Source organism: Stenotrophomonas maltophilia group sp. LNF247, assembly GCF_054083135.1.
The window spans coordinates 57,510-109,610 of the sequence record NZ_JBSRQL010000018.1 but is presented as its reverse complement, the minus strand read 5'-3'; the positions used below and the strand labels follow the sequence as shown (position 1 = coordinate 109,610).

38 protein-coding genes (1 of these 38 cut by a window edge) are annotated in these 52,101 nt (G+C 67.9%); 16 read left to right on the top strand and 22 right to left on the bottom strand.

All coding sequences use genetic code 11. From position 1 onward, the window contains the following. The 11 genes from ACTXG9_RS16510 to purL form a co-directional block, all read right to left on the bottom strand. On the bottom strand, nt 1–870 hold an 870-nt coding region (locus ACTXG9_RS16510), incomplete at its 3' end, for a PilN domain-containing protein (protein ID WP_457654808.1). Next, nucleotides 867–1,730: a type II secretion system minor pseudopilin gene (locus ACTXG9_RS16505; RefSeq protein ID WP_329859336.1), complete on the bottom strand. Its 864-nt coding sequence runs from the start codon at nt 1,728–1,730 to the stop codon at nt 867–869. The genes ACTXG9_RS16505 and ACTXG9_RS16510, both read right to left, overlap by 4 nt. Beyond that, nucleotides 1,727–2,359, bottom strand: a complete 633-nt coding sequence (locus tag ACTXG9_RS16500; protein WP_019661007.1) for a type II secretion system protein J — start codon at nt 2,357–2,359, stop codon at nt 1,727–1,729. Before ACTXG9_RS16500 ends, ACTXG9_RS16505 begins: the two co-directional genes overlap by 4 nt. After that, entirely contained in the window at nt 2,356–2,775 is a 420-nt protein-coding gene (gene xpsI / locus ACTXG9_RS16495) for a type II secretion system protein XpsI (protein ID WP_019661006.1), read from the bottom strand. The genes ACTXG9_RS16500 and xpsI overlap by 4 nt, the downstream gene beginning before the upstream one ends. Continuing rightward, nucleotides 2,772–3,266: a type II secretion system protein XpsH gene (xpsH, locus tag ACTXG9_RS16490; RefSeq protein WP_019661005.1), complete on the bottom strand. Its 495-nt coding sequence runs from the start codon at nt 3,264–3,266 to the stop codon at nt 2,772–2,774. The genes xpsI and xpsH overlap by 4 nt, the downstream gene beginning before the upstream one ends. 6 nt (nt 3,267–3,272) lie before the next feature. Then, entirely contained in the window at nt 3,273–3,716 is a 444-nt protein-coding gene (gspG, locus tag ACTXG9_RS16485; protein WP_021203164.1) for a type II secretion system major pseudopilin GspG, read from the bottom strand. Between the two features lie 49 nt (nt 3,717–3,765). Continuing rightward, nucleotides 3,766–4,986, bottom strand: coding sequence for a type II secretion system protein XpsF (gene xpsF / locus ACTXG9_RS16480; protein ID WP_329859335.1), 1,221 nt, complete (start codon nt 4,984–4,986; stop codon nt 3,766–3,768). A gap of 24 nt (nt 4,987–5,010) precedes the next feature. Beyond that, nucleotides 5,011–6,732: a type II secretion system ATPase GspE gene (gspE, locus tag ACTXG9_RS16475; protein ID WP_058980469.1), complete on the bottom strand. Its 1,722-nt coding sequence runs from the start codon at nt 6,730–6,732 to the stop codon at nt 5,011–5,013. Between the two features lie 136 nt (nt 6,733–6,868). Then, a complete protein-coding gene (locus tag ACTXG9_RS16470; RefSeq protein ID WP_329859334.1) occupies nt 6,869–8,722 on the bottom strand; it encodes a S8 family peptidase in 1,854 nt (617 codons plus the stop codon). Between the two features lie 157 nt (nt 8,723–8,879). Then, a complete protein-coding gene (locus ACTXG9_RS16465) occupies nt 8,880–16,403 on the bottom strand; it encodes an ESPR-type extended signal peptide-containing protein (RefSeq protein ID WP_207049930.1) in 7,524 nt (2,507 codons plus the stop codon). Nucleotides 16,404–16,840: 437 nt separating this feature from the next. Continuing rightward, nucleotides 16,841–20,725 (bottom strand): phosphoribosylformylglycinamidine synthase, encoded by a 3,885-nt coding sequence (gene purL / locus ACTXG9_RS16460; RefSeq protein WP_329859332.1) that lies wholly within the window; start codon nt 20,723–20,725, stop codon nt 16,841–16,843. A gap of 815 nt (nt 20,726–21,540) precedes the next feature. On the opposite strand from purL, the gene ACTXG9_RS16455 reads away from it, so the two are divergent. Then, nucleotides 21,541–23,640, top strand: coding sequence for a glycosyl hydrolase family 18 protein (locus ACTXG9_RS16455; protein ID WP_021203462.1), 2,100 nt, complete (start codon nt 21,541–21,543; stop codon nt 23,638–23,640). Nucleotides 23,641–23,759: 119 nt separating this feature from the next. On the opposite strand, the gene ACTXG9_RS16450 is transcribed toward ACTXG9_RS16455, so the two are convergent. Both ACTXG9_RS16450 and xerD read right to left on the bottom strand, forming a co-directional pair. After that, on the bottom strand, nt 23,760–24,548 hold the full coding sequence (locus ACTXG9_RS16450; RefSeq protein ID WP_021203463.1) for a DsbC family protein: 789 nt from the start codon (nt 24,546–24,548) through the stop codon (nt 23,760–23,762). Nucleotides 24,549–24,648: 100 nt separating this feature from the next. Then, on the bottom strand, nt 24,649–25,626 hold the full coding sequence (gene xerD / locus ACTXG9_RS16445; RefSeq protein WP_021203464.1) for a site-specific tyrosine recombinase XerD: 978 nt from the start codon (nt 25,624–25,626) through the stop codon (nt 24,649–24,651). Between the two features lie 56 nt (nt 25,627–25,682). Here xerD and ACTXG9_RS16440 point away from each other — a divergent pair, with 56 nt between their 5' ends. Then, nucleotides 25,683–26,174, top strand: a complete 492-nt coding sequence (locus ACTXG9_RS16440) for an RDD family protein (protein ID WP_021203465.1) — start codon at nt 25,683–25,685, stop codon at nt 26,172–26,174. A 179-nt stretch (nt 26,175–26,353) separates the two neighbouring features. On the opposite strand, the gene lptG is transcribed toward ACTXG9_RS16440, so the two are convergent. Together lptG and lptF are read right to left on the bottom strand one after the other, a co-directional pair. Then, on the bottom strand, nt 26,354–27,460 hold the full coding sequence (lptG, locus tag ACTXG9_RS16435; protein ID WP_019660994.1) for an LPS export ABC transporter permease LptG: 1,107 nt from the start codon (nt 27,458–27,460) through the stop codon (nt 26,354–26,356). Further along, complete coding sequence (gene lptF / locus ACTXG9_RS16430) at nt 27,457–28,539, bottom strand: LPS export ABC transporter permease LptF (RefSeq protein ID WP_019660993.1); 1,083 nt, start codon at nt 28,537–28,539, stop codon at nt 27,457–27,459. The genes lptG and lptF overlap by 4 nt, the downstream gene beginning before the upstream one ends. Nucleotides 28,540–28,643: 104 nt before the next feature. On the opposite strand from lptF, the gene ACTXG9_RS16425 reads away from it, so the two are divergent. From ACTXG9_RS16425 to ACTXG9_RS16410, 4 genes are all read left to right on the top strand, one after another. After that, on the top strand, nt 28,644–30,122 hold the full coding sequence (locus ACTXG9_RS16425; protein WP_456115503.1) for a leucyl aminopeptidase: 1,479 nt from the start codon (nt 28,644–28,646) through the stop codon (nt 30,120–30,122). An 82-nt stretch (nt 30,123–30,204) separates the two neighbouring features. Further along, entirely contained in the window at nt 30,205–30,630 is a 426-nt protein-coding gene (locus ACTXG9_RS16420; protein WP_021203468.1) for a DNA polymerase III subunit chi, read from the top strand. A gap of 71 nt (nt 30,631–30,701) precedes the next feature. Further along, entirely contained in the window at nt 30,702–33,530 is a 2,829-nt protein-coding gene (locus tag ACTXG9_RS16415) for a valine--tRNA ligase (protein WP_456115502.1), read from the top strand. Nucleotides 33,531–33,609: 79 nt separating this feature from the next. Then, nucleotides 33,610–34,431 (top strand): EamA family transporter, encoded by an 822-nt coding sequence (locus ACTXG9_RS16410; RefSeq protein WP_111104937.1) that lies wholly within the window; start codon nt 33,610–33,612, stop codon nt 34,429–34,431. Nucleotides 34,432–34,497: 66 nt separating this feature from the next. Here the strand turns inward: ACTXG9_RS16410 and rimI are convergent, their stop codons facing one another. From rimI to pssA, 3 genes are read right to left on the bottom strand one after another with little or no spacing between them, the layout of a single operon-like run. Continuing rightward, nucleotides 34,498–34,995 carry a ribosomal protein S18-alanine N-acetyltransferase gene (rimI, locus tag ACTXG9_RS16405; RefSeq protein WP_019660988.1) on the bottom strand — a complete coding sequence of 166 codons (498 nt, stop codon included), beginning with the start codon at nt 34,993–34,995 and terminating at the stop codon, nt 34,498–34,500. Then, the gene (locus tag ACTXG9_RS16400) at nt 34,992–35,501 is read right to left on the bottom strand and encodes a hypothetical protein (protein ID WP_058980477.1); all 510 of its coding nucleotides are present in this window, start codon (nt 35,499–35,501) and stop codon (nt 34,992–34,994) included. The genes rimI and ACTXG9_RS16400 overlap by 4 nt, the downstream gene beginning before the upstream one ends. Continuing rightward, nucleotides 35,498–36,274, bottom strand: a complete 777-nt coding sequence (pssA, locus tag ACTXG9_RS16395; RefSeq protein ID WP_019660986.1) for a CDP-diacylglycerol--serine O-phosphatidyltransferase — start codon at nt 36,272–36,274, stop codon at nt 35,498–35,500. Before pssA ends, ACTXG9_RS16400 begins: the two co-directional genes overlap by 4 nt. A gap of 80 nt (nt 36,275–36,354) precedes the next feature. Here pssA and ACTXG9_RS16390 point away from each other — a divergent pair, with 80 nt between their 5' ends. The 3 genes from ACTXG9_RS16390 (at nt 36,355) to ACTXG9_RS16380 (ending at nt 39,714) form a co-directional block, all read left to right on the top strand. After that, a complete protein-coding gene (locus tag ACTXG9_RS16390) occupies nt 36,355–36,729 on the top strand; it encodes a DUF4124 domain-containing protein (protein WP_111104953.1) in 375 nt (124 codons plus the stop codon). Nucleotides 36,730–37,404: 675 nt separating this feature from the next. Beyond that, nucleotides 37,405–39,108 carry a proline--tRNA ligase gene (locus ACTXG9_RS16385; RefSeq protein ID WP_197575752.1) on the top strand — a complete coding sequence of 568 codons (1,704 nt, stop codon included), beginning with the start codon at nt 37,405–37,407 and terminating at the stop codon, nt 39,106–39,108. 222 nt (nt 39,109–39,330) lie between these two features. Next, nucleotides 39,331–39,714 (top strand): H-NS histone family protein, encoded by a 384-nt coding sequence (locus ACTXG9_RS16380; protein ID WP_010480700.1) that lies wholly within the window; start codon nt 39,331–39,333, stop codon nt 39,712–39,714. A 110-nt stretch (nt 39,715–39,824) separates the two neighbouring features. Here ACTXG9_RS16380 and ACTXG9_RS16375 read toward each other — a convergent pair whose 3' ends face one another. Beyond that, nucleotides 39,825–41,084 carry a threonine/serine exporter family protein gene (locus tag ACTXG9_RS16375; protein ID WP_019660983.1) on the bottom strand — a complete coding sequence of 420 codons (1,260 nt, stop codon included), beginning with the start codon at nt 41,082–41,084 and terminating at the stop codon, nt 39,825–39,827. A 92-nt stretch (nt 41,085–41,176) separates the two neighbouring features. Between ACTXG9_RS16375 and ACTXG9_RS16370 the strand changes: the two genes are divergently transcribed. From ACTXG9_RS16370 to ACTXG9_RS16355, 4 genes are read left to right on the top strand one after another with little or no spacing between them, the layout of a single operon-like run. Next, a complete protein-coding gene (locus ACTXG9_RS16370) occupies nt 41,177–42,298 on the top strand; it encodes an ABC transporter permease (RefSeq protein ID WP_058981024.1) in 1,122 nt (373 codons plus the stop codon). Between the two features lies 1 nt (nt 42,299). Next, the gene (locus ACTXG9_RS16365; RefSeq protein ID WP_111097812.1) at nt 42,300–43,127 is read left to right on the top strand and encodes an ABC transporter ATP-binding protein; all 828 of its coding nucleotides are present in this window, start codon (nt 42,300–42,302) and stop codon (nt 43,125–43,127) included. Between the two features lie 3 nt (nt 43,128–43,130). After that, on the top strand, nt 43,131–44,057 hold the full coding sequence (locus ACTXG9_RS16360) for an MlaD family protein (protein ID WP_019660980.1): 927 nt from the start codon (nt 43,131–43,133) through the stop codon (nt 44,055–44,057). Beyond that, complete coding sequence (locus tag ACTXG9_RS16355) at nt 44,054–44,695, top strand: ABC-type transport auxiliary lipoprotein family protein (protein WP_021202701.1); 642 nt, start codon at nt 44,054–44,056, stop codon at nt 44,693–44,695. Before ACTXG9_RS16360 ends, ACTXG9_RS16355 begins: the two co-directional genes overlap by 4 nt. A gap of 4 nt (nt 44,696–44,699) precedes the next feature. On the opposite strand, the gene ACTXG9_RS16350 is transcribed toward ACTXG9_RS16355, so the two are convergent. Further along, on the bottom strand, nt 44,700–45,287 hold the full coding sequence (locus ACTXG9_RS16350; protein WP_188250033.1) for an alpha-ketoglutarate-dependent dioxygenase AlkB family protein: 588 nt from the start codon (nt 45,285–45,287) through the stop codon (nt 44,700–44,702). Nucleotides 45,288–45,405: 118 nt separating this feature from the next. Here ACTXG9_RS16350 and ACTXG9_RS16345 point away from each other — a divergent pair, with 118 nt between their 5' ends. Further along, nucleotides 45,406–47,460 carry a glycoside hydrolase family 99-like domain-containing protein gene (locus tag ACTXG9_RS16345; RefSeq protein ID WP_188250032.1) on the top strand — a complete coding sequence of 685 codons (2,055 nt, stop codon included), beginning with the start codon at nt 45,406–45,408 and terminating at the stop codon, nt 47,458–47,460. 34 nt (nt 47,461–47,494) lie between these two features. Here ACTXG9_RS16345 and ACTXG9_RS16340 read toward each other — a convergent pair whose 3' ends face one another. Both ACTXG9_RS16340 and ACTXG9_RS16335 read right to left on the bottom strand, forming a co-directional pair. Beyond that, nucleotides 47,495–48,127 carry a CoA transferase subunit B gene (locus ACTXG9_RS16340; protein WP_111103787.1) on the bottom strand — a complete coding sequence of 211 codons (633 nt, stop codon included), beginning with the start codon at nt 48,125–48,127 and terminating at the stop codon, nt 47,495–47,497. A 1-nt stretch (nt 48,128) separates the two neighbouring features. Next, nucleotides 48,129–48,860 carry a CoA transferase subunit A gene (locus ACTXG9_RS16335; RefSeq protein ID WP_111103789.1) on the bottom strand — a complete coding sequence of 244 codons (732 nt, stop codon included), beginning with the start codon at nt 48,858–48,860 and terminating at the stop codon, nt 48,129–48,131. Nucleotides 48,861–49,018: 158 nt separating this feature from the next. On the opposite strand from ACTXG9_RS16335, the gene ACTXG9_RS16330 reads away from it, so the two are divergent. Then, nucleotides 49,019–51,649, top strand: coding sequence for a DEAD/DEAH box helicase (locus tag ACTXG9_RS16330; protein WP_111103791.1), 2,631 nt, complete (start codon nt 49,019–49,021; stop codon nt 51,647–51,649). Between the two features lie 97 nt (nt 51,650–51,746). Next, nucleotides 51,747–52,101 carry the 5' portion of a phosphohexomutase domain-containing protein gene (locus ACTXG9_RS16325; protein ID WP_019660974.1) on the top strand. The gene runs 992 nt beyond the window's last position, so 355 of the gene's 1,347 nt are visible here — the first part of the coding sequence; the start codon lies at nt 51,747–51,749; the stop codon falls past the right edge of the window.

Sequence of the window (52,101 nt, the reverse complement as noted above, 5' to 3'; positions counted from 1 at the left end):
TTCATTCCAGATTTCCACCGTTCCGGCACGCTGGCTGCGCTGCTTTTCCAGGAATGCGGCACCATCGATCAGCGCCTGCAGCTGCGCGCGTTCGCTGGCGACACCACGCGCACTGCGTGCACTGCGCTCGACCTGCGCACGCAGCGCATCGGCAGCGTCACGGCGGTTGTCGAGCAGCTGCACGGCGGCCAGCACCAGCATCACCAGCGCGGCCACGGCCAACAGCACGTTCCAGCGCCGCATGGGATCCGCGCGCAACTGGCGCTGCGCCGGTGGCAGCAGGTTCACCTGCAGAGGCTCACCCTCGCTGTCGATGGCATCGACACCGGCCAGTGCATCGGCCCACTCGCCCACGCTGGCCCGCCACGCTTCCAGCTGGCGCAGCGGCCAGGCGATCAGTTCGACCTGCAGCTGGCCCTCGGCTGCGCCCCCCAGCTCACGCACGTCAAAGCTGACCTGGCTCGATTCGAACGGCGTCTGGCGGTCGATCTCGAAACCGACCACGGCGCGCAGGCGGTCGGCCGCAGCCGCGGGCAAGCGCAGATGACGACGCAGTACCTCGCTGGCCGGCAGCAGCCACACCCGTGGCAGGCTGCGCAGCCGCGGTTCCAGCACGCGGTCCAGTTCCACCGGCGACAGCGGCCATGGCACGCTGGCAACCGCTTCGCGGCGTTCACCGGCCTCACGCCAGACCTGCAGCTGGTCACCCTGGCGCTGCAGCAGCAGGCGCGCCTGTGCCCAGCCCAGCGCCCACTGCCAACGGGCCGGCAACCACGCCAGCAGCGATTGCCGCCACCAGCGCAGGAAACGACCGGCGCCCGGGCCGATCCGGCCCTGCACCTGCCGCACACTGTCCTGCCATGCCGTCATCTTGCTGTCATTCCCTGCTCCCAGCGAAGCACTGTGTAGGACCGCCCGGGAACCCCGCCCGAGCCATTGCGTACCACTGCCTGCAACACCGACCGGCGTCCAATGCTGTCGGTTGCACGGGACTCGATACTATAGGTGCCGCTGCTGCTGGCAAGCGTTGTCGCACCGCCAGCGGTATCTGCGTCACGCTCCTGCTGGGCGCGCTGCGCCAGCACGGTATCCGCATCCAGCCCCAGTGCGGTCAGCACCGGCGCGCTGGCGAACTGGGGATCCGGGCGCGCCTGGCGGCTGTACAGGGTCAGGTGGGGCAGCATGGCCTTGTACAGCGGGCCGCGCATGCCCAGCACCCGCTGCAGTTCGCCGAGTGTCTCAAAGCGCTTGTTGCGCGGGCCATACGGCAACCCGGCCGCCGCGTAGTCCGGCGCTTCGGCACCGCCACCGGGCTGCAGCAGGCTGTCTTCATCACGCCAGTCAACAATGGCGCCGGCCATCTGCCGGGCAGCGCCTTCGTCTTCACCGAGTGCCTTGAGGAACGCCGTCAGCAGGGTCACGTCGGCCAGGTTGAGGTTGATCTTGCCATTCTCGTCCAGCACCTTGATCTCGATGCTGGCGTCATCGAACTGCCAGCGGTAGGTGCGGCCATCGGCACGCCAGGGCGCCCGCAGCGGATCAGCGGACAGGCGCAGCAGCGCGTACTCCAGGCCGGCGCGCGCACGTTCCTGCCCGCGTGCCTCGTCATCCAGTACCCGCTGCTGCAGATGCTCGACCCGTGCGCTCAGCGCGAACGCACCGACCAGCGCGGTCATCAATGCAATCAGCCACAGCACCAGCACCAGCGCCGCACCGTGTTGCCGGTTCATCGCGCACCTCCACTGCCACCGGCGCGCGGTGCCACCACCAGCAATGGCCAGGGCGCGCCCTTGGCGGGCACGATCCTGATCTCCACCAGCATCGGCAGCCGCCGGGTATCGTCCCAGCGCGGCATCCAGTCACTCATCTGACCGGTGCCCGCATCGATGCCGCGATAGCGCAGCTGCACCGACTTCAGGTTCTCAACCAACACCTCCGGCGGGCGTGGCGGATTCTCGGCGATGCGCTCGCCTTCCTGCAGCAACACCAGGTCCAGCAGCAGGCGCTGTTGCCCCTCGCGTCCGTCCACCTGCAGCGCGTGCAGGTAGGAGCCTCCACGGCCGAGGTAGCCGGGCAGGTCGGCGGCGAACAGCATGCGCTGTTCTTCGCCCTGGAAGAACACCGGTTCGCGGGTGGGGTCCGGGACCTCCAGCGGGGTGCGCAGTGCGCCGGCCAGCTGCCTGCGCAGCAGAGACTCGACCGCCCGCATGCGTTCACTTTCGGCGGCGATCTGTTCGCCGCGCTGGCTGACCGCCATCGCCGAGCGCACGCTGGCAAAGGCCAATGCCAGGCCGCCGGCCAGCAGCACGGTGGCCAGCATTACTTCGACCAGGGTGAACCCTGCGGCGCGGCGCTTCACCGCGCATTCTCCAGGTCGGGCGGCAACAGGCGCAGGCTGCGCCAGCGCAGCTGTTCGCGCTCGCTGTCACCCCAGCGCACCTGCAGCTGCAGTTCGGCCAGCCAGGGGGTTCCCGGTGACGTTGCCTGCGCGACATTGCCTGCGCGCGGCTCCGCCCACGGCTGGACCTGCAATTCCCAGTGGTAGCGCCCCTGCTCCCAGTCTCCCTGCTGCCTGCCTGCCTGCAGCGGCGAGGCGACGCCGGTTTCGGCCAGCAGCGACTGCGCATGCAGCACCGCGCGCGTGCGCAGCTCGGCATCGCGCACCTGTTTTGCGCCGCCGGACAGGCTGCCCAGCAGCAGCGTCAGCGCCAGGCCCAGCAGGGCGAAGGCGATGATCACTTCCAGCAGGGTGAAGCCGCGGGCGCGCCGCTTCATTGCGCCCGCCAAGGGCCAGAGCGGACCTCACCGGTCAGCCAGCCCACGTCGATGCGCCATTCGGCGTCGTCACGCTGCAGCCGGATGCGGCCACCGCTGGAGCCGCCATCGGGGTGGAACTCGATCACGCCCTGCCCCGGCGCGGTGGCCAGCTGCGCGGCGCCTTCGAACTGCACCTGCAGCTGTGCCGGCACGTCACCGTGGCGCTGGTTGGCGCCTTCCCAGCGCCGCTTGGCCGGCTCGATGACAAAGCGCTGCGGCTCGCCGCGGGTGATCGCCTGCGCGCGCACCATGCGCAGCTGGTTGGCGATGTCCTTGCCGGCGCTGCGCAGCTGCATGCCAGCGAAACCGCGTGACAGGCCGGCAGCGGTGATCAGGCCGATCGCGGCGATCAGCGCGATCACCAGCAGCATTTCCAGCAGCGACAGGCCCGCTGCGCGCCTGCCGGGCAGGCGCGGGCGTTGCAACCGGCGCGGCAGGAAACGCGACATGCCCGGTTACGGCTGGTAGCGGATGTCGGCGTCGACACTGCTGCCACCGGCCTTGCCGTCCTTGCCCAGGCTGATCAGCTCATACGGCTGGCCCTCGCCCGGCGTGCGGTATTCCAGCGCATGGCCCCACGGATCGTTCAGATCGGCCGGCTTGGCATAGGGCCCCAGCCAGCCAGCCACGCCAGCCGGTGCAGTCACCAGATCATTGAGCGAGCCGGGCAGCTTGCCGGTATCGATCTGGTAGTTGTCGACCTTGGATGCGACGGTCTGCACCTGTGCCTTGGCAATGTTGGCCTTGCCGCGGTCGGCGCCACCCAGCACGCGGCTGGCGACCAGGGTCAGCACCGCGCCGATCAGCACGATGACGATGATGATCTCCAGCAGGCTCATGCCCGACTGGTTGCGCGCTGCGGTGAAGGAAAGGCGGATCGGTCGACGGGAAGCAATCATGGTCGGTCCTTTCAGTTGCGGAGTGTCGGGGTTGCGTAGGGATCCATCGTCAACCGATGGCATTGGTCAGGTCGTACAGCGGCACCAGCACGGCAACGATCACCGCACCCACCACCGAGGCCAGCACCAGGGTGATCGCCGGCACCATCGCCGCCAACAGGCGGTCGATGCGGCGGGCGCTGTCCTGTTCGAAGGTGTCAGCCGCTTTCAACAGCATGGTATCGAGCGCGCCGGACTCCTCGCCAACCTGGATCATCTGCAGGGCCAGGCGCGGGAAACGCCTGCCTCGCGACAGTGCCAGCGACAGGCCGGCACCGTTCTTCACTTCATCGGCGGCGGTTTCCACATCGGCAGCCAGCGCGCGGTTGCCCAGCACGTTGCGGGCGATGCCCAGGGCACCCAGCAGCGGTACGCCATTGCGCAGCAGGGTACCCAGCGTGCGCGCCAGCCGGGCAGTCTCCAGTTCACCCAGCAGGCGGCCGATGCCGCGACGCTGCAGCAGCCAACCATCCAGCGCCAACCGGAAGGCCGGCTGCCGCGCCTTGCGTTCGAAGAACAGCGCCACCAGCGCCGGCACCACCAGCAGCAGCACCCACCAGTCACGCACGAACAGGCCCAGCTGCAGCACTGCGTTGGTGAACCACGGCAGCGCCACGTCCAGGCTCTCGTACATCTGCGCGAACTGCGGCACCACGTAGCCAAGCAGGAACAGCAGCGCACCACCCACCACCACCAGCAGGATGGCCGGGTACACCAGCGCGTTGATCACCTTGCCCTGCAGGGCCCGGCTGCGTTCGAGGTAGTCGGCCAGGCGCTGCAGGGTTTCGTGCAGGCTGCCGCCGGCCTCACCGGCACGCACCATGTTCACATACAGGCGCGAGAACAACCCATGCTGGCGTTCCAGTGCGATCGACAGCGGCGCGCCACCGCGCACCACATCGCGGATGTCGGTGATCGCGCGACGCGAACGATCGTCTTCGGGCAACCCGAGCAGGATCGACAGCGCGCGGTCCAGCGGCTGGCCCGCACCGAGCAGTGTCGCCAGCTGCTGGGTGAACTGCAGCAATGCCGCGCCCTGCAGCGGCCGTTGGCGGAACAGGTTGCGCCAGGTACCGCCACCGATCGCACCGCCATCGGCCAGCTGTGTCTCCATCGGCAGATGGCCCTGGTCCTGCAGGCGCGCGACCAGCTCGGCCTCGCTGGCCGCTTCCATCTGCCCGTCGAAGATCTCGCCGTGCGGATTCAGTGCCTTGTAACGGTAGGTCGGCATGTCAGCCCCGTCGTCCTGCGCGCATCAGCTTTCCTCGGTGACACGCAGGACTTCCTCGATGGTCGTCTGCCCACTGAGGGCCTTGGACAGGCCGTCTTCGTACATCGTGCGCATGCCGGCTTCGCGGGCAATGCGTTCGATCTCGCCCATGCCGTCGCGGCGCATCACCGCACGCCGCAGCGCATCGTTCATCACCAGGAATTCCATGATGGTGGTACGACCGAGGTAACCGGTCGGCGCCAGCGCCGAGGGCCTGGGGCGGAACAGATGGATCGGCCCTTCCGGCTGCAGGCGGCGCAGCTCGAAGCGTTTGATTTCCTCCGGCGAAGCCTCGTAGCGCTCGGCGTGGGTCGGTTCCAGCCGGCGCACCAGGCGCTGGGCCAGAATCCCGTTGATGGTGGAGGTGAGCAGGTAGTCTTCCACGCCCATGTCGAGCAGGCGGGTGATACCACCGGCGGCATTGTTGGTGTGCAGGGTGGACAGCACCAGATGGCCGGTCAGTGCCGACTGGATCGCGATGCGCGCGGTTTCCAGATCGCGCATTTCGCCGATCATGATGATGTCCGGATCCTGGCGCACGATGCTGCGCAGCGCGTTGGCGAAGTCCAGGCCGATCTGCGGCTTGGCCTGGATCTGGTTGATGCCCTCGATCTGGTACTCGACCGGGTCCTCGACCGTGATGATCTTGACGTCGGCGGTATTGAGCTGGCTCAGCGCGGTGTACAGCGTGGTGGTCTTGCCCGAGCCGGTCGGGCCGGTCACCAGCAGGATGCCGTGCGGCTGTTCCAGCACCTTGCGGAACTGCGGCAGGAACGCATCGGTGAACCCCAGCCGGTGGAAATCAAACACCACTGTCTCGCGGTCGAGCAGGCGCATCACCACGCTTTCGCCGTGCGCGGTCGGCACGGTGCTCACGCGCAGGTCCAGCTCCTTGCCCTGCACGCGCAGCATGATGCGGCCGTCCTGCGGCAGGCGGCGCTCGGCAATGTTGAGCCGGGCCATGATCTTGATGCGGCTGATCACCGCTGCGGTGAGGTTGGCCGGCGGGCTTTCGCCCTCCACCAGCACGCCATCGACACGGTAGCGGACCTTCAGGCGGCTCTCGAACGGTTCGACATGGATGTCCGACGCGCGCAGTTCCACCGCACGCTGGATCACCAGGTTGACCAGGCGGATCACCGGCGCTTCCGAGGCCAGGTCGCGCAGGTGCTCGATATCGTCGACCGCGCCGCCCTCGCCGTCTGCGGTCTCCACGATCGCGCCCATCGCGCTGCGGCCCTGGCCGAACCAGCGCTCGACCAGGTCATCGATCTCCGCGCGCATGCCCAGCACCGGTGTCACCGGAACCCCCAGCGCCAACTGCACGGCCTGCTGCGGATAGGCATCGTGGGCATCGGCCAGCCACAGACGCACCCCGTGTTCATTCAACTCCAGCGGGCACACATGGAACTGCTTCAGGAAGCGCAGCGACAGTGGCATGCCCTCGGCCAGTGCCTGTGGCGGGGCCTCCGGCACCTGCCTGCCCTCCAGCAGCGGCAGGCCCAGCACCTCCGCGCTGGTCTGTGCCTGGTCGCGTTCAGACACCAGGCCCAGGCGCACCAGCAGGCCCAGCAGGCTGCCGCCGGCCTCGGCGTGCAACGGCCGCGCGCGCGCCAGGTCTCCTTCCTTGAGCCGGCCGCGTGCCAGCAGCGCATCCAGGATGCGGCCTTCGGCATCGTCGGTAACGGTTGCAGCGAGCGCGTTCACGTGACTCTCCTGTCAATCGGACCGACTTTAGCAGTTAAGCCATGATTTCCGCCGCCCTGCGGCCAGCTTTCGTAAAAAGACGAAGCCCGTCACACAGGATGACGGGCCTCGGCCGTTCAACTACGACACGTCAGGCTTACTGCGTGGCGAGGATGCTCACGCCGTTGTAGGCCGCTTCGCCCACTACCTTGATGTAGTAGGTGCCTGCCACCGGCTTGTTCACCCGTACCGTTTCGGACGTGCCGGGACGGGTCGACTTGCCATCGTTGTCGCTGGCGCTCGGCTCGCGACCCTGGGCGATGTAGACCGACACGTTGCCGGTGCCACCGTAGGTGATCACGCTGAGCTGCTTGCCAGCGGCTGCCTCGAAGCTGTACAGGCGGCTGCTGCCGGCCGTGCCGTTCAGCCCCCCCACGGCGGCCTTGTTGGTCAGCGGCGTCGCCACCGGTCCACAGTTCTCGGTGCACGGCTCTTCCAGCGCCTTTGCCAGCGCCGCCTTGGCATCGACGATGCCGGTACCGATCGGAGTGGCGGTCGGGATGCTGACCGGGAACGGACGCGCGGTTTCCTTCAGCAGGGTGCGCATCGCGGCGGGGGCCAGCGGATCCTTGCCCTTGGCGCTCAGCGCGCTCTGCACCAGTGCAGCGACGGCAGCCACGTGCGGCGAGGCCATCGACGTGCCGCCCATGCCCATGTAGCTGTAGCTGCCCGACTCCGGCGTGGTGGCCGCATCGGAACCGGACTGCCAGACGTAGCCGCCGGGATTGCCGTCGACGCTGCCACCACCACCCGGACCGGACAGGTCCACGCGGGTGCCGTAGTTGGAGTAGTAGGTGATGCCGCCGGTAATGCGGGTGGCGCCGACGGTCACCACGCCGTCGCAACTGGCTGGACGGTATTTGGAGGCGTTGTCGGTCTCGTTGCCGGCCGCCACGACCACCGTGGTGCCACGCGAGATCGCGCCGTTGATCGCGTCCTGGTAGGTCCCGTCACAGCTGCCGCTGCCGCCGAGGCTCATGTTGATGATCTCGGCCGGGTTGGCATTGGCGGGCACGCCCGCCACGGTGCCGCCGGACGCCCAGGTGATGGCATCGGCGATATCGGAAAGGTAGCCGCCGCACTTGCCGAGCACGCGGACCGGCAGCACCTTGGCCTTGTGCGCGACACCGGCCATGCCGACGCCGTTGTTGGTCTGCTCGGCCACGGTACCGGCCACATGGGTACCGTGCCAGGAGCTGTCCTCGGCGACGGAGCCGGTGTAGCACTCGTTGTCGTTCTCGACCCAGTCACCATAGTCCTGCGCACCTGGCACGCGGTCGTTGGTGGCACGGCGCGACGTCTCGGCATCGCTGATGAAGTCGTAGCCTTCCAGCAGGTTGCCGACCAGGTCCGGGTGCTGCGGCAGGATGCCGGTGTCGAGTACCGCCACCACCACGCCTTCGCCCTGCGATACATCCCACGCCGACGGTGCGTTGATGCCGCCGGTGGCGTTGTGCAGGTGCCACTGGTACTGCTGGTAGTAGGGATCATTCGGCGCCAGCGCCGGCTGCACGTCACCGGCACGCAGCTCGGTACGGCGCAGCTTCACATCGGCTTCGGCGTACTGCACGGACGGATCGGCCTTCAGTTCCTTCAGCACGCGCTGCAGTTCGGCAGGCGCCAGGCGCCCCTGCAGGCGGATCAGGTCGGCACCGACGCCCAGCCTGCGCACGACCTGCGGGCCGAGCGCGCTGGCGCGGGTAGTGCCACCGGACAGGCTGGCGCGGGTCAGCGCGGACTGCACGGTGGACAGCTTGGCCGACCGGTCGCCCGCCGCAGCGGTGCCGGCACGGTACTTGACGATGATGCGCTGGGTGCCCGGCTCGGCGGTGCTGGCCTGGCGCACCGGTTCACGGGTCGGCAACCCGGCGGCGTGGACGGCACCGACGGCAGTCATCGACAGCACGGCGGCGGCAAGCACATTGATGCGAAGGTTCTGCTTCTTGATCACGTCGAATTCCTCTTCTGGGTCATGGATCGAACCAACACTGCGGCCATCATTCCTTGACGACTCCCGGCCGGCCCAGCCGGGATTGCCGTGACCTCCCCCCAGGCCCTGTTTGCAGGTTTGGCGCCGGCGTGGGTGGCCGCCGGCGCAGTGGTTTGGCTTACCAGCCGAAGCCGGCACCGACGCCAACCGAGCTGTCGTCACTGCTGAAGGCACCGCCGAAGGTAACCGTGGCGCGATCGCTGATCGCACGCTGGTAGCCCAGCGACAACGCCGACTCGCCGCCCTGGAAACCGATGCCGACGCCGACCCGGTTCTGGGTGCGGATACCGGCGGCACTGGTGGCCATGTTGAGCATCGCCGCACTCATCGCACCCTGGCGGTCGATGCGGCGGTCCATGTGGCGCAGGCGTCCATCGATCTCGCCCTTGAACACATCGAAGCTGTCGGCGACGGCCTGGACGCGGCTGTCGGTGTAGCTGTTCGCCGTGGCCACGCCACGGTCCAGCTGGCCCTTGTTGACGGCGTCGGTGGCGGTGGTGCCGGCGGCGACGTTGGTGACCTGGCGTTCGTTGCCTTCGCTGCCGACCGACACGGTGTTGGCACGATCGGCGACCGAACCCTGGCCCAGTGCCACGGCGTTGGCAGCCGTGGCACTGGCACCCTGGCCGACGGCGGTGGACGACGCGCCGCTGGCGACGGCGCCCTCGCCCATGGCCACCGCATTGGCGCCGGTCGCCGGGGTCCCGACCGGAATGCCAGCACCCGCCGCGGCGGCCGTCGGCGTACCCTGCACCCGCGCGGTGCCGGCCGGTGCTGCATCGGCTGTTGCACGCGCATCCGCGGCGCTGGCCAGCGGGCTGTCATCCAGCGAGGCACTCATCGCGCGCAGGCTGGCGGTTCCGGCACGCGTGCCACCGGCGGCGCGACGGTCGATCTCGCTGACCTTGCGGTCCAGCGCGCCCAGCGCATCGCCGACGTTGCTGTAGGTGGCGCCCTGGATCACGTAGTTCGGCGCCACGAACACGCCCTGCATGCCAACGCTGGCACCACCGCCGAGGAAGCTGGCGGCATCACTTAGCGACTGGAACAGCTGCCCGCCGGTGATCGCCTGGCGGCTACCGGCGGCGATGCTGCCGGCACCGACGTTGTCGATGGTGGTGCCCTGGAAACCGGACAGGGTCAGTCGGTCACGGCTGGCGTCGTCGTAGCCGACCGCACTGGCCGCCGTGGTCTCGACCGTCGCGATGCGCGAGTCGAAGTCACCCACGCGGGTTTCCACTGCTCCCACCCGCTGGTTGGTGACGTTGAGCTGGGAGCCGGTGATCGCATCGGTGCTGCCGGCAGCGATGCGGCCGTCGGCGACGTTGACGATGCGCCGCGTGGCCGGACCGGCGGTGCCGTTGCCACCGCCGACCGAGACCACGTTGGCCTCCAGCGCGCGCGAACCGGCACCCAATGCCACCGAGTTGTTGCCGCTGGCGCCGCTGTTGGCACCCAGTGCCAGCGTCGCATTGCCGATGGCCGCGGCACCGCTGCCCAACGCATTGCTGCGGCCGCCACTGGCGTTGGCGTTGCCGCCAATGGCCACGGCATCGGTGCCGGTGGCACTGGCGGTACCCGAACCGTTGGCCTTGAAGCGTTGGCCGACCGCATCGGCGGTGGCGGCCACTGCATCGAGCTGGCCCTTGTTCACCGCATCGGTGGCCTGCGTACCCGCCGCGACATTGGTGAGCTGGCGGTTGATCGCGCTGTGGGTGACGCCGGCGGCATCGACCCACTCCTGCGCAGCACCCACCGACACCGTGTTGGCGCGGTCGGCCAGCGAGCCCGCGCCCAACGCGACGCTGTTACCGGCGTCCTTGGTGGTCCAGGTGTTGCTGCCGAGCACCGTCGCGTTGCTGGCCTGCGCATAGCTGTTGTAACCGACCACGGTGGCGCCATCTTCGGTGGCCCACGCTTCACTGCCGATGGCGGTAGTGAACTGGCCGGCGCTGGCGCTGGCGGCATCCTGTCCGGCCAGTGCGTTGAAGCCGACCGCCACGCCGTTCAACCCGGTGGCGGCGTTGTTGCCCAGAGCGGTGCCGTACTCGCCAGCCTTTGCCTGCACGCCGAAGCCGGCGCCGGCGATCTGCGCGATGGTGCCCTGGCCCACCGCCGTGGAAACATCGGCGGCCTGCGCAGCACTGCCTACGGCGGTGCCGAAGAAGCCGGCGCTGGCACCTGCACCAAACGCCGTGGCGCGCCAGCCGCTGGCCTGCGCGAAGTTGCCGACTGCGGTCGTTTCGCGGCCATCGGCGATCGCGCCGTAGCCCACTGCGGTAGCCGCAAGGCCGGCGGCCTCGGCCATGCCGCCGACAGCGGTCGCCCCGATGCCCTGCGACTGCGACTGCGCGCCGATCGCAATGCTGGCGGCGCCGCCGCTGCTGCTCTGTGCACCCAGCGCAACGGCACTGTCTGCGGTGCTGCTGGCACCGCTGCCGATGGCCACGCTCTGCTCGGCCGTGGCCAGTGCGTCGACGCCGACCGCCGTGGCATTGGCAGCGACCACCGTTGCGCCGCTACCCAACGCGGTAGCGCCGTTGCCAATTGCATTGGCCGCATTGCCAGCGGCGAGCGCGTTGTCACCCTCCACCAGTGCGCCTGCTTCGCCATCGGCATTGCCGCTGGCCTGGAACTGGCGGCTGGTCTTGTCGGCAACGCTGGCCACCGCGTCCAGCTGGCCCTTGTTCACCGCATCGGTGGCTTCAGTGCCGGCTGCAACATGGGTCACCTGGCGCTCACCGCCCGCGGTTCCCACAGCCACGGTATTGTCGCGCTCGGCCTTGGAGCCGGCGCCCAGCGCCACGCTGTTCAACCCACTGGCGGTGGCACCGGCACCCAGCGCAGTGGCATCCGCCGCATCCGCCCACGAGTTCCAGCCGATCGCGGTCGCGTAGTCTTCGGTCGCCCACGCACCCGCACCGAATGCCGCTGCACCAGTGCCGCTGGCACGCGACGGGATCAAGCCGAAGAAGGTGCTGCCACCAATGGCCACACTCTCCTCGCCACTGGCCTCGCTGGACTGACCTACCGCCACGGCACCGGTACCGGCCGCGGCAGCGCCGAAGCCGACTGCCGTGGTGTTGGCACCACTGGCCGCCGAGCCATAGCCCAACGCGGTGCCGAGGCGTCCGCTTGCTTCGGCATAGCCACCGACGGCGGTGGTGCCATCGGCCGAGGCGGCGCTGCGGAAGCCGCTGGCCAGTGCCTGCGTGCCGCTGGCGTTGGATTCAGTGCCGGTCGCGGTGCTGTATGCACCACTGGCCTGTGCACGCGCACCCACGGCACTGGCACCCAGCTCGCTGGCGCTGGCGCCGGTGCCGAGCGCAAGGCTGTCTTCGCCGGTGGCCTGTGCGGCACTGCCCAACGCTGCGGCGTTGTCGCCGGTGGCCAGCGCATCGAGGCCCACCGCCGTGGCGTTGGCCGCCAGCGCATTGGCGCCGCTACCGAGTGCGGTGGCGCCGTTGCCGATGGCGTTGGCCGCATCACCGGCGGCCAACGCGTTGTCGCCCTCAACCAGGGCGCCGGTTTCACCATCGGCGTTGCCACTGGCCTGGAACTGCCTGCTGGTCTTTTCCGCTGCAGCGGCTACGGCGTCGAGCTGGTTCTTGTTGACCGCATCAGTGCCCTGCGTGCCAGCAGCCACGTTGGTGATCTGGCGGGTATTGCCACCACCGCCCACCGACACGGTGTTGTCGCGGTCGGCGATCGAATCGGCACCCAGCGCCACGCTGTTGGCCGCGCGCGATTCGGCGGCGTTGCCCAGTGCGGTGCTGTTGATGCCACCGGACCAGGCGCCACCACCGACGGCGGTGGAGTAGTTGCCCGATGCTTCGGTGGCCAGCACGCCGAACAGCGAACCGCCGACGGCAACACTGTTGGTGCCGGTGGCCAGGCTGCCCTGGCCGGTGGCCGTGCTGTAGGCACCGGAGGCTTCCGCATCGCCACCCACTGCCACACTGTTGGAACCGGAGGCATTGGCGAAGTTGCCGAAGGCGGTGGCGTTGAACGCCGAGGCCTGCGCATAGCCACCGATGGCGGTGCTGTAGCCACCGGTCGCTTCTGCACCGATGCCGAGCGCTGCCGACGCGGTGCCGCTGGCCACGCTCTCGCTGCCGACAGCGGTGGCCGCATCGCCGCTGGCATTGCTGAAGTAGCCCACGGCTACGGCCTCTTCACCGGACGCTTCGGACAGAACGCCATTGGCAGTGCTTCCGGCGCCACTGGCAACGCTGGCCGCGCCGAACGCCGCGCTCTGCTCGCCGCTGGCTTCGCTTTCCGCGCCCTGTGCGGTGGCGTACTCACCGGTGGCCTGCGCGTTGGCACCGACGGCGCTGGCGTTGGCGGCGCTGGCCAGCGCGTTGAAGCCGATCGCCTGCGCGTTGTTGGCCAGCGCATTGGCACCACTGCCGAGCGCGGTGGCGCCGTTGCCGATGGCGTTGGCCGCATCACCGGCGGCCAGCGCGTTGTCACCGTCCACCAGGGCACCAGTCACGTCGTCGCCGTTGCCGCTGGCCTGGAAGAAGCGGCTGGTGGTGGTGGCGGTGGTCGCCACTGCATCCAGCTGTGCCTTGTTCACCGCGTCCGTGGCTTGGGTACCGGCAGCGACGTTGGTGACCTGGCGTTCGTTGCCGCTGCTGCCCACCGACACCGTGCGTGCACGGCTGGCAACTGAACCGGCACCGAGCGCGACAGCATTGCTGGCGCTGGCGTTGCTGCCGGCGCCCAACGCGATCGCACTTTCGCCGCCGGCCACCGTATTGGTACCGATGGCGATGCTGTTGATGCTGTTGCCCAGCGCCTGGAAGCCCAGTGCCACGCTGTTGTCGCCATAGCCGAACGCACCGCGGCCGACCGCAGTGGAACTGGCCCCATTGGCCCAGCTGTTGTAGCCGATGGAGGTTGCGCCGCTGCCACTGGCCCAGGCCGCGTTGCCAAAGGCCGACGCGTTGGTGGCGGTGGCCCACGCACCCGAACCGAACGCTGCTGCGCCACTGGCCGTCGCCCAGCTGTAACCCCCTACCGCGGTGCTGTCATCGCTGCTGGCGAAGGCGCTGTCACCAACCGCGACCGCATAGCTGCCGGTTGCACGCGACGTGCCGCCAGCAGCGAAGCTGTTGTCCCCGCTGGCCTTGGCCGCATTGCCGAACGCGCTGCTGGCGGCGCCGGTGGCCTGTGCGCCGCTGCCCACTGCGGTGGCGTTGGCGACGGCGGTGGTGCCTACCTGCTGCGCCGTGCCGTCGGCACCGATGATCGGCTGGTTGTACTCGTCGTAGGCCTGGCCGAGGCCACCGATGGCAACACCGCCGTTGCCGGTGGCGTTGCTGTTGCGACCCACCGCTACGGCGTCGTCACCGATGGCCGAAGCGGCGGCGCCATGTGCAACCGCACCGGCGCCGATCGCATTGCTCGACGAACCGGCCGCCACCGCGCCTTCGCCCTCGGCCAGCGCACCGGCATCACTGCCCGCTTCCGGCTGGGCCTGGAAGAAGCGCGCGGTGTTGTCCGCGGTACTGGCCACGGCGTCCAACTGCGCCTTGTTCACTGCATCGGTGGCTTCGCTGCCGGCAGCGACGCTGGTGATCTGCCGTTCGTTGCCGGCACTGCCGACGGCCACGCTGTTGGCGCGCACCGCTTCGGAATTCGCGCCAAGCGCGACACTGTTGGCGCCACGCGCGGTGGCGTAGTACCCGACGGCCGTGCTCTGTGCGCCGCTGGCCCAGGTCTGCGCGCCGAGTGCGCTGGCATTCTCACCCGGGGCGTAAGCGAAGTAGCCGACGGCGGTGGATTCCGCGCCGGAGGCTTCGGTCAGGCTGCCGTTGGCCACCGCGCGGTCACCGCTTGCGATGGCACCGGCACCGACGGCTGTCGCCGCTTCGCCGCCGGCCTGGGTCTGCACGAAGAAACCCAGGCCGGGAATCAGGTCGGCCGGGCCACCGATGGCCACGCTGCTGGTGCCGGTGGCGTTGCTCTGCGTACCCAGCGCCGTGGAGTAATCACCGATGGCGTTGGCGACCGCACCGAACGCGGATGCCTGCGCGCCGGCGGCATAGGCACCTACCCCGTAGGACGACGCCGCAAAGCCGCTGGCTTCGGCACTGGCGCCCACCGCGGTGCCACCGATACCGGCACTGGTGGCGCCGGTTTCCACCGGTACGCCGCCACTGGTGATCAGCGGATTGCCATCGGCATCGACAGCGGCACCACCGACGGCGACGCTGCCCGGGCCGTTGGCCTGTGCGTTGTTGCCGAACGCGGCACTGTTCTGGCCCGAGGCCAGTGCGTTGTTGCCCACGGCGGTCGCGTTCTGCGCAATGGCGTTGGCGCCCGCGCCCACAGCGGTGGCGCCGTTGCCGATGGCGTTGGCCGCCTCGCCGGCCGCCAGTGCCTCGTCACCTTCGGCCAGCGCGCCGGCATCGCTGTTGCTGCTGCCAGTAGCCTGGAACCGCTTGGCGGTGGCATCGGCCACGGTAGCCACGTCCTTCAGCTGGCCGACATTGACCGCGTCGGTATCTTCAGTACCTGCCGCAACGCTGGTGATCTGCCGGGTCAGGCCGTACTCGGTCGCACCGACGGACACCGTATCGACACGGTCGGCCAGCGAGCCTGCGCCCAGCGCCACGCTGCCGGTGGCAACCGCCGCCGAATTGGAGCCCAGTGCGGTGCTGTATTCGCCCACGGCGGTACTGAATGCACCCACCGCAATCGAGGCTTCGTTTGCGGCAGTGGCGCCTCGACCCAGCGCGGAACTGCCTGGGCCCATCGCCACAGCGCCACCACCTACGGCAGTGGCGCCGTCGGCGCTTGCTTCGGACAACGCACCCAGCGCGGTGGCCGCGCCGTTCTCGCTGGCGGCATAGGCGCTGGCGCCAACGGCGGTGTCACCGAGACCGAACGCTGCGGCGCTCTGCCCGACCACCACGCTGGCATCGCCGATCGCCAATGCGCCTTGTCCGAACGCACTGGCGCCGAGACCGGCGGCAATGGCCTGGGTGCCGATGGCGGTGGTGGCATTGGCCAAGGACTGGGCGCCGGCACCGGCGGCTACCGCGCCTTGCCCGTCGATCTTGGCCGCGTCGCTGTCATCACCTGCGCCATCAGCCTTGAAGTAGCGGTCCCCAGCTGCGGCGACATCCGCCAGCGCGGCCTGCGTGGCGCGCGCCTGCGCATCCAGCTGCCCCTTGTTCACCGCATCGGTGGCCTGGGTACCGGCGGCCACGTTGGTGATCTGCCGTTCCTTGCCGGCATCGCCGACAGACACCGTGTTGGCGCGCGTAGCCTTGGAGCCTGCGCCCAGCGCAACGCTGTTGGCTGCACTGGCGCTGCTGTTGCCACCGATCGCCACCGCGTTGCTGCCCTTGGCACTGGCCGTGCCTTCAACCAGGCACTTTTCCAGCAGCTTGCCGCTGAGTGCCACACAGGTGGCGCTGCCACCGATCTGCACCGACTGTGCAGCGGCGGAACTGCTCATGCCCAATCCCAATACCAGGCCCAGTGCCACCGCCAACAGCGCGGGCGTGGCCTGTGTCGTATCGCGGCGCTGGTCGACAACACCACCGCTGCTGTCGGAGGAGGCCAGCTCCGAGGCCACCACCAACTGACCCAATGCTTTGTTCCAGACCTTGCGATAAATCCGATTCATCGGTACGGCTCCTGATTGGACTGGTTTTGGGCAAAGCGACGCCATCGCCGAGCCTTCTGGCCCAGCGTCCCCTGGGGGCGTCTATTCGCGTGATTTACTGCGGGTAATGCCGAACGGCGCGCAGCGACAGAAACCCGAGCGCATGCGCCAAGCGGTTACTGCGAAATGAATGATTCTGAAACGGGCTTCAAGTGTTAACGGCAACTTTGCAGATCGTCAAGACTTTGACACGGCAAATCCTATTGCCGTGAAGCAGTTCACCATTTCGCGTGTTTATAAAAGAACTTCGTTATGCACACGTGACGAACTGCTGGCGCATGTAAATCGATGTAACTAGCGGGCGCGACAAGGGTTTCGCGCGCGCAAAGAAAAACCCGCCGGCAACGCGGCGGGTTTTCCATACGCGATGGCATTGCGCCGTGCGCGCAATGCTGCGATCAGCCGCACCACACCCGTGCGTTGCGGAACATGCGCATCCACGGCGAATCACCCTGCCATTCGGCCGGCGCCCAGCTCATGTTGAGCGCGCGCGGGGTGCGCTCGGGGTGCGGCATCATGATGGTGACCCGGCCGTCGCTGCTGGTGAGGCCGGTGATGCCATCCGGCGAACCATTCGGATTCAGCGGATACTGGCTGGCAACGTTGCCATGGCCATCAATGTAACGCAGCGAGACGCGGGCCGCGGCCTGGTCGACGGCCGTGTCGAACACTGCCTGGCCTTCACCATGCGCCACCGCCACCGGCAGGCGCGAGCCGGCCATGCCACGCAGCAGGATCGACGGCGACTCCACCACTTCCAGCAGTGCGGTACGGGCTTCGAACTGCTCGCTGGCATTGCGGCGGAACTGCGGCCAGTGCTCGGCACCCGGAATGATGTTCTTCAGCTGGCTCATCATCTGGCAGCCATTGCACACGCCCAGCGCGAAGCTGTCTTCGCGTGCGAAGAACGCGGCGAAGGCATCACGCAGTGCGCTGCGCTCCAGGATCGAGGTAGCCCAGCCACGGCCGGCACCGAGCACGTCGCCATAGCTGAAGCCACCACAGGCCACCAGGCCGGTGAAGTCCTGCAGCGCCACGCGGCCTTCGATCAGGTCGCTCATGTGCACGTCGAAGGCGCGGAAGCCGGCGCGTTCGAAGGCGTTGGCCATTTCGATCTGGCCATTGACGCCCTGCTCGCGCAGCACGGCCACGCGCGGGCGCGCACCGCTGCTGATGAACGGTGCGGCCACGTCTTCGTTGAGATCGAAGCTGAGCTTCGGCTTCAGGCCCGGTGCGTTGAAGGCACGTGCCACCTCGCGCTCTGCGTCGGCATTGGCCGGATTGTCGCGGCGCTTCTGCATCGCGTGGGTAACCGACCACCACGCGTCGAACAACGCTTCCCAGCGCCATTCGGCCAGGTTTTCGCCACCCAGCGACACGCGCACCACCGGTGCGGTGGTCGGCTTGGCGATGCGCTGCGCGCATTCGGTCAATGCATGGCGTTCGACAAGGTCGGCAAACGCGGCGCGGTCTTCGCGTGCGATCTGCACCACCGCACCCAGTTCTTCGTTGAACAAGCTGCGGAACGGATCGTCACCCCAGGCATCGAGGGTGATGTCCAGGCCCAGGCGCGAGGTGAAAGCCATTTCGCACAACGCGGCGAAGGCACCGCCGTCGCTGCGGTCGTGATAGGCCAGCAGCAGGCCGGACTGGCGCGCATCGCGGATCAGTTCGAAGAAACCCCGCAGGCGCTGCGGATCGTCCAGGTCCGGGGCGGCACCGGCAAAGGCCGGCAGTTCGCTGTGGTCGGCATGCACCTGGGCCAGGATCGAACCACCCAGGCGTTGCTTGCCGGCCCCCAGGCCGATCAGCCACAGCTCGCTGTCCACCTCCCGGTCGAGCAGCGGGGTCAACTGCTGGCGCACGTCGGCCACCGGCGCGAACGCCGAGATCACCAGCGACACCGGCGACACGCTCTTGTGCGCCTCACCCTGGTCGTGCCACTGCGCCTGCATCGACAACGAGTCCTTGCCCACCGGGATGCTGATGTCCAGCTGCGGGCACAGTTCCATGCCCACTGCCTTCACAGCGTCGTACAGCAGTGCGTCTTCGCCCGGGTGGCCGGCCGCGGCCATCCAGTTCGCCGACAGCTTGATCTCATCCAGCGCATCGACCGGCGCCGCGCACAGGTTGGTCAGCGCTTCGCCCACCGCCATGCGTGCCGAAGCAGCCGCATCGAGCAGGGCCAGTGGGGTGCGCTCGCCGATCGACATCGCTTCGCCGGCGACGCCGTCGAAGTCGGCCAGGGTGATCGCCACGTCGGCCACCGGCAGCTGCCACGGACCGACCATCTGTTCGCGTGCGGTCAGGCCACCGACGCTGCGATCACCGATGGTGACCAGGAAGTTCTTCGAGGCGACCGTCGGGTGCGCGAGCACGCGCAGGCCTGCTTCCTGCAGATCCAGGCCACCGGTCTTCAGCGCCGGCCAGCGCGGTGTCGGCGGGTGCGCAGTGTCGCGGTGCATCTTCGGCGGCTTGCCGAACAGCACGTCCATCGGCAGGTCGATCGGTGCGTCGGCCGGGGAGTGGCCCGGCACGGCGCCATAGGCCACCACCAGATGTTCCTCGGCGGTCGCCACGCCAACTGCAGCGAACGGGCAGCGCTCACGAGCACACAGCGCGGCGAACTCGGCCAGGCGCTCCTGGGCCACGCCCAGCACGTAGCGTTCCTGCGATTCGTTGCACCACAGCTGCATCGGCGACAGCGACGGATCATCGGTGGGCACCTTGCCCAGATCGATCACGCCGCCGACCCTGGAGTCGTGCAGCAGTTCGGGGATGGCATTGGACAGGCCACCGGCGCCGACATCGTGGAAGAACTTGATCGGGTTGTCGGCGCCCATCGCCACGCAGCGGTCGATGACCTCCTGGCAGCGGCGTTCCATTTCCGGGTTGTCGCGCTGCACGCTGGCGAAGTCCAGGTCCTCGGCGCTTTCACCGGAGGCCACCGAACTGGCGGCACCGCCGCCCAGGCCGATCAGCATCGCCGGGCCACCCAGCACGATCACCGCATCACCGGCCTGCAGCGGGATCTTGTCGACCTGCACGCGGTCGATCGCGCCGAGGCCACCGGCCAGCATGATCGGCTTGTCGTACGCGCGCACCAGATCGGCGCCTTCCGGCAGCTCGAAGCTGCGGAAGTAGCCGAGCAGGTTCGGGCGGCCGAACTCGTTGTTGAACGCGGCGCCGCCGAGCGGGCCGTCGGTCATGATTTCCAGCGCCGGTGCCATGCGCGGGTTCAGCGCGCGCGGCGCCTCCCACGGCTGCGGTAATTCCGGAATGCGCAGGTGCGAGACCGAGAAGCCGGTCAGGCCGGCCTTGGGCTTGCCGCCGCGGCCGGTCGCGCCTTCGTCGCGGATCTCGCCACCGGCACCGGTCGAGGCGCCCGGGAATGGCGCGATCGCGGTCGGGTGGTTGTGCGTTTCCACCTTGATCTGGAACGCGCTGGGCACCTGCGGCTCGCGGCGGTACTCGCCGCTGGCCGGATCCGGGCGGTAACGCGACGCCGGATGGCCTTCAATCACCGCGGCGTTGTCGCTGTACGCGCTGAGCGTGTGCTGCGGGGTCTGCTGGTGCGTGTTCTTGATCATCCGGAACAGCGAGCGGTCCTGCTCCTGGCCGTCGATGGTCCAGCTGGCGTTGAAGATCTTGTGGCGGCAGTGCTCGGAATTGGCCTGCGCGAACATCATCAGTTCCACGTCCGACGGCGACCGGCCCAGCGCAGTGAAACGCTCGCGCAGGTAGTCGATCTCGTCCTGGGCCATGGCCAGGCCGAGGCGCTGGTTGGCGGCCTCCAGCTGGTCCACCGGCACGCGCTCCAGTTCACCACGGGCCGGTGCCGAGAACAGCGCCTGGCCCTGTTCCACGGTCTCCAGCACGGACTGCGTCATCGGGTCGTGCAGCGCCTTGACCAGCGCCTGCTGGGCGGCGGCATCGGCCGGCCAACCCTGCACGTCGATGCGCAGGCCACGCTCGACCCGGCTGACCGGCTGGCCGGCACCTCGGACCAGTTCGGTGGCCTTGCTCGACCACGGCGACAGCGTGCCCAGGCGCGGCACCACGATGCGGCTGACTGCGCCTTCGGCCACGGCTTCGGCCTGCGGCGCCGCTTCGAGGATGCGGCACAGCGTGGTCAGGTCGGGGGCGGCGCTGCCTTCGGGCTGCACGAAGTAGACGTGCCAGGCACCGCTGATGCGCAGGGAGGGAGCGATGGACTGCAGGCGGGATTCAAGACGTTCGCGGCGGAACGGCGACAGGGCGGGCGCGCCCTCGAGGACCATCATGTCCGGGGAACCGTAGTTGGGAAACGGGCCCGACATTGTACCGGAAGCGGGGGAAGGGCTCTGGCCGGGCGGCGCCCGGCACCCGCCGAGGCAACAGCCGAAGCAACGGCAACGTCAACGGCCCAAGCAAAAGCTGGGTTCCCGTGGGATGGCGGGGTGGTGGGGGCCAGCAGGACACGCCGTAAACCCGTCCATGGGGGCTCGATGGCGCCATCCATGGCGCCAACGGTCCTGCTGGCCCCCACCGCCCCGCCCCCGACAGATTTCCGCGATCTGCCGCCATGCGTGGACGCTCCCCGGTAGTGCCGGCCGCTGGCCGGCAACCAGGGAACATCAGAAATCAGGCATTGGAGAGCGCAGCGACCGGCTTCTGCTTTTGATTTTGATTTTTTGTTCTGTCTTTCGTGGCTGGCTGCGCAGGAACCTGTCAGAGGCCGGGTGGGTGGGGTCAGGCGGGGTGTCCGCGGCATGGATGCCGCGGCCAAGCCCCCAGGGACGGGTTCACGGCGTCCCCGCCTGACCCCACCCACCCGGCCAAACCCATGAATTCGCGCCCGACCAGCCACGAGGGGCTCCGCCGATGGCCGCCGACCGTGCGCCAGCGCCGCCCTCCGCCCAAATCCCCGAACCATGCGCTTGCTCACGGATTGACCACACGATTGATGACAACGTTGTCCCTACCTGGCGCCGGACTCTCTCCCCGGCCTCCCAGGTACCTCCGTCCGGCCCCTCCGTCGCCTTCCCCGGCGATGCCCGGACCTGCGTCACGCGCGGCGCCATCGGGGCCCGCGCGCCCTTTGATCGGAGACTTACCCATGTACGACCCGATTGTGCGCAGTGCCGAACGTTCGACCCGAAGCTGTCGTCCCCGCCGCCTGGCCTGGCTGCTTGCCTTGGCCGCCGGTGCCGCCGTCCTGCCCGGCCTGGCGCAGGCCGCCAGCTGTGCCGGGGTGGCCGAATGGGACCAGGCCAAGATCTACCGGGCCGGCGATACCCTGCAGAAAGGAGGCGTCCTCTATCGGGCGAACCAGGACATCTGGAACGCGCCGCCGGACCATCCGGCCGGCGCGCCCTACTACACCAACCTCGGCGCCTGCGATGGCGGCGGCGCCAACCAGCCGCCGGTGGTCAGCCTGACCTCGCCGGCCAACGGTGCCACCTTCAGTGCCGGCAGCACGGTGAACGTGACCGCCACCGCCAGTGATCCAGACGGCAGCGTCGCCAAGGTCGAGTTCTTCCGCGATGGCAGCACGCTCGGCGTGGCCACCAGTGCGCCGTATGCGGCCAGCTGGGCCAACGCCAGCGCCGGCAGCCACACCCTGCGCGCGGTGGCCACCGACAACAACAACGCCACCACCAGCACGGCGACCATCACCATCACCGTCAACGCCGCCAGCGGCGACACCACCGCGCCGAGCGTGCCGGGCGGGCTGGCGGTCGGCACCCGTACCGCCAACAGCATCGCGCTCAGCTGGAGCCCGTCCACCGACAACACCGGTGGCAGCGGCGTGGCCGGCTATGACGTGTACCGCAACGGCAGCCTGGTCGGTTCACCGTCCAGTGCCAGCTACGTCGATGGCGGGTTGACTGCATCCACCACCTACCGCTACCGCGTACGCGCCCGCGACAATGCCGGCAATGCCTCAGCGCAGGGCACCGAGATCAGCGCCACCACGCTGGCCGGCGACGGCGGAACCACCGGCAAGCGGGTCATCGGTTACTTCACCCAGTGGGGCATCTACGGCCGCAACTACCGGGTCAAGAACATCGACAGCAGCGGTTCGGCCGCGCGCCTGACCCACATCAACTACGCGTTCGGCAACGTGCGCAACAACCGTTGCGAAGTGGGCGTCACCCAACCCTCGGATCCGAACAGCGGTGCCGGTGGCGATGCTTTCGCCGACTACACCAAGGCCTTCAGTGCCGCCGAGAGTGTCAGCGGCAGCGCCGACACCTGGGACCAGCCGCTGCGCGGCAACTGGAACCAGCTCAAGCAGCTCAAGGCCAAGTACCCGAACCTGAAGGTACTGATCTCGCTGGGTGGCTGGACCTGGTCGCGCGGCTTCTCCAGCGCAGCGCGCCCGGAGAACCGCCAGGCCTTCGTCGCCTCGTGCATCGACGCGTACATCAAGGGCAATCTGCCAGTGACCGACGGTGCCGGTGGTGCCGGTGCCGCGCTGGGTGTGTTCGACGGCATCGACATCGACTGGGAATACCCGGTGGCCTGCGGCATCGAATGCGGCAAGCCGGAAGACAACGCCAACTTCACCGCGCTGATGGCCGAGTTCCGCCGCCAGCTCGATGCGGTGCGTCCGGGCCTGTTGCTGACGGTGGCGGTGGGCGCCGGCATCGACAAGATCCGCGTCACCGATCCGGCCGCGTACCACCCGTACCTGGACTACATCAACGTGATGACCTACGACTTCCACGGCGCGTGGGATGCGAAGACCAATCACCAGTCGGCGCTGTTCGATTCGCCCAATGATCCGTCCACCGGCGACCAGAAGCTGTACAACAGCAACGACGCCATCGAAGCCTTCATCAGCCGCGGCGTGCCCGCGGCCAAGCTCAACCTGGGCATCGGCTACTACGGGCGTGGCTGGACCGGTGTGGCCAACGCCAACAACGGCCTGTACCAGACCGCGACCGGCGCTGCCCCGGGCACGTATGAAGCCGGCATCGAAGACTGGAAGGTGCTGAAGAACCTGGCGTGGCCGGGCTACACCGACAACACCGCAGGTGCCACCTGGATCTACAACGGCAGCACGCTGTGGAGCTTCGACACCCCGGCCAACATCACCCGCAAGATGGGCTACGTGAAGACCCAGGGCCTGGGCGGCGCGTTCGTCTGGGAGTTCAGTGGTGACGATGCGCAGGGCACGCTGACCAAGGCGGTCAGTGATGGCCTGAAGTAAGAAAAAAGCCGGGGGTGCTGCGCGCCCCCGGCTTCCTACCTGTAGAGCCAAGCCCATGCTCGGCTGCGGAAACATCAGCCGAGCATGGGCTCGGCTCTACAGAAACAAGGTCGGTCGCGTCAGCGCTTGGCCGACAGCTTTTCCAGCGCCGCACGCAGCTGTGCCGGCGGCAGGTAGCCCCCCAGCTGGGTGCCGTCCGGCGCGAAGATCGCCGGCGTGCCGTTCACGCCCAGCTGCTGGCCCAGTGCGTACTGCATCGCCACCGGGTTGGTGCAGTTCTTGGCCGGCACGCTGCCACCGCGCTTGGCGTTGGTCAGTGCCTGGCGGCGATCAGCCGCACACCAGACCGAGATCATGTCGGTGTAGTCCTTGCTGCCGAGGCCCATGCGCGGGAATGCCAGGTACTCGACGGAGATGCCGTTGCGGTTGAGCTCGGCGATGTCCTGGTGCAGCTTGCGGCAGTAGCCGCATTCGATGTCGGTGAACACGCTGATGGTGTACTTGGCGTTCGGTGCGGCAAACACGATGCGGTCGCCATGGTTGGCCTTGGCCAGCAGATCGCGGCGGTAGCCGAGCAGGCCTTCGCTGTTGGCCGGGCCCTTGGCACGGGTGTCGTAAGGCTGCGACTGGAACAGGTAACGGCCATCATCGGACACGTACAGGAGCTGGCCGGAGACCACCACTTCACGGAAGCCCGGGAACGGTGCGGCACCGATGTAATCCACCTGGAAACCGGGATTGAGCGCGGTCAACGCGGCACGTACCGCCTGGTCGGCCGACGCGTTGGCGGCGGGGGCGGCCTTGGCCGCAGCGGCAGCAGCAGGCGCCTTGGCGGCCGGCGGGGCCGGCTGGGCGCAGGCGGTCAGGCTGAGCGCACCGAACACGGCGGCGATGGCAAATCGGAGCATGGAATGATCCGCGACAGAAGAAGACCCTGGATTCTGACACAGCCGGCGGTACCGGACAGCGGCACCGCCCATGGTTTGTGGCCGGGATTCAGGGGCCTGCTCAGCCGCGCGGATGGTGGCGGGCGTGCAGCTTCTGCAGGTGCTCGCGCGCTACCAGGGTGTAGATCTGGGTGGTGGACAGCGAGCTGTGGCCGAGCAGCATCTGCAACGCGCGCAGGTCGGCACCACGGTTGAGCAGATGGGTGGCGAAGCTGTGGCGCAGGCCGTGCGGGCTGATCCGCGCCGGGTCGATGCCGGCCACCTGCGCATGGCGCTTGACCAGGTGCCAGAACGCCTGCCGGGTCAGCGCATGCAGCGACGGCTCGATGAACAACGGCGTCTGCCCATCGGCCAGCGCCTGCACCTTGCCCTTCCCGACCAGCTGCGGCCGCGAGTGCTGCAGGTAGCGCTCCAGCCAGTGCTGGGATTCCTCGCCCAACGGCACCAGCCGTTCCTTGCTGCCCTTGCCGGTGACCCGCAGCACGCCCTGGCGCAGGTTGACCGCAGTCGCGGGCAGCAGCACCAGCTCGCTCACGCGCAGGCCGGCGGCGTACATCAGTTCCAGCATGGCGCGATCGCGCAGGCCCAATGCGCTGTCGGTATCGGGCGCTGCCAGCAGCGCGTCGATCTGGCTTTCGGCCAGCGCCTTGGGCAGCAGCCGTGGCAACTTCGGCGGGTCGAGCAGCGCGCTGGGATCCTCGCTGCGTTCGCCGCGGCGCACGCCATCGGCGAAGAACGCCCGCAACGCCGACAGCAGGCGCGCATTGCTGCGCGGCGACCAGCCATGCCGGGTGCGCCAGGCCAGATACTCGAACAGTCCGGGGCGCTCGATGCCGGCCAGGCCACCGTCGCGCCCATCCATCCAGCGCGCCAGCCCTTCCAGATCGCGCCGGTAGCTGTCGAGGGTGGCGCGGGCCAGGCCGTTCTCGGCCCAGATCGCATCAAGGAAGCGCTGGATGCGTGCGCTGTCGTCGGCGCGCAGTTCGGGCAGTTGCTGGACCAGCTGGCGGCGTTCGGCGGGGGTGGAAACATGGGCCATGCGTGCAGGATACGGGGGCCACTGCGGGCACGGCCAGCTTTGCGTATGCTCGACGCATGTCCCAGCCTGCCACCGACACGGCCTCTGCCGCTGCTACCGAAATGCCTCATCCGCGCGCATTGTTGCTGTGGCGCATGCTGGCAATGGTCTACGACGCACTGCCGGTGCTGGCACTGTGGATGCTCGCCGGCACACTGTTCACCCTCGCCTACACCCTCAGCGGCCACGCGCAACGCGAGAACATCGCGCCATTCAGTGCCTGGCAGTGGCTGCTGTGGGCGGTGTGCTGGGCGATCACGGGGTGGTACGCCACGGCCAGCTGGCGCCGCGGCGGACAGACGCTGGGCATGCGTCCATGGCGGCTTAAAGTGCAATCGAGCGATGGCACGCCACTGCGGCGCAACCAGCTGTGGCTGCGCTTTGCGGTAGGTACGCTGTCACTGCTGCTGGGCGGGCTGGGATTCTGGTGGGCGTGGGTCGACCGTCAACGCCTGACCTGGCACGACCGCGCCAGCGGCACCCGTCTGGTGCGCATGCCGAAACGGTGATGCACGATCTGTAGAGCCGAGCCCATGCTCGGCTGGCAGGCGGTGCGCAAAAAGCAGCCGAGCATGGGCTCGGCTCTACAGAATCCAGCACGCTGGGCCGGGATGCTGGTGGTCCTGGCTCGGATGCCGAAGCGGTGGATTGCCCCGGTAGCGCCGGGCATGGCCCCGCGCTACCAGAATCAGCCCGACTTGCGCCGGAACAACAGTCCGGACACCGCCAGCATCACGATCGGCGGCAACGCATAGGCAATGCGGTAGTCGAACTTCAACGCGCCGGCCATGCGCCCGAAGAACAGCTGCAGCAGCCAGAAGCCCAGCGCGAACAGGATGCCCAGGAACAGGCGCTTGCCCATGCCGCCGCTGCGCAGCGAACCAAACGCGAACGGCACCGCCGCCAGGCACAGTGCCAGCACGTTCACCGGGTAGAACCAGCGGCTCCAGTAGACATCCTCGAAATCGCGCGCATCCAGCCCGTTGCGCTGGCGGTAGGCAATGCTGGTGCTCAGCTCGGCAACGCTCAGGTTGCGCGGCTTGGCGATGCCGGTAGCCAGTGCCGCCGCATCGAGGTTCGAGTTCCACGGCTCGCGCGCCACTTCCTGGCGGGTCGCCGAACGCTCGCCGAAGGTGTCGCGACGCACCCCGGTCAGCACCCAGCCGTCCTTGTCGTGCTCGGCGGTGGCGGCATGGGTCAACGAGGCGATCCCTCCGTTCCCGGCAATGCGGTAGAGACGCACGTCGCGCAGGATCAGGCGGGTGCCCTTGTCACCGACCAGCTGCTCCTCGCCGCTCTGCGCGTTGAGGAAGGTATCGCCTTCGCGTGCCCACAGGCCGGAGTAGCGGCTGGTCGCGATATCCCGGCCCCACTTGGCGCTGGACTTCAGCGCATCGGCGCGGTCCTGGCCCCAGGGGCCCAGCGTCTCGGCGCTGAGCACCATCACCGCGGTCAGCAGTGACAGCGCGATCGCCACCGAAACGCTCAGGCGCTTGCGCGACAGGCCCAGTGCACGCAGCGCGGTCAGTTCAGAGGTCGCTGCCAGCTGGCCCAGGCCCATCAGTGCGCCGATCACCGCGGCCGTGGGGAACATCGTGTAGGCGCGGCGCGGCACCGTGTACAGCACCCAGGCGGCGGCATGGCCCAGCGTATAGCCGTTCTTGCCGATGTCCTTGAACTCGCCGGAGAAGGCCATCACCACGTCCAGGCCGACCAGCACCGCCCAGGTCAGCAGCACCGTGGTGAACACCGACCGGCCCAGGTACAGGTCGAAACGCATCGGGCGCAGCCTCATGCGCGGGCTCCCTTCGGGTGGCCCAGGCGGCCATCACGTGCATACATCCAGATCGCCAGCGCCAGCAGCGGCACCGTCAACCACCACAGGCCCAGCGCGGCCGGAATCTTGCCGTTGGCAATCCAGCCACTGCCGATGAACATCAGGTTGGTACCCACCATGTAGGCCATCAGGGCCAGCATCATGCGGCCATAGCGCTGCTGCCGCGGCGAACTGCGGCCCAGCGGCACGGTCAGCAGGGCGAACGCCAGCGCGATCAGCGGCGGTGCGATGCGACGGTGCAGCTGCGCCTGCGCCTGCGGGCGCGCATCGCCGATCAGCTTCAGGGTCGGCATCAGTTCCGGGTCGTCCTCGGTGCGGGTCTGTGCGCCGTCGGGCAGGGCCACGTCATTGCGGGCGAAGGTCGCCAGCCGGTAGTCGAGCCCACCGGCCACGGGCCCTTCCACCTGGTGGCCATCATCCAGTTCCAGGAAGCGCTGGCGGGTGCCCTCGAAGTACATGCGGCCACTGTTGGCCGAAACCACTTCCAGGCGATCATCCTTCTGCCGCTGCAGGAACACCTTGCCCAGCTGGGTGCCGTCGGGCGAGATCGAGGACAGGTAGACCACGCCGCCGTTGGGCAGCGGCGTGAAACGGCCCGGCTCCAGGCCGGCCATCAGCACGCTGCGGTTGGCCTCGATGACCATCTGCTCTGCCACCCGGCCGGCCCACGGGCCCAGCCACAGCGAGCAGGCGCCGACCAGCAGCACCACCGGCACCACCAGCATCAGCAGCGGCCGCAGCAGCCGCTTTGGGCCTACCCCGATCGCGGTGATGACCGCCATCTCCGAGTCGCGGTACAGGCGGGCGATGGCCAGCAGCAGGCCCAGCATCAGCGCCAGCGGCAGGATCAGCGGCAGGTAGGCGATGAACTGCAGGCCCAGCTGCGAGAACAGCAGCTTGGCCGGCAGGCGCCCGTCGGCGATGTTGCCGAGGATGTCCACCAGCACGCCGCCCACGCTGACCACCAGCAGGACGATCAGGGTAGCCAGGAAACTCTGGACGAAATCGCCCAGCAGGTATCGGTCGAGCTTCAGCATGGGGCGGTGGTTTAAACTCTGGGGTTCGTTCGCGGTGCCGCCCAGTCTACTGTCTGGGCGTAAACGGCCTGCGATTGTACGGACTCGCCAATGGAATCTGCTCAATGGCCCTCGAATTCACCCTGAACCACGTTGCTCCGGCCGCCGCCACCGTTGATTGCCTGGTGGTCGGCGCGTATGCCGACCATACCCTGACCCCGGCCGCGCAGGCGCTGGATGCCGCCAGCGGTGGCCGCCTGGCCGCCCTGGCCCAGCGTGGCGACCTGTCCGGCAAGACCAGCGCCACCACCCTGCTGCACGACCTGCCGGGCGTGAGCGCGCCGCGCGTGCTGGTGGTCGGCCTCGGCGACGCCGCCCGCTTCGGCGTGCCGCAGTACCTGAAGGCCGTGGGCGACGCCGTGCGTGCTTTGAAGGCCGGCGCTGCCCGCAGCGCACTGTTCACCCTGTCCGAAGTGGCGGTGAAGGACCGCGACGCGGCCTGGGCGATCCGCCAGGCGGTGATCGCCGCCGATCACGCCGCCTACCGCTACACCGCCACCCTGGGCAAGAAGAAGGCCGACGACGCCGGCCTGGCCCAGCTGGCCATCGCCGGTGACGACGCGCAGGCCCTGGCCCAGGGCCAGGCCATCGCCGCCGGTGTCGAGTTCGCCCGCGAGCTGGGCAACCTGCCGCCGAACTACTGCACCCCGGCCTACCTGGCCGAGGTGGGCGTGAAGTTCGCCGGCGAGCATGACGGTGCCGAAGCCGAGATCCTCGACGAGCACCAGATGGAAGCGCTGGGCATGGGCTCGCTGCTGGCCGTGGCCCGTGGCTCGGCCAACCGCCCGCGCCTGGTCGTGCTGAAGTGGAACAATGGCGGCGACGCCAAGCCCTACGTGCTGGTCGGCAAGGGCATCACCTTCGATACCGGTGGCGTCAACCTGAAGACCCAGGGCGGCATCGAGGAAATGAAGTACGACATGTGCGGTGGCGCCAACGTCATCGGCACCTTCGTCGCTGCGGTCAAAGCCAAGCTGCCGCTGAACCTGGTGGTGGTGGTGCCGGCCGTTGAAAACGCCATCGATGGCAACGCCTACCGCCCGTCCGACGTGATCACCTCGATGTCGGGCAAAACCATTGAAGTGGGCAACACCGACGCCGAAGGCCGCCTGATCCTGTGCGATGCGCTGACCTACGCGCAGCGCTTCGAACCGGCGGCGCTGGTCGATGTCGCCACCCTGACCGGTGCCTGCATGGTCGCCCTGGGCCACCAGACCGCCGGCCTGATGAGCAAGCACGACGACCTGGCCAACGAGTTGCTGGCCGCCGGCGAGCAGGTGTTCGACCGCGCCTGGCGCCTGCCGCTGTGGGACGAATACCAGCCGATGCTGGATTCGACCTTCGCCGACGTCTACAACATCGGCGGCCGCTGGGCCGGTGCGATCACCGCCGGCTGCTTCCTGTCGCGCTTCGCCGAAGGCCAGCGCTGGGCCCACCTGGACATCGCCGGCGTGGCCAGCGATGAAGGCAAGCGCGGCATGGCCACCGGCCGCCCGGTCGGCCTGCTGAGCCAGTGGCTGCTGGACCAGGCCGCCCGCGCCTGATGCCGTACCCGACCCTGGCCGGCAGACGCCGGCCCGGGCCTCGCCCGGCACCGCCGGAACCCTGCCTGACCCGGACCCTGCCATGCCCCGCGCCGACTTCTACCTGATCGCCAAGCCCCGTTTCCTGACCGAGCCCCTGCGCCTGGTCTGCGAGCTGGCGCGCAAGGCCAACGACGCCGGGCTGTTCACCCTGGTGCTGGCCCGCGACCAGGCCCAGGCCGAGGAGCTGGACGAACTGCTGTGGGCGTTCGACAACGATGCCTACATCCCGCACCAGATTGCCGGCGAAGACATGGACGAGGAAGAAGCCCTGGTGCTGATCACCGTGCCCGGCACCGAGGCACCGGTGCGTCCGCTGGTGATCAACCTGCGCGACGAGCCCTGGCTGGGCCAGTGCGAGCGCGTGCTGGAAGTGGTTCCGGCCGATCCGGAAGCGCGCGAACCGCTGCGCGAACGCTGGCGCCAGTACAAGGCCGCCGGTTACGACCTGAACAAGCACGACATGTAAGCGCGCCCCGGTCCCTTGATGGGCCGCCGCCGCGCCCTGATCCTTCAACGATTACCTCCTGGTTCCCCCGCATGACCCAACTCGCCTCCAGCTACGACCCGACGTCCTTCGAGACCGACCTCTACGAGGCCTGGGAGAAGGCCGGCCACTTCAAGCCGTCCGGCACGGGCGAGCCCTACACCATCCTGCTGCCGCCGCCGAACGTGACCGGCACGCTGCACATGGGCCATGCGTTCCAGCAGACCCTGATGGACGCGCTGGTGCGCTACCACCGCATGCGCGGCTACGACACGCTGTGGCAGGTCGGCACCGACCACGCCGGCATCGCCACCGAAATGGTGGTCAGCCGCAACCTGGCGCTGGAAGGCAAGGGCGAGACCCGTGATTCGCTGGGCCGCGAAGGCTTCATCGGCAAGGTCTGGGAGTGGAAGCAGCAGTCCGGCGACACCATCGAACGCCAGATGCGCCGCCTCGGCACCTCCGCCGACTGGTCGCGCAGCACCTTCACCATGGACCCGCAGCCGTCGGCGGCGGTCAACGAAGCCTTCGTGCGCTGGTACGAGCAGGGCCTGATCTACCGCGGCCAGCGCCTGGTCAACTGGGACCCGGTGCTGAAGACCGCCATTTCCGACCTGGAAGTGGAGAGCGCCGAGGAAGACGGCTTCCTGTGGTCGATCGCCTACACGCTCGATGACGGCCTGAGCTACGAACACGTCGAGCGCGATGCCGACGGCGTGGAAACCCTGCGCGAGACCCGCGACTACCTGGTGGTGGCCACCACCCGCCCGGAAACCCTGCTGGGTGATACGGCGGTGATGGTGCATCCGGAAGACGAGCGCTATGCGCACCTGATCGGCAAGCAGGTGGTGCTGCCGCTGACCGGCCGCCGCGTGCCGGTGATCGCCGACGATTACGTGGACCGCGCGTTCGGCACCGGCGTGGTCAAGGTCACCCCGGCGCATGATTTCAACGACTACGAAGTGGGCGTGCGCCACAGCCTGCCGATGATCAACCTGTTCACGCCGGTGGCAGCGCTGAACGAAAACGCGCCGGAGCGCTTCCAGGGCCTGGACCGCTATGAAGCGCGCAAGGCGGTGCTGGCCGAACTGGAAGACCTCGGCATCCTGGTCGAGACAAAGGCGCACAAGCTGCAGGTGCCGCGCGGTGACCGTACCGGCCAGGTGATCGAGCCGTACCTGACCGACCAGTGGTTCGTGAAGATGGACGACCTGGCCAAGCGTGGCCTGGAACTGGTCGAGGACGGTTCGATCTCCTTCGTGCCGCCGAACTGGATCAACACCTACCGCCACTGGATGAACAACATCCAGGACTGGTGCATCAGCCGCCAGCTGTGGTGGGGCCACCGCATTCCGGCGTGGTTCGACGAAGCCACCGGCAGCTGCTATGTCGGTCGCAGCGAAGACGAAGTGCGCGCCAAGAACAACCTCGGCAGCGACGTGGTGCTGAACCAGGAAAGCGACGTGCTGGAGACCTGGTTCTCCTCGCAGCTGTGGCCGTTCTCCACCCTGGGCTGGCCGAATGAGCAGGCCATGGCCGAGCGCGGCTTCGACCGCTACCTGCCATCGTCGGTGCTGATCACCGGCTTCGACATCATCTTCTTCTGGGTGGCGCGCATGATCATGGCCACCGACAACCTGGTCGGAAAGATCCCGTTCAAGGACGTCTACTTCACTGGCCTGATCCGCGACGGCCAGGGCCAGAAGATGTCCAAGAGCAAGGGCAACGTGCTCGACCCGCTGGACATCATCGACGGCATCACCATCGACGACCTGGTCGCCAAGCGTACCGGCGGCCTGATGCAGCCGAAGATGGTGGAGAAGATCGAAAAGGCCACCCGCAAGGAATTCCCGGACGGCATTGCTGCCCACGGTGCCGATGCGCTGCGCTTCACCATCGCCGCGCTGGCCACCCACGGCCGCGACATCAAGTTCGACATGAACCGCGCCGAGGGCTACAAGAACTTCTGCAACAAGCTGTGGAACGCCAGCCGCTTCGCCCTGATGAACACCGAAGGCGCTGCGTTCACCGGCGTGCCGAAGCCGCGTACCGATGCCGAGCGCTGGATCCTCGCGCGCCTGGCCGCCACCACCGCCGAAGCGCAGGGCCATTTCGCCGCCTACCGCTTCGACCTGCTGGCGCAGTGCCTGTACGAGTTCGCCTGGAACGCGTTCTGCGACTGGTTCCTGGAACTGAGCAAGCCGGCACTGAACGGTGCAGACGCCGCCGACGCCGAAAGCACCCGCCACACCCTGCTGTACGTGCTGGAAGCGCTGCTGCGCCTGCTGCACCCGCTCACGCCGTTCATCACCGAACAGCTGTGGCAGCAGCTGGCCCCGCGCCTGGGCCTGACCGAAACCACGCTGTCGCTGCGCCCGTACCCGACCGCCGCCGAGTTCGAAGGCGATTTCGCCCAGGCCGAGGCCGACGTGGAATGGCTGAAGGCGGTGATCAGTGCCGTGCGCCGCGTGCGCAGTGAGCTGAACGTCGCGCCGTCCAAGCTGGTGCCGCTCCGCCTGCAGGCCGGCCTGGCGCAGGACCGCGTGCGTATTGAACGCTTCAGCGCCTCGCTGTCGTTCCTGCTGAAGCTGGACAGCATCCAGTGGCTGGCCGAAGGCGAAAGCGCACCGCCGGCGGCCGCCGCGATCGTGGGCGAGCTGAAGCTGCTGGTGCCGCTGGAAGGCCTGGTCGATCTGGACGCCGAGCGTGCACGCCTGGACAAGGAGATCAAGCGCGTGGAAGGCGAGCAGGAAAAGAGCGAAACCAAGCTGGCCAGGTTCACCGACAAGGTTCCACCGGCGGTGGTCGAGCAGGAGCGCGTGCGATTGGCCGACTGGAACACCCAGCTGGCCGGCCTGCGCGAACAGCGCGCGAAGCTGTAACACCTCGCCCTGGTGGGTGCCAACCAAGGTTGGCACCCACCAAACCCGGAACATTTTCCCGGCATGGCATCATCACCGGATGCCGCTTTCCATCTTCCTGCTGGTTCTCGCCGCTGCGGCACTGCATGCCAGCTGGAATGCAATCGTCAAACGCGGGCCGGACAAGTTCCTCGGCACCGTGCTGGTAACCGGCAGCGCTGCGCTGCTGTCGGCGGCGGCCCTGCCCTTCCTGCCGTTCCCGGCCGCGCAAAGCTGGCCCTGGCTGGCTGCATCCGTGCTGCTGCAGGTGACCTACTACGGGCTGGTCGCACGCTGCTACCAGCGGGTCGACATGAGCCTGGCCTATCCGCTGATGCGTGGCAGCGCGCCGATCCTGGTTGCACTGGCGGGCTCCCTGCTGGGCGAGCAACTGCCCCCGGCGGCGTGGCTGGGCGTGGTGCTGGTGAGCACCGGCATCCTGTGCATGGCACTGGGTGCACGCGGCGGCCAGCTGCGCCTGCCGCTGCTGACTGCGGCGATGATCGCCACCTACACCCTGGTCGATGCGCACGGCGCGCGCCAGTCCGGCAGCGCGCTCAGCTACACGTTGTGGCTGTTCCTGCTGTCGGGCATTCCGCTGCCGCTGTGGGCGTTGTACACCCGCGGCGACGCGGTGCTGGACTATGCGCGCCAGCATTGGCCGCTGGGCCTGGCCGGTGGCGTCGGCACCACCGCCTCCTACGCAATGGCGTTGTGGGCCATGACCCAGGCACCGGTGGCGATGGTCTCGGCGCTGCGCGAATCCTCGATCCTGTTCGCGTTGCTGATCTCGGTATTCGTGCTGCGCGAGCGGATTCCGCGTGCGCGCTGGCTGGCAGCGGCGTTGATTGTGGGTGGCGTGCTCGCACTGCGGATGGCGTGAGAGAAGCGTGCCAACCAAGGTTGGCGGCTAGCGGTAGTGCCGGCCGCTGGCCGGCACCCTTCTCCGTCACAACGGCGGCATCGCCTGCAGGTCACCATCGACCAGCTCGATCGCCATCACCACCGCGTCCTCGCGGCCCTGTGCGGCCGGGTAGTAGCGCGGGCGGCGGCCGATCTCGTTGAAGCCTTCGCTGTGGTACAACGCCAGCGCCGGCGTATTGGACGGACGCACTTCGAGGAACACACGCTGTGCCCCCCGGTCGCCAGCCAGCTGTACCAGCGCGCGCAGCAGTTGACGACCCAGCCCACGCGACTGCGCCAGCGGATCGATGCAGATGTTCAATACATGTGCCTCATCGGCCGCGATGCTGAGCACCCCATAGCCGATCAACTGGCCATCGCGCTCCATGGCCAGGCCGGGATAGCCCGCACGCAGGCAATCGACGAAGATGCCGCGGGTCCACGGAAACGGATACCCGCGTACTTCAATCGCCATCACCGCGTTGAGGTCACTCTCGCGCAGCGCGCGCAGGCTGACCGGACCAGGCTGGCTGACCGCACTCACGGTGCGCCCCGCTTGCGCAGGGCACGCAGCTGCGGCCACAGCGCGCGCTTGGCGGCGGGATCCTGGCGCAGCTGGTCCAACGGCCAGCTGTCCATCAGCGCCTGCGTGGCCGGATCATTGGGATTGCAGCCGGACGCGCGCAGCAAGGCGATCTGCAGGCGATCCGGCAGCCGCACCACCGGCTGCCGGGCATTGCCGCCCGGCAGCGGGCGGGCCGCCGCCGGCGCGGTATCCGGTGCGTTGACCGGGGTCTGGCGACGTGGTGGCGCCTGGCGTTCCTGCCGGGAAACCGGTGTTGGCGCAGCCAGAGGTTCGCGCGCGGGCGCGGTGGGTGCCCGCGCCTGCTCCACCGCTGGCGCGGCAGCCGCCTCGGCTTCGGCCACGCTCAGCTGCAGCGCGGCGTCCAGCTCGGCGGCCAGCTGGCCGTCGTGATAGACGGTGTAGCCCATGGCCTGCAGCCAGGCCTGCTGGGCCGGAGACCACAGCACGGGCAGGTCCTGGCTCACGCGGCCTCGGGCTTCTTGCGCAGGCGCTGCACGGCCCACATCACCGGGCCGGACAGGGCGTACAGGATGCCCACCGCGAACAGCACGCGCGGCAGGTCGATGACCGCGATGGCGATGGCCACTGGTACCAGGGCCAGCACCAGGAACGGCACGCGGTCGGAACGGGTACCCTTGGCGCCGCCGCCCTTGAAGCTCCAGAAGCGGATGCGGCTGACCATCAGCAGCGCCGCGATGATCGTCACCGCCAGCGCCACGTAGCGCAGCTGGTTGCCGTCCCAGCCCAGGTTGCCATCTGCGAACGCCCAGACGAAGGACATCATCAGGCCGGCCGCGGCCGGGCTGGCCAGGCCGACGAACCAGCGTTTGTCGACCACCGCCACCTGGGTATTGAAGCGGGCCAGGCGCAGTGCCGCGCAGGCCGCGTACAGGAACGCTACGGCCCAGCCAACGCGGCCGAGCAGCGGATCGTCGAACTTCAGCCACGACAGCGACCAGTGATACATCACCAGCGCCGGAGCCATGCCGAAGCTGACCAGGTCGGCCAGCGAGTCGTACTGCACGCCGAATTCGCTGCTGGTGCCGGTCAGGCGCGCCACGCGCCCATCCAGCCCATCCATCACCGCCGCCACGAACACGGCGATGCTGGCGTTGACGAAATCCCCATTGGCCGCGGCGATGATCGCGTAGAAGCCGGCGAACAGTCCGGCAGTGGTGAACAGGTTGGGCAGCAGGTAAATCGTGCGCGAACGCGGCGGCGGTGTGATCGGGTCCATGGAATCCAGTTTAATCGACTTGCCAGTGCTCGGCGCCAATGCTGCAATCGGCGTTCTACGCCCATTCCGCGGAGTTTGCCATGCGTGCCCTGTCCTGCCTTGGATGCCTGCTGCTGGCCAGTGCCAGCGCCGTGGCTGGCCCGGTCTATAAATGGAAGGACGCCCATGGCGTGACCCAGTACTCGGAGACCCCGCCGGCCGGCAAAAAGTACGAGACCCGGGAGCAAGCGCGCAGCCCGCAGACTGCAGCCAGCACCCAGACTCCGGCTGCACCGGTGCCCGAGCAGTGCAGCAACGCCCGTGCCAACCTGGCCTTGCTGGATGGTGGCGGCCAGGTGATGCAGGACACCGATGGTGATGGCAAGGCCGATACCCCGTTGAGCCCGGAGCAGCGCACCGCGCAGAAGGGGCTGGCGGAGGCCGCGATCAAGGCGTACTGCCCACCGGCAAGTTAAGGTGGCCGGCAGGGCTGCGCCCTGCACCTGCAGAGGCTGCATGCAACGGCAACGGCAACGTCAAAAGCGGGCATTCCGTGGAATGGCGGGGCGGTGTCGGATTGCGGGGACGCCGCAAGTACGTCCATGTAGGCTTGGCAGCCGCATCCATGCGGCTGACACCCCGCAATCCGACACCGCCCCACCTTCGACAGTTTCCCGGTGATGGTGGTAGATCCACGCCATGCGTGGATGAAATCTGTCGGATCTCGAATTGAATCCGGGGTCAGATCCGTTTTCCTGCGGAAAACGGATCTGACCCCAGGAGCCATTCCGACAGCCCGCAGGAAACTGTCGAAGGCGGGGTGGGTCCGGTTGCGGGAGTGTCCGCGGCATGGATGCCGCGGCCAAGCCCCCATGGGTGAGGGCGCTTTGCTCGCGAAGCACTGCTTCGCAAGCGCCCGAACGCACAGCCGCCAGCGGCTGGGCCGGACCGCGGAGCGGGGTTTACGGCGTCTCCCGCAACCTGACCCACCCCGCCATCCCACGGGAAGCCCGCTGTTGCTTCGACTGTTGCTTCTGAGGTTGCCGGCCAGCGGCCGGCACTACTGCGGGTGCAGGGCGCAGCCCTGCCGATACCCCTCTCCCCGGCCGGGCTGGCAGAATAGGCGTCTCTGCCGTTATCCGAAGCCGACGATGCGCCTCTCCCAGTTCCACCTGCACACCACCAAGGAAACCCCCAGCGACGCCGAGCTCACCAGCCACCGGCTGATGCTGCGCGCGGGCATGATCCGCAAGCTGGCATCGGGCCTGTACACCTGGTCGCCGCTGGGCCTGCGCGTGCTGCGCAAGGTCGAGCGCATCGTGCGCGAGGAAATGGACCGCGCCGGTGCCGTGGAATTCCAGATCCCGACCATCCAGCCGAAGGAACTGTGGGAGCAGACCGGGCGCTGGCAGAAGTTCGGCCCGCAGCTGCTGAAGATCAAGGACCGCAAGGACCAGGTGTTCTGCTACAGCCCGACCGCCGAGGAAGCAGCCTGCGACTTCGCGCGCAGCGAGCTGTCCAGCTACAAGCAACTGCCGGTGAACTTCTACCAGGTACAGACCAAGTTCCGCGACGAGATCCGCCCGCGTTTCGGCGTGATGCGTTCGCGCGAGTTCCTGATGAAGGACGCCTATTCGTTCCACCTGCACGAGGAGTGCCTGGTGCGCGAATACGAGAACATGAAGTCGGCCTACAGCCGCATCTTCACCCGCCTCGGCCTGGACTTCCGCATGGTGCAGGCCGACTCCGGCGCAATCGGCGGCGATGCGTCGCAGGAATTCCACGTGATCGCCGATTCCGGTGAAGACGCGCTGGTGTTCTCCACCGGCTCGGACTACGCGGCCAACATGGAAGCGGCGATTGCCGCCGATCCGGCGCCGCGTGCGGCCGCCAGCGAAGCCATGCGCAAGATCGACACCCCCACCCAGAAGACCTGCGAGGAGGTCGCGGCCCTGCTCGGCATCGACCTGCAGCGCACGGTGAAGTCGGTGGCGCTGATCGCGGGTGAAGGAAAGGCACAGCAGTTCGTGCTGGTACTGGTGCGCGGTGACCATGAAGTCAACGAGATCAAGCTGGCCAAGGTTGCCGGCCTGGACGAACAGCGCTTCGCCAGCGAGGCGGAGATCGCCGAGCATCTGGGCAGCGTGCCGGGCTTCCTCGGCCCGGTCGCCCCGGCCAAGCCCATCCGCGTGGTCGCCGATCGCGAAGTGGCGGCGATGTCGGACTTCGTCGTCGGCGCCAACGAAACCGGCTTCCACCTGGCCGGCGTCAACTGGGGCCGCGACCTGCCGGAACCGGAAGTGGCGGACATCCGCAACGTGCGTGCCGGTGACCGCGCACTGGACGGCGGCGAACTGAAGATCGCCCGTGGCATCGAAGTCGGCCACGTGTTCCAGCTCGGTCGCAAGTACGCCGAAGCGCTGGATGCCACCGTGCTGGATGAAAACGGCAAGGCGGCGGTGATGGCGATGGGCTGCTATGGCATCGGTATCTCGCGCGTGGTAGCTGCCGCGATCGAACAGAACCATGACGACGCCGGCATCATCTGGCCGGACGCGATGGCGCCGTGGCAGGTGGTGGTGTGCGTGATCAACCCGAAGGGCGATGCTGCCGTGGCCGACGCTGCGGCCAACCTGTTGCAGGAACTGCGCGATGCCGGCCTGGACGCGGCGCTTGACGATCGCGGCCTGCGCCCGGGCGCGATGTTCGCCGACATGGAACTGATCGGCATCCCGCACCGCGTGGTGGTCAGCGAACGCGGCCTGGCCGCCGGTACCTACGAATACCGCTCGCGCCGCGCCAGCGAAGCGGAAAGCCTGGACAAGGCCTCCCTGCTGCAGCGTCTGCAGGGCTGATCAGGAAAAAGACCGGGCCCTGCCCCGGTCTTTTTTTTCTGCCGCGGTCTTCCCCGATATTGCAGCGGACATAATCCGGTCAAAATCACCGCGACGGCGCCTGCATGCCGCCACGCCATGACCCGCCTGCATTTGTGCTGTGATTAATTCATCTCTATTCTGTCCGCCGACGCCATGGACTGGCTTGTCCCGTCCACACATTAGTTTCCGGAGTAACCGTAAATGAGCATTGACCTGACCGGCCTGTCAGCACGCGAGCTGGGCGCCCTGATCCGTACCGCCAAGAAGCAGCAGACCATCGTCGCCAAGCGCCGGCCGATCACCAAGGTCCGGGCCCAGCTGACCAAGCTGGCCAAGACCGAGGGTTACACCATCGAAGAACTGTTCGGCAGCGCCCCGGCCACGCGTGCCCGCAAGGCCGCTCCGGCCGCCAAGGCCCCGTCGAAGACCGCCGGCCGCAAGCTGGGCAAGGTTGCCCCGAAGTACCGCAACCCGGCCAACCCCAAGGAAACCTGGACCGGCCGTGGCAAGCAGCCGCGCTGGATGGCTGAGCTGACTGCCAAGGGCAACAAGAAGCCGGAAGATTTCCTGATCAAGAAGGCCTGAGGCCGGATCGGGATGCAATGAAAAACGCCGGCGAAAGCCGGCGTTTTTTTGTTTGTAGAGCCGAGCCCACGCTCGGCTATCCATATCCGAAGCCGAGCATGGGCTCGGCTCTACAGAGTCTTGCGGGCGGGCATCAGCAGATTGCCGAACAGCAGGCCGGCCACCAGTGCCATCACCACGTTGAGCACGGTAAGGAACACGCTCTGGCCGGCGCCCACGTCCTGCTGCTGGACCAGGGTCAGCACGCCGCGCAGGCTGGTGCTGCCGGGCACCATCATGATGATGCCGGGCAGGCGGATGATCGCGCCCGGACGCCCGACCAGACGACCGAACAGATTGCCACCGGCCGTCAGCAGCATCGCCGACAGGAAGATGCCGGCCGGCGCGCCCCAGGCGTGGCCGCCAAACTTGGAGATCGCATAACCGGCCACCGAGGCGGCAATCACCCACGGATAGTCGCGACGATTGGCCTTGAACAGCATCGCGAACGCGAATGCCGCGGTCAGCAGCGAGCCCCACTCCACCCACGGCCCCTGCGGCCGAGCCGCGCGGATCACCGGGTCGAGGCCGAGCACGTCGGCCAGGGTCACCGCGATCATCGCGCCGACGCTGAGCTTCATGATGGTGGTCAGCGCGCCGGCAAAGCGCGCGGTGCCCGATACCCAGTGCTGGCTGGCCAGTTCGTTGACCGCATTGGTCAGCGACATGCCGGGCAGCAGCACTACCAGCGAGGCGATGATCACCGTGTTGAGGTTGAGCGCACCAATAAAGGACGCAACCAGGGTGGCGACCAGGCCGGCCAACAGCGCGGCCAGTGCCTCGGCGGCTTCGCGGGTGGCCGGGCGACGGTCGGTGACCATGCCGAGCAGGCCGATCATCAGGCCGATGACACCGGCGGTCGCAATGTCCAGCCACGGCAGCTTCCACATGCCGGCCACGCCGGCCGCGCCAAGGGTGAACGAGAGGATCGTGCGCAGCTTGCCGCGCCGGCCCGGATCCTTGTCCAGCTGGCGCAGCGCGGTGTGGCCCTGGGCGATGCTCATCCGGCCGTTGGCCACTTCTTCGGCAATATGGTCGGCGACGCTGAGCTTGTGCAGGTCGTTCTCGCCGGGCGCCAGGCGGATCACCCGGGTGATGTCACTGGAGCCGATCGCCTGCGCCGGATCGCTGAAGCTGAGGATGATGCCGGTGGGGTTCGACCACGGTTCACAATCCAGGTCGAGCTGGCGAGCCAGTGCCACCACCGCCGTTTCCAGGCGCTGGGCCGTGGTGCCATAGCTGTGCAGGCGTCCGGCGATCTCGGAAACGAAGGCCACCCGCTGCGCGTAGGTGGCCTGGGGCGTGGGGATCGTGTGAGCATCTGCGGACATGCGCCGTAGTATTACCTAGGCGGGGCCTGACCGGAGAAATTCATCCGAGTTCGACGCGATGGCCAATACAGAACGGTTATGCTGCGACCGGAATGGCCCAAGTGACCCCGAACCACGCCCCCCAGCTCGAACAGGACGCCCATGATCCGGGCGTGATCCGCCTGTCCGGCACCTGGACCTTGAAGACCGCGCTGGCCGCGGCCGAGGTCCTGCGTGGCGTTCCTGACACGCTGACCGGCATCGATGCCACCGCCATCGAGAAGATGGATTCGGCCGGCGTGCTGCAGGTGCTGCGCGTGGCCCATCGCGCCGACCTCGGCGAAGACGCACTGAAGTTCCGCGCGGATCACCAGGCGCTGGTGTGCACCATCGAGGAAGTCGCCGACGACCGGCCCAAGCCCAAGCGCGACTTCGGCGTGCTGGCGGCACTGGAGCGGCTGGGTGTCAGCGTCCATGCCACAGGCCACAACATCAAGGCGCTGTGCAGTTTCCTCGGCGAGAACCTGGTCAAGGCGGCCCGCCTGGTCAAGGAACCGCGCCGCTTCCGCCTTACCGCCACCGTGCACCAGATGGAGCAGGTCGGGCTGGATGCGGTGCCGCTGGTGGCACTGCTGTCCTACCTGGTCGGTGCGGTGATCGCCTTCCTCGGCTCAACCATCCTGCGCGACTTCGGCGCCGAGATCTACGTGGTCGAACTGGTCAACATCGCCTTCCTGCGCGAGTTCGCGGTGCTGCTGACCGCGATCGTGCTGGCCGGCCGTACCGCCAGCGCCTTCACCGCACAGATCGGCGCGATGAAGGCGCGCGAGGAAATCGATGCGATGCGCACGCTGGGCCTGGACCCGGTCGACCTGCTGGTGCTGCCTCGCTTGCTGGCGTTGCTGGTCACCCTGCCCCTGCTGACCTTCATCGCGATGATCGCCGGCCTGGCCGGCGGCATCACCGTCGGTGCGTTCGACCTCGACATCCCGCCGCAGATGTACATCGCGCGCATGCACGAGACCATGGAGGTGCGGCACATGCTGGTCGGCCTGTCGAAGGCGCCGGTATTCGCGCTGGTGATCGGCCTGATCGGCTGCCTGGAAGGCCTGAAGGTCGAAGGCACGGCACAGTCGGTAGGCGAACGCACTACTTCCAGCGTGGTGCAGACGATCTCGCTGGTGATCATCATCGACGCCTTCGCGGCGTTGTGGTTCATGCACATGGGCTGGTGACATGAGCACGCATCCGACGCCCGGAGACATTCCCATGCAGGACGACGACGGCCACGAGCTGGCCATCCGCGTGCGCGGCCTGGTCAACCGTTTCGGCAGCCAGACCGTGCACGAAGACCTGGACCTGGACGTGCGTCGCGGCGAGATCCTGGGCGTGGTCGGTGGCTCCGGCACCGGCAAGTCGGTGCTGATGCGCTCCATCCTGGGCCTGCGCACGCCCGACGAAGGCCAGATCGAAGTGCTGGGCCGCGACGCGCGTGCCGACGACGCCGAGAGCCGCCTGCACATCGAACGCAACACCGGCGTGCTGTTCCAGGACGGCGCACTGTTTTCGTCACTGACCGTGGGCGAGAACGTGCAGGTGCCGCTGAAGGAACACCACCGCGAACTGCCCGAGCGCTGGCATTACGAGCTGGCACTGCTGAAGGTGAAGCTGGCCGGCCTGCCCGCCGACGCGATCAACAAGCTGCCCTCGCAGCTGTCCGGCGGCATGCGCAAGCGCGCCGGCCTGGCCCGGGCGCTGGCGCTGGACCCGCCGCTGCTGTTCCTGGACGAACCCACCGCCGGCCTCGACCCGATCGGCGCGGCCGCGTTCGACCGACTGATCAAGACCCTGCAGGAAGCGCTGGGGCTGACCGTGTTCCTGATCACCCACGACCTGGACACCCTGTACGCCATCTGCGACCGCGTGGCCGTGCTGGCCGACCGCAGGGTCGTTGCCAACGCGCCCCTCCCGGAAATCGAGAAACTGGATCATCCGTGGATCCAGGAATACTTCCACGGACCCCGCGCGCGCGCCGCGCGTGGCGAACAGATCGAGAGTGCCTGAGCCATGGAAACCAAAGCCAACTACGTGCTGATCGGCGCGTTCACCCTGATCACCGGCCTGGCCCTGCTGGCGTTCGGCCTGTGGGCGGCCAAGTACTCTTCCGACCGCACCTGGCAGGAATACCGCGTGGTGTTCCGCGAGGCGGTGACCGGCCTGTCGGTGGGCAGCCCGGTGCAGTACAACGGCATCGCGGTCGGGTCGATCGTCGAACTGAACCTGGTGCCGGACGACCCGCGCCAGGTGGTCGCACGCATCCGCCTGAACTCGACCACGCCGGTCAAGACCGATACCCGCGCCAAGCTGGCGATCACCAGCCTCACCGGCCCGTCGATCATCCAGCTCAGCGGCGGTACGCCGCAGTCGCCGGCGCTGACCACAGTCAACAAGGACCCGGCACCGATCATACCGACCACGCCGTCGGCGCTGCAGAACATCACCGATGTTGCCAACCGCATCGTCGAGCGCATGGACCAGATCCTCAGCGACCGCAATGTAGCCTCGATCAATGCCACGCTGGCCAACCTGGAGACCATCAGCGGTGGCCTGGCCGACCGCGACCAGGGTACCCAGGCGCTGCTGCTCAGCGCGCGCGATGCCGCCCGCAGCCTGGACACCACGCTGAAGACCACCAACGGCACCATCGAGCGCCTGGACAGGAACCTGGTGCAGCAGCTGCCGGGCATCATCGACAAGCTCGATGCCACCCTGGCCAAGCTCGACTCGGCCGCCGGCAACGCCGATTCGATCCTTGGCGAGAACCGCGCCGCGATCAACAGCTTCGCCAATGATGGCCTCGGCCAGCTCGGCCCGACGCTGACCGAGCTGCGCGGCCTGATCCGCGACCTGCGCCGGGTCAGCGATCGCCTCGAGAACAACCCCGCGCGCTACCTGCTGGGCCGCGACGCACCGAAGGAGTTCGAACCCAAATGAGCCCGCCCCCCCTTCCGCGCCTGCTGCTGGCCGCTTCGATGGTCGCCCTGCTGGGCGGCTGCTCCATCCTTGGCAGCAGCGAGAAAACCGCAGTGACGCTGTACTCGCCCTCGGTGCAGGTGAAGGCCGACCCGGCGTGGCCACAGGCCAGCTGGCAGCTGGTACTGGCCAAGCCGAGCGCCGCGCGCCTGGTCGACAGCCCGCGCATCAATGTGCGGCCGACGCCCTCGCAGATGGAAATCTACAAGGGCGCCAGCTGGGCACAGCCGGCCACCGACATGATCGAGGACACCCTGCTGCGCGGCTTCGAGGATTCCGGGCGCATCCGCGGCGTGGCGCGCAGCACCGCCGGCATCCGTGCCGACTACAAGCTGTCCACCGACGTGCGCCGCTTCGAATCGGATTACCAGGGCCAGGCCACGCCGACCGTGGTGATCGAGGTCAACGCCAAGCTGATCCACGTCGCCGACCAGCGCGTGGTGGCCGACCGTACGTTCCGCCAGGCGCAGCCGGTCGGCAGCACCGACGTACCGGCGGTGACCGCGGCGTTCGAACGTGGCCTGCAGCAGCTGGCGCAGGATGTGGTGGGGTGGACACTGGTGAGCGGGCAGGCCGACCAGCCTAACGTCGCGCGCTGATCGATCAGCGCGGCGCAATCCAGCGGAACGTCAGGTTGATCCGCTCACCCTGCACCCGCGCCATCTTCGGAAGCGCGTGCTGGTAGAACCTCTGCGTCTGCCCCGCCATTACCAGCAGATCGCCGTGGCCGAGCAGGTACTCGGCCTTGCGCGCCGGATCATCGCGCCGGCGCAGCAGGAATCGACGCGATGCGCCCAGACTCAGCGACGCAATCACCGGGGCCGGACCCAACTCCGGCTCGTCATCGCTGTGCCATCCCATGTAGTCGCCGCCGCCGCGATAGCGGTTCAGCAGTACGCTGTTGAAGTGGCCGAAGCCATCTGCCTGCAAGCGCTCACGCACGGCCTGCAACGCGGGTGGCCATGGGTGCGGCACGAATTCAGCCCCGGAATAGCGGTAGCGCGCCTGCGGATCGCCAATCCAGCAGCTCAGCCTTGGCGAATCCACCCAGTTGCCGAACATGCGGATGCGATGGACCTCCCACGGAACTTCGGCGTGCAGTGTGGACACGAGCCGGTCGGCATCGGCCGCAGCCAGCCAGCCCGGCAGGAGCTGGACGTCGGCACCGGGCAGGTCGTAGGGGAACAGCATGGCCACACGCTAGCACGCCGGCGTTTGCCGTCGTGGCCAGCAACGTCGAAAATGGCCCCATGACTGTTTCCCAGATGCCGATACCATCCGATTGCCTGACTTGCCGGGGCCCCATCCGATGAGCCTGCGCCAATTGCTGTTCCCGTTGCTGCGCGCCGTGTTCCGGGCCTTGCCGCTGCCGCAGGCGCAGCGCGACCGGTTGCGCACACGGCTGTTGGCACGGCACGGCGACTGGGTACCCTCGCCGCCAAAGGGACAGCAGGACGCGGGTGCTACACGGGCCAGTGCGCAACTCCGCTGGCGCGCCGACGAGGCCGCGATCGGCTACCGCCCGCACCAGAAGGCTGCGCTGCCGGATCCGATGCCCGCCACACTGGTCGCGTTCTACCTGCCACAGTTCCACACCTTCCCCGAGAATGACACATGGTGGGGCAAGGGGTTCACCGAATGGCGCAACGTCACCCGCGCGCTGCCACAGTTCGAAGGCCACATCCAACCGCGGCTTCCGGCCGATCTGGGTTTCTATGACCTGCGCAACCCGCAGGTGATGCGTGACCAGGCGCGGCTTGCCGCCGAGCATGGCATCGGCGCGTTCTGCTTCTATTACTACTGGTTCAGCGGCCGCACGCTGATGGAAGACCCGCTGCGCCAATGGCTGGCCGACGACAGCATCGAACTGCCGTTCTGCCTGTGCTGGGCCAATGAAAACTGGGCACGCCGCTGGGATGGCCGCGACGACGACATCCTGATCGGCCAGCAGCACAGCGCCGCCGACGACCTGGCCTTCATCACCCACGTGGCGCCGTACCTGCGCGATCGCCGTGCGCTGAAGGTCGATGGCCGGCCCATGCTGCTGGTCTACCGCCCGAACCTGCTGCCCGATGCACGCGCCACCGCCGAGCGCTGGCGCCGCTGGTGCCGCGACAACGGTGTAGGCAAGATCCACCTGGCCTATGTGCAGGGCTTCGAACGCCCCGACCCGCGCGACATCGGCTTCGATGCCGCTGTCGAATTCCCGCCGAACATGAGCAACCCACGCTCGTTGTCGGCGCAACAGTGGCTGCTCAATCCAGATTTCAATGGCGATGTCCGCGACTGGCGCGAACTGGCCACCGACATCGCGGCGCGGCCGCTGCCGGACTATCCGCTGTACCCCGGCGTGAACCCCGGCTGGGACAACGAGGCTCGTCGTTCCGGTCGTGGCCGCGTCTACCTGCACGCCTCTCCGCGTGGCTACCGCGATTGGCTGCGCACCACGATCCATGAACGCCTCTCCGCAGCACCGCCGGCGCAGCGACTGGTGTTCATAAACGCATGGAACGAATGGGCCGAAGGTGCGGTGCTGGAACCGGATGCGCGGCTGGGGCATGCCTGGCTGCAGGCCACGCGCGATGCTCTGGTGCCAGCACCGCCCTCCGGCCTGGTACCGGCAGTGCATCTGCACGCCTGGTATCTGGAAACGCTGCCGGAAGTGTTGACCGCACTGCGCGAGGCGGCACTGGAGTGGGCAATCGTGGTGACCACCCCGGTGCAGCAGATGGATCAGGTCCGGCAGGCCTTGGCGGCGCATGGGCTTGAGGGTGAGGTCGTGGCCGTCGACAACCACGGTCGCGACATACTTCCGTTCCTGGAAGTTGCCGAGCGGTTGCTGCAGACGGGCCACGACGTCGTGCTGAAACTGCACACGAAACGCTCGACCCATCGCACAGATGGCGATCAGTGGCGGCAGGAACTACTGCAACGGCTGGTCCGGGGAGGACGTGCCGCACGCATCCATGCCGCATTCCAGGCCGACCCCGCCCTGGGCATGGTGGTCGCCGAAGGGCATCTGCTTCCCGTTGCCGAATTCGTCGGTGGCAATGCCCCCCTACTGGCACGGCTGCAGGCGTGGCTTGGACTGGAAAAGCCCGTGGACACCAGTCTATTCGGCGCCGGCAGTATGGGCTGGTGGCGGCTGCAGGCCCTGCGCCCATTGTTGGACGCGCACCTGTATCGCAGCGCATTCGACATCGAGCAGGGCCAGATCGATGGAACGCTGGCCCACGCCATTGAACGTGTACTGGGTGCCTGCTGCGAACACGCTGGACTGCGCGTCGCGACGGCCGCAGCCTGCCTCGGCGAGGCCGATGCCAGCAGCGACGAGTACGCCTACGCCCGACGCGGCCGACGTTGAAGGGGGCACAACGCGCCCCCCTTGCCCGTATCGATCAGCCGCGCTGGAATGCGACGCCGGTCTTTTCCTTCAGCTCGTCATCACTGACACCCGGCGCGGCCTCCACCAGCAGCAGGCCCTTGTCAGTCACGTCGAACACCGCCAGGTCGGTGATGATCCGGTCGACCACGCCAACACCCGTCAGCGGGAGCGTGCATTCGGCCAGGATCTTGTGCTCACCGTTCTTGGCGGTGTGCTCCATCAACACCACCACGCGCTGCACGCCGGCGACCAGGTCCATCGCGCCGCCCATGCCCTTGACCATCTTGCCGGGCACCATCCAGTTGGCCAGGTCGCCCTTGTCGGTGACCTGCATGGCGCCGAGGATGGCGAGATTGACGTGACCGCCACGGATCATCGCAAAGCTGTCGTGGCTGCCGAAGTAGCTGGCACCGGCACGCGCGGTGACGGTCTGCTTGCCGGCATTGATCAGGTCGGCATCGACCTCGGCTTCGGTCGGGAACGGCCCGATGCCCAGCAGGCCGTTCTCCGACTGCAGCCACACGTCCACGCCTTCGGGGATGTGGTTGGCGACCAGGGTCGGCAGGCCGATGCCCAGGTTCACGTAGGCACCATCGGTCAGTTCGCGGGCGGCACGCGCCGCCATCTCATCGCGGGTCCACGCCATGTCAGTTGCCCTCCGCGCGGATGGTGCGCTGTTCGATACGCTTCTCAGGATGCGGGTTGTGCACGATGCGGTGCACGAAGATGCCCGGCAGGTGCACCTGGTCCGGATCGATGGCACCCACCGGCACCACCTCTTCCACTTCCACGATGCAGACCTTGCCGGCCATCGCACAGGCGGGGTTGAAGTTGCGCGCGGTCTTGCGGAACACCAGGTTGCCGGCCTCGTCGGCCTTCCAGGCCTTGACCAGTGCCACATCGGCGCGCAGCGCGGTTTCCATCACGTAGTGCTTGCCGTCGAACTCGCGGGTTTCCTTGCCTTCGGCCACCACAGTGCCATAGCCGGTGGCGGTGAAGAACGCCGGAATGCCTGCGCCGCCGGCACGCAGGCGTTCGGCCAGGGTGCCCTGCGGGTTGAATTCCAGCTCGAGCTCGCCGGCCAGGAACTGCCGCTCGAACTCCTTGTTCTCGCCCACATAGGACGAAATCATCTTCTTTATCTGCCGGGTTTCCAGCAGCTGGCCCAGACCGAAACCATCAACGCCGGCATTGTTGGAGATCACGGTCAGGCCCTTGACGCCACTGTCGCGCAGCGCGGCGATCAATGCCTCGGGAATGCCACACAGGCCGAAGCCGCCCACGGCCAGCGTCTGGCCATCGGCGACCACCCCTTGCAGGGCCTCCGCCGCACTGGCGAAGCGCTTGCTGCGCTTGCCGGTGGAAGTCGATTGCTGCATTGCTGTACTACCCTGCACGTTGAGGATGACCGCATTCTAGCTGGAGGGCGGCGAAGGGCCTGGATGCGCCGCAGCATTGCACGGGCATCGCACAGGGTTCCGTAGAATGCCGGGTTCCCCTGCCAATGGCCGGCCCCGTGCCCGCCCCACCCTCGTTGATGGCCCATACCTACACCGAAGAAGACCTGCTCCGCTGGATGGAAGGCCGGACGCTGGAAATGAGCGACCATGGCCTGTCGGAAGTCCATAGCATGCGTCTGTTCGGTGACATTCTGGTCGCTGAGGTAAAGATCCCGGCCAAGTACTCCTACCGGGTGGAGATCGACCTGGCCGCCAGTCTTCGCCATCCGCGCAGCCTGCTGCGCAACCGGTGTTCCTGCCCGCTCGGCCACGACTGCATGCACGTGGCGGCTGTGCTGGCGCAGATGCTGCAGCAGATCGACCATACGCCCCCCATGCCCGACGACAGCAGCACGCTGCCAACGCTGCTGATCCGTTCGATGACCCCCGTCCTGCGCCTGCACACGGTCGAGTTCCGTCCGCCGTGGCTCGGCCCACGCGACCCTTCGCAATGGGCCGATATCGCCACCGTGGCCTTCGAATACGACGAGCACGTGCGGTTCCTGGATGATCCGAGCCTGTTCGCCCACGATCCGGAGGGCCAGCTTGCGCTGCTGCCCCGCGACCTGGCCGAGGAATCACGGCGCGAGGCCGAGCTGCGCACGGTGGGACTGCATCGCGACACGGCGCCGCGGGCGCCATTGGAGGGCGCAGGACCTCAGTTCCAGCTGCGCACCCATGACTGGACACGGTTCCTGCTGGACGACGTACCGCGCCTGGAAGCCTTGGGCTGGAAGGTAGAGACCGACGACGATTTCCGCCATCGCATAACCCGGGTGGATGAGATCGACCTGGACATCCAGGCGGACCCGGCGGATGCGGGCTGGTTCAACTTGGGCCTGGACATCCAGGTGGAAGGCCGCAACGTGTCGATGGTTCCGCTGCTGCAGCAGGTGCTGCAGTCCGATCCCCGCTGGATGCGTGGCCAGCTGGACGCCATCGGCGATGATGAGAACATTCTGTTGATGGCGGGCGACAACACGCGCCTGGCATTGCGGGCCGCACGACTGAAACCGATCATGGCCCTGTTGACGGATCTGTTCGCCCAGCGTGGCGCGCCGCTGCGCCTGTCTGTGCTTGACCGTGGCCGCCTGCAGGCGCTGCAGGACACGGCGCGCCTGCAGTTCCGCGGGCGCAAGGACACCCAGGCACTGGTGCAGCGGCTGATGCAGGCACCCGCATTGGGCGAAGTGCCGCCGCCGGCAGGGCTGGTGGCAACGCTGCGTCCCTATCAGCGCGAAGGCCTGTCGTGGCTGCAGTACCTGCGCCAGCAGGGCCTGGGGGGCGTGCTGGCCGATGACATGGGCCTGGGCAAAACCGTGCAGACGCTGGCGCATGTGCTGGTCGAGAAGGAAGCCGGTCGCCTGGACCGTCCGACGCTGCTGGTGGTGCCCACTTCGCTGCTGCACAACTGGCAGAGCGAAGCGGCACGCTTCACCCCGGGCCTGCGCGTGCTGACCCTGCACGGGCCGGCACGTGAAACGCTGTTCGAGGCGATTCCCGGGCACGACCTTGTACTGACCACCTACCCTCTGCTGTGGCGCGACGAGCAGGCGCTGCAGGCACATACCTACCATCTGCTGATTCTGGATGAAGCCCAGCAGGTGAAGAATCCGAAGTCACGCGCGGCCATCACCCTGCGCACGCTGCAGGCGCGCCACCGGCTGTGCCTGACCGGCACGCCGCTGGAAAACCACCTGGGCGAACTGTGGACGCAGTTCGACTTCCTGCTGCCCGGCCTGCTAGGCAGCGAGAAACAGTTCAACCAGCATTGGCGCCATCCGATCGAACGTGGCAGCGACCACCGCCGCGCCACCTTGCTGGCGCAACGGCTGCGTCCGTTCATACTGCGCCGGCGCAAGGACCAGGTGGCGTCAGAGCTTCCGCCCAAGACCGTCATTACCCGCGCGGTGGAAATGGAGAGCGGCCAGCGTGATCTCTATGAAACCGTGCGCGCAGCGATGGAAAAGCAGGTGCGCGAAGCCATCAGCGGCAGCGGGCTGGCGCGCAGCCACATCGTGGTACTGGATGCGTTGCTGAAGCTGCGCCAGGTCTGCTGCGATCCGCGCCTGCTGCCTGGTGATGCCCCGGCGCGCAATGCGGGCTCAGCCAAGCTGGACCTGCTGCGCGAGATGCTGCCGTCGATGGTCGAGGAAGGCCGGCGCATCCTGCTGTTCTCGCAGTTCACCGGCATGCTCGCGCTGATCGCGCAGGCACTGGATCAGCTGGGCTTGGCCTATGTGACCCTGACCGGCGACACCCAGGACCGGGCCACGCCGGTGCAGCGCTTCATGCAGGGCGAGGTGCCGGTATTCCTGATCAGCCTGAAGGCAGGTGGCGTCGGGTTGAACCTGACCGCCGCCGATACCGTCATCCACTTCGACCCGTGGTGGAATCCGGCGGCCGAAAACCAGGCCAGCGATCGCGCCCATCGCATCGGCCAGCAGCAGCCGGTGTTCGTTTACCGGCTGATCGCCGCAGGCAGCATCGAAGAACGGATTGCCGAGCTGCAGGAGCGCAAGGCCACGCTGGCCGACGCCATTCTCGAAGGCGGCGGCGCTACGGGGCCACGCTTCAGCGAAGAAGACGTGCAGGCGCTGCTGGCGCCGTTGCCGGGCCTGCCCGGCAAGCGTTTGCGCAAAGCGGGCAAGCGGTCGACGCGAAGCTGACCTCCGGACGCCAGTCAGGTGGCGTTCCCCGATGGAAACGATTCCCATACATGACTGGGACTACAATTGGGGACTGAGCTCACAAAGGAACTGATCGATGCCCCTGCCCGCCTTCAAGGCCTACGATATCCGCGGCCGTGTGCCGGAAGAACTGAACGAAGACCTGGCCCGCCGCATCGGCGTCGCCTTGGCCGCGCAGCTCGCTCCCGGTCCAGTGGTCCTCGGCCACGATGTGCGCCTGACCAGCCCGGCGCTGCAGGATGCACTGGCCACCGGCCTGCGTGGTACCGGGCGCGAGGTGATCGACATCGGCCTGTGCGGCACGGAAGAAGTCTATTTCCAGACCGACCATCTGGGCGCGGCCGGCGGCGTGATGGTCACCGCCAGCCACAACCCGATGGATTACAACGGCATGAAGCTGGTCAAGGAGAATGCCCGGCCGATCAGCTCCG

What these genes read in the sequence shown, in the direction of transcription:
- ACTXG9_RS16505 (WP_329859336.1), bottom strand. Translation starts at nt 1,730, where the DNA reads ATGAACCGGCAACACGGTGCGGCGCTGGTGCTGGTGCTGTGGCTGATT.
- xpsI (WP_019661006.1), bottom strand. Translation starts at nt 2,775, where the DNA reads ATGAAGCGGCGCGCCCGCGGCTTCACCCTGCTGGAAGTGATCATCGCC.
- xpsH (WP_019661005.1), bottom strand. Translation starts at nt 3,266, where the DNA reads ATGTCGCGTTTCCTGCCGCGCCGGTTGCAACGCCCGCGCCTGCCCGGC.
- gspG (WP_021203164.1), bottom strand. Translation starts at nt 3,716, where the DNA reads ATGATTGCTTCCCGTCGACCGATCCGCCTTTCCTTCACCGCAGCGCGC.
- xpsF (WP_329859335.1), bottom strand. Translation starts at nt 4,986, where the DNA reads ATGCCGACCTACCGTTACAAGGCACTGAATCCGCACGGCGAGATCTTC.
- ACTXG9_RS16465 (WP_207049930.1), bottom strand. Translation starts at nt 16,403, where the DNA reads ATGAATCGGATTTATCGCAAGGTCTGGAACAAAGCATTGGGTCAGTTG.
- purL (WP_329859332.1), bottom strand. Translation starts at nt 20,725, where the DNA reads ATGATGGTCCTCGAGGGCGCGCCCGCCCTGTCGCCGTTCCGCCGCGAA.
- ACTXG9_RS16455 (WP_021203462.1), top strand. Translation starts at nt 21,541, where the DNA reads ATGTACGACCCGATTGTGCGCAGTGCCGAACGTTCGACCCGAAGCTGT.
- ACTXG9_RS16450 (WP_021203463.1), bottom strand. Translation starts at nt 24,548, where the DNA reads ATGCTCCGATTTGCCATCGCCGCCGTGTTCGGTGCGCTCAGCCTGACC.
- xerD (WP_021203464.1), bottom strand. Translation starts at nt 25,626, where the DNA reads ATGGCCCATGTTTCCACCCCCGCCGAACGCCGCCAGCTGGTCCAGCAA.
- ACTXG9_RS16440 (WP_021203465.1), top strand. Translation starts at nt 25,683, where the DNA reads ATGTCCCAGCCTGCCACCGACACGGCCTCTGCCGCTGCTACCGAAATG.
- lptG (WP_019660994.1), bottom strand. Translation starts at nt 27,460, where the DNA reads ATGAGGCTGCGCCCGATGCGTTTCGACCTGTACCTGGGCCGGTCGGTG.
- lptF (WP_019660993.1), bottom strand. Translation starts at nt 28,539, where the DNA reads ATGCTGAAGCTCGACCGATACCTGCTGGGCGATTTCGTCCAGAGTTTC.
- ACTXG9_RS16425 (WP_456115503.1), top strand. Translation starts at nt 28,644, where the DNA reads ATGGCCCTCGAATTCACCCTGAACCACGTTGCTCCGGCCGCCGCCACC.
- ACTXG9_RS16420 (WP_021203468.1), top strand. Translation starts at nt 30,205, where the DNA reads ATGCCCCGCGCCGACTTCTACCTGATCGCCAAGCCCCGTTTCCTGACC.
- ACTXG9_RS16415 (WP_456115502.1), top strand. Translation starts at nt 30,702, where the DNA reads ATGACCCAACTCGCCTCCAGCTACGACCCGACGTCCTTCGAGACCGAC.
- ACTXG9_RS16410 (WP_111104937.1), top strand. Translation starts at nt 33,610, where the DNA reads ATGCCGCTTTCCATCTTCCTGCTGGTTCTCGCCGCTGCGGCACTGCAT.
- pssA (WP_019660986.1), bottom strand. Translation starts at nt 36,274, where the DNA reads ATGGACCCGATCACACCGCCGCCGCGTTCGCGCACGATTTACCTGCTG.
- ACTXG9_RS16390 (WP_111104953.1), top strand. Translation starts at nt 36,355, where the DNA reads ATGCGTGCCCTGTCCTGCCTTGGATGCCTGCTGCTGGCCAGTGCCAGC.
- ACTXG9_RS16385 (WP_197575752.1), top strand. Translation starts at nt 37,405, where the DNA reads ATGCGCCTCTCCCAGTTCCACCTGCACACCACCAAGGAAACCCCCAGC.
- ACTXG9_RS16380 (WP_010480700.1), top strand. Translation starts at nt 39,331, where the DNA reads ATGAGCATTGACCTGACCGGCCTGTCAGCACGCGAGCTGGGCGCCCTG.
- ACTXG9_RS16375 (WP_019660983.1), bottom strand. Translation starts at nt 41,084, where the DNA reads ATGTCCGCAGATGCTCACACGATCCCCACGCCCCAGGCCACCTACGCG.
- ACTXG9_RS16370 (WP_058981024.1), top strand. Translation starts at nt 41,177, where the DNA reads ATGGCCCAAGTGACCCCGAACCACGCCCCCCAGCTCGAACAGGACGCC.
- ACTXG9_RS16365 (WP_111097812.1), top strand. Translation starts at nt 42,300, where the DNA reads ATGAGCACGCATCCGACGCCCGGAGACATTCCCATGCAGGACGACGAC.
- ACTXG9_RS16360 (WP_019660980.1), top strand. Translation starts at nt 43,131, where the DNA reads ATGGAAACCAAAGCCAACTACGTGCTGATCGGCGCGTTCACCCTGATC.
- ACTXG9_RS16355 (WP_021202701.1), top strand. Translation starts at nt 44,054, where the DNA reads ATGAGCCCGCCCCCCCTTCCGCGCCTGCTGCTGGCCGCTTCGATGGTC.
- ACTXG9_RS16350 (WP_188250033.1), bottom strand. Translation starts at nt 45,287, where the DNA reads ATGCTGTTCCCCTACGACCTGCCCGGTGCCGACGTCCAGCTCCTGCCG.
- ACTXG9_RS16345 (WP_188250032.1), top strand. Translation starts at nt 45,406, where the DNA reads ATGAGCCTGCGCCAATTGCTGTTCCCGTTGCTGCGCGCCGTGTTCCGG.
- ACTXG9_RS16340 (WP_111103787.1), bottom strand. Translation starts at nt 48,127, where the DNA reads ATGGCGTGGACCCGCGATGAGATGGCGGCGCGTGCCGCCCGCGAACTG.
- ACTXG9_RS16335 (WP_111103789.1), bottom strand. Translation starts at nt 48,860, where the DNA reads ATGCAGCAATCGACTTCCACCGGCAAGCGCAGCAAGCGCTTCGCCAGT.
- ACTXG9_RS16330 (WP_111103791.1), top strand. Translation starts at nt 49,019, where the DNA reads ATGGCCCATACCTACACCGAAGAAGACCTGCTCCGCTGGATGGAAGGC.